We start from the raw sequence: 57,671 nt of genomic DNA, 5'->3' as shown, positions 1-57,671 counted from the left end.
GAGATGTTCGTATCCGAGCGCCGCTTCAGGTCGATTACGGGTACAACATCCGCATCGGCGATCGGCTCTTCGCGAATTTCGGGCTCACGGTCCTGGACGTGTGCGAGGTCAGGATCGGCGACGACGTGCAGATCGGCCCGAACGTCCAATTGCTGTGCCCAACACATCCGTTGAACCCGGTGGACCGCAGGAGGGGGTGGGAAGGCGGGCTGCCCATCACGATCGAGGACAACGTCTGGCTGGGTGGCGGCGCAATCATCCTGGCTGGCGTCACCGTGGGCCATGATTCGGTGGTGGGAGCGGGTTCGGTGGTCACTCAGGACATTCCGCCGTATTCCGTGGCCGTCGGATCGCCCGCGCGAGTCATCAAGACCGTAGACCCCGAAGAGCGTTCGGGACAGTACGCCGTCGAGAATTTTCCACGCGCGTACAGGGAACAAGCCGCCGCGGAATCGCATGGCCCTGGAGACACACGAACGACAACAGGAGAGGAACTCGTATGAGGAACCGGAACGAAGGACCGTGGGACGAGGGTCGGGGCGGCGAATCCGATGCCGATGTGAACGACCCGAACCGTACGATCCCCTTGGACGGCGATCCCACGGAGGTGCTCTCCGACCAGCGGAGCCAGCAAATCGACGAGGACCGTACCGAGGTACTCGACGGCGGTCGGACGGAGGTCCTATCGACCGACGATCAGCGAACACAGATCCTGGATCACGGATCATGGGGCTCCTCGGCCGCTGAGGACCCCAATGTCACCCGACCGCTCCCGTCGTACGGTGAGGCATCGACGTCGCCGACCGCGCAGAGGAGCTCCGGCCTCGAATACGACGATCAAGCCTCCGTGCCTCAATCCGGTCCGCGGGAGTTCACCCCAACGGAGTACCCCGGATCAGGCTCCTCGCAAGCCCGGCAGACGGCGGTTCCGCCCGGAGGCCCCGGTCAGCCGGGGGGCTATGCGGGCCAAACACAGGCGCCGTCCGGCGCTGACCTGCGGGCGATGGTGGTGCGACGCCAAAAGGCTGAATACGGCCGGCTCCAGCTCCTCCCGGGTCTCTTGGGGTGGCTCGTCGCGATGACGCTCATCGGTTTCCTGACGTGGATCGTCGGGGCTGTTGCCCCTAGTGCGGCCGGAACCAGCGTTCCCGCTCACGTAGGGGACTCGATGCAGAATCTCGTCCAGGGTTCCGGGAACGGGGCGGTATGGGGCGCCGTTTTCGGTGTGATCTTCTTCGTCTCGTATGTTGCCGGTGGATACGCCGCAGGCCGCGCGGGACGATTCTCCGGGGTCAAACAGGGCGTGGCCGTGTGGCTCTGGCAGCTCATGGGAACCGCAGTGACGACTGTGTTGACGCTGTTTCTGGCGGATCGCATGGGAAACAGCGTGCCGCTCGGCTCGGTTCAGTCGCTCGGAGGTTCGGACTTCGTGTGGGGACTCGCCGCGGCGATCTCCGCGCTCATCGTGGGTCTTATCGGGGCGATCCTGGGTGGCCTGTGGGGCACACGCTTCCACCGCGCGGTAGACCGTTGGGGCTTCGAGGGACGCTGATCTTCGCGGCGGATACGGGTCGCTGAAGAGCTATACCGTCTCGCCCTCTCGAGTCGGGACCCAGCGCAGAAGACGCTCCCTCGTTGCTTCGATGCCGAAAGGCGACGAAGCAACGAGGGAGCGTCTTCATGCGGCTCGCTCCGTGAGACCAGCCGCTTACATGTCCAGCAACAGCGCGGGCTCTTCGAGCACGGCGGCGACGTCGGCCATGAACCGCGCCGAGAGGTCGCCGTCGACGATGCGGTGGTCGAATGACCCGCCCAATGTGGTGACCCAACGCGGGATGACCTCACCGTCGACGACCCAAGGCTTCTGCTTGATCGTTCCGAAGGCGAGGATCGCGGCCTCGCCCGGGTTGATGATGGGAGTTCCGGTATCGATTCCGAGCGCCCCGATGTTGGTGATCGTCATCGTCCCCCCGGACATCTCTCCCGGTTGTGTCTTTCCTTCCCGTGCTTTCTGGGTCAGTGCGTTCAGGGCCACAGCCAATTCACGCAGAGAGAGGTCCTGGGCGTCCTTGATGTTCGGCACCATCAGCCCGCGCGGTGTTGCCGCGGCGATACCCAAATTGATGTACCGCTTGATCAAGATCTCCGAATCCGTCCATTGGGAGTTGACCTGCGGATTCCTGGCGGTGGCCCAGATGACGGCTTTGGCCAGGATCAACAACGGTGTGACCTTCACGCCCTCGAAAGTGGGAGAGGTTTTGAGACGCTTGACGAATTCCATGGTCCGGGATGCGTCCACGTCCACGAAGATCGAAACGTGCGGAGCCTCGAAAGCGGATTTGACCATGGCTTTCGCGGTTGCTTTGCGGACGCCCTTCACGGGAACGCGTTCGACGCGTTCCTCGGGGCCACCGCGTTGGACCCAGAAGTTGGATGGTTTGTGGCTTTCAACATCCTGAGCGTGGGCCGCGTAGTTAACCAGGTCGCGTTGTGTGACTTGGCCCTGGGGACCGGTCGCGGGAACGTCGGCGAGGTCAATGCCCAGATCCTTGGCGGCCTTTCGCACAGGCGGTTTGGCCAAGGTCGGCCGCCGCGGTGGCTCCGTGCCGACGGTACGGTGCGCAGCGGCATGCTCCATCGGCTGGTCAACGGCTCGACCCGGCAATCGTTTGAGAGCCCCACGACCTTCTTCCGCCAGGCGCTTCGCTCGCTCAGCAATCCCCGTGCCAAAATTTCCGCCCTGGATCGGCGCGCGGTTCAGGAGCTGAGTCAGGAGGGTCTCCGACGGCTCATTTCCTTCTCCCGCCGCGCCAACCTGGTCCAATCGGCCCTGACGCGTGGCCCCGCCCCCGATCGGGCGTTTGCGCGCCCGTCTCTTGACCGGATCGGCTTTGGGGCCCGAACCTACGAGCGCGGCGGTCTGGTCTTCGGAGGATGCCGACGTCGAGCGTGAGCTCTCGCCGTCGGTCGCGTCCGCCCCTGTGGTTGAGGCGTCTGCTTGAGCCGTCGGTGCCGCTTGCGCAGCGAAGCTATCGGCTTCCTTTTCCGCGACAGGAACCTGGGAATCCGGTTCGTTGACCGTGGGCGGGCCGATCGTATCGGATTCCGCAGCAGCGCCTTCGGGAGAGCCTCCGTCGGCGGAAGCGGTGGCCGAAACGGAGATCAACGGGGCGCCTACTTCGACGGTTGCGCCTTCTTCGGCGATGATGCGTTCAACCGTGCCCGCGAACGGGGAAGGGAGCTCGACGACGGATTTTGCGGTTTCGATCTCGACGAGCACGTCGTTGACATGGATCGAGCTTCCGGGACGGACCTTCCACGAGAGGATCTCGGCCTCGGTCAGGCCTTCCCCAACGTCCGGCAGATGAAAAATCGAAGACAATGTGAACTCCTGAATTCCGGGGCTGACTAGTAATTCAGCGAACGGTCGATGGCCTCGAGCAAACGGTCGATGCTGGGGAGGTAATCTTCTTCAACGCCGGCCACGGGGTAAGGCATGTGGTATCCGCCGACTCTGAGGACAGGAGCTTCCAGACTGTAGAAGCAACGTTCCGCGATGACCGAAGCCAGCTCCCCGCCCATACCGCCGAAGGTCGGGGCCTCGTGTGTGACGACGAGTCGTCCTGTTTTGTTGACCGAACGCTCGACGGAGTCGAAGTCCAAGGGCGAAATCGAACGCAGGTCAACGACCTCGATGCTGAGTCCGTCCTCGCGCGCCGCATCCGCGGCCGCGAGCGCGACCGGCACGAGCGGACCGTATGCGGCCAACGTCAGGTCGCGACCTTCGCGAACTATTTGTGCACGTTGAGTCGTGGGGACCCGGGCAGCGCGTTCGACGTCGCCCTTGAGCCAGTACCGTCGCTTCGGTTCCAAGAAGATCACGGGGTCCTGAGAGGCGATTGCTTCCCGAAGCATCGAGTAAGCGTCCTGGGCATTCGACGGGGACATCACTCTGAGGCCGGCGGTATGAGCGAACAGAGCCTCCGGGGATTCGGAATGGTGCTCGATCGAGCCGATATTCCCGCCGTACGGGATACGGATCACGACGGGCAGACTGATGGCTCCGCTGGAGCGCGCGTGAATCTTGGACAGCTGAGAGGTGATCTGGTTAAAGGAAGGAAAGACGAATCCATCGAACTGGATCTCGCAGATTGGACGATAACCCCTCATGGCCAGACCTATGGCGGTTCCCACGATTCCCGCTTCGCCGAGCGGGGTATCCATGACGCGGTCGGCTCCGAATTCGTCTTTGAGCCCCTGAGTCACGCGGAAGACTCCGCCCAATGTTCCAATGTCTTCGCCCATCAAAAGGACCTTGGGGTCCTCGTTCATGGCGTCTGACATCGCCGCGTTGAGCGCTTTGGCCATGGGCATCGATTCCACTGCACTTGCCTGTGCTGATACGTCGCTCATGGTCAGCGGCCGCCTTCCTGGGTTTCGGCTTCGTCGAACCCCGCTTCGTACTCGTGGAACCAGGCTCGTTCTTGTTCGACGAGCGCATTCTCTTCGGCGTAAACGTTCTCGAAAGCATGATCGAATTCCGGCGGCTCCATGGCGAGGACCGCCTCGCGAATCGATGCACCGTATTCTTTGGCCTCCGCGTTGGCTTCCTCGAAGAACGCGTCGTCAACGCCTTCCAGGCGAAGATGCTTTTCCAGGCGCACGAGGGGGTCCTTGGTCGTCCACTCGTCTTCTTCGTCACGAGTCCGGTACTTGGTCGGGTCGTCGGCCGTGGTGTGGGCGCCGAGACGGTACGTTTCGGCCTCGATCAATACCGGACCTTCCCCGCGGTGGATCTTTTCCATGGCATAGGCCGTGACGGCCTGGACTCCGAGGATGTCATTGCCGTCCACGCGGATTCCTTCGAATCCGTATCCGGCGGCGCGCTCGGCCAAAGGCAGGCGAGACTGCGTGGAGAAGGGAACCGAAATCGCCCATTTGTTGTTCTGGATGAAGAACAGAACAGGGGCGTCGTAGGAGGCGGCGAAGACCATGGATTCGTGGGCTTCCCCTTCGGTCGACGAACCATCGCCGAAGTAGACGACCGTCGCCGAAGACTCCTCGGAACCCTGCGCAACCTCCTTATTCACGTGCTGGTCGAGTTTCTGTCCCATGGCATATCCCACGGCATGCGGAATTTGAGAGGCCAACACGAAGGAGTACAAGTTGAAGTTGTGTTCCTTGGGGTTCCATCCTCCGGGCGAGTATCCGCGGAAGATCCTCATCAAGTCTTTGAGATCGACACCGCGCTCAAACGCCAGCGCATGCTCCCGGTAGGAGGGGAAGATGTAGTCGCGCTCGGGTATGGCGCGTGCCGAACCGATCTGCGCGGCTTCCTGACCTTTGGACGGAACCCACAGTGCAAGTTTGCCTTGCCGTTGCAGGGAGGTCGCTTCGTCGTCGAAGCGCCGAACTTTCAGCATATTGGCATATGACCCTTTGAGGTCCTCGAGGGTGACGTTCTCGATGTAGGGATCAAAGTCCGGATCCGAACCGCGGTGACCGTTCTCGTCCAGAATGGTCACCCGGTTCAGACGGCCCTCGGTCGCCCCGGGGTGGGGGGTTTCCGCGGTTTCCATGAGTCCTCCCATGTGGCTAGGTTGTCCGGCGCCCGGCTGGTCCGCCGGGTCGCTTTATGCGCAAGTCCCGCGGATCAAAAAATACACCCTTAGCCTACCTGCCGGAGTTGCCCAGGAACTCTCCGGCGATCCGAATGAATCTCGAATTCGCCTCATCTTCTCCGATGCTGACCCGGACGCCTTCGGGCTGGAACGCACGCACGGACAACGCGTTCTCATCGGCTAGCTGCGCGAAGTCCTGAGATTTTTCGCCCAAGGGGAGCCATACGAAGTTCGCACGGGTCGTAGGGATGTCCCAACCCTGTTCCTCCAGGGCATTGACGACGCGCGTTCGCTCCGAGACGAGATGCCGGACCTGTTGCTCGACGTCGTCGGTGTGTTCGACCGAAGCGATGGCAGCTTCCTCGGCCAATTTGGTCACGGCGAAGGTCGTGGCCGAAACGCGGAGGTACTGTGTGACTTCCGGGTGCGAAATCGAGTATCCGACCCGCAAACCGGCGAGCCCGGCGGCTTTGGAGAATGTGCGGAGGAGCACGAGGTTCGGGTAGTCGGGGTAGAGATCTATACCCTCCGCGAGCCCGCCTTCGCTTCTTTCCTGCTCGTTGAGTTCGGAAGCCTGGCAGAACTCGAGGTAGGCCTCGTCCAACACAACCACGATGCGGGACGGGACCTTGGCCATGAATTCCTGGACCTTTTTCTTTGTCAGGGCCGGCCCGGTCGGGTTGTTGGGTGTGCACAGGATGACAACCTTGGTGCGATCGGTGATCGCATCGGCCATGGCGTCCAGATCATGCTCGCCGTTGGCCAAATTGGGTATACGCACTTCCTTGGCTCCCGCAAGACCTGTGACGATCGGGTACGCCTCGAAGGATCTCCACGGGTAGATGACCTCATCCTGGCTGCCGTCTTCGTTGCCACCCGCGAAGGCCGCGAGGATCTGGGCGAGAGCTCCGAGGCTCCCCGCACCGGTGACGATGTCGTCCGGGTCGACACCGAGGTGCCGTCCCAGAACCGCGCAAAGCTCCGTGCACAACGGATCGGGATAACGGTTGGATGTCGAAAATTTCTGGATCACTGACTGAACAGCCGGAACCGGGCCGAAGGGGTTCTCATTCGAGGACAACTTGTATTGTTGAAGGCCTTCGACCGCACGGGGAGGCTTCCCCGCGGCGTACTTCGGCAATGCGCTGAAGACATGTCGCGGGGTGATTCTTTCGTCATGGGGGATCAGATTTTCGCTCATGAATTCCACTGTATCCGCTCATTCGAGCAAACGTGTCAACGGTCACGCCAACGCTCTCCGTGCCATGCTTGAGGTCGACCGTCACTTCATCCTGCGGTCATAGGACTCGGATGATGCTTCGAAAGTCAGGGTCTGAACGGATGCCCCGGCAGGAATCGCTTCCTGAATCATTCGTTGCTGTTCTTGCCCCTCGGAGGTCCGCGCCAATTCGCGGTCGGCGACCCGAGCGGCCCGCACATATGTCTCGGCGTCGTGCGTCATCTGGATTGCCCCGCCTTTCCCGACGTTGCTGCTCACGACGACGGCGTGATCGTTGCCTGGGTCGGAGCCCCCGCCGGTCAGGACCGGGACCGGATCGTTCACGTCTGCCAGGTGAAGGACTTTGGTCTTCGGGTCGACTCCTCGGTAGGTGACGGTAGGCGTCCCCGTGGTCACTACCCCACGGATGGTGTACCGCCGCGAAAATTCTCGGTTCGCAGCAAGGCTCATGGCGGTCATTCCGCCTTGGCTGAAACCGGAGAGAATGACGGGGTCCGTGGATCCGGCGCCTGCCTCCTGGAGAGCTCGATCGACCATCTGCATGAGCCCTGGGGACTCCGATAAGGGCGTACCGGGGCTTGTGGTCACGACGTCGAGGATACTGTAGGCGCCGTCAGGATCCGTTCGGCTCGAAAGATTGTCAAAGTCAGTCCCGGGGATCGAGACCACGAAGGATTTCGTGCCATCCGGTCTGTGCACGACCCTCACATCGATATGGGCCAGGGACACGCGGTTCTGGGGACCGTGAGCGGCATCGTGCACGATATCGCGTTCCCCTGCCTTCTTGAGGCCCTCCGCAATAGTAGATACGTTGGCCGCCTCGCTCATCACCGTCATGGCAGAAGACTCGACGCGCCGGAAGTCTCTCAAACGAACGAGCCCCAGGCCCATGCGCCGCCTGAGCTGTTTGACCCGGGCGACGTCCAGGCGCAGATGTTCCAGGGGAATGCCGCTGCCCTTGATCGATGAACGCGTTGCTGCGGCCGTTCCGCGGACCGAGGCGTCGGCCGCGAGAATCGCACCACCCGTGGCCGCGAAGGTTCCCACGGCGGCCAGGAGGCCCAGAGGATTACCTCCGCTGAACATCGCGGATCCGTAAAGATGGCGGTAGGGAAGAGAGTGGACAGCGTCAAAGCCGCTGACCAGAACCTCAGCGAGGTGCTCTGCCTCCTCATAGGACGTCCGGGCCAGATGGAGTTTCGCACCGTACTCGGCCACGGACGACCCTAAGGACAGTAGAAGTTTCTGCGCTTCGTCGAGCTCCTGCGCGGCCACGACCGCTTCCGAGGAAATGCGGGCCCAAAGGTGTTCGATCTCGGTCCGAAGAGCAACGGCCGCGACCACGGCTCCACCGTAGATTTCTCCAGCTCCCTGCAATTCGGCCTCGAGGCGGGCAATCTCTTCGGTGTCGATCCTTTGCTGCGACGTTGACGTGCGCACCGTCGCGCTACCGGCAGGCACTGCGCCCCAACCGACCTGGAATGCGCCCGTTGCTTGGGCCGGGGCGAGTCCGAAGATGCACCATTCGCGAAGGCTGGCGTTCCACGGCGTGGTCATTGTGCACACCCGTGGTTTCCTGCGGCCACGGCGGCCAAGGCGTTTCGGACGAGGGAGGATTCCACGGTGTTCTCGTATGCGCTCCTCAGCTGCCGGACTGCGTCGGAGTCCAGCAGGGCCGCGGATCCGAAAGCGGCCGTTCCCGCCGCCTCTCGGGATCGAGTTTCCGCCTCCGAAGCGACCCGACCGGCGGTTTGCACCATTTTCTCTTCCCAACCCGCCAACTCGTGTGAGATCTGTTCGAGCCGATGACGGATCTCCACGCCCGCCCGCCGTACACGGGATTCTGCCCTGCGCATCGCTTCTTCTGCGGCGTGAGATCGTGCGGCTTGGCGGCGAATGCCCTCCCGGAACAGTTCCGCCGCCGCGGATTCCCACGTGGTCTGGGCCGTCCCCTCGACTCTTGCCCCGGCTGACCGTACGGAAGCCAATTGCCCTGCCAATTGTTCCGCGAGGTCCGTGAGTCTTTCTTCGGCGGCCATTCCCGCACGCCGTACGACCATGGGCGCCACCAGCCCCAGCGCGGACACGATATCCATTTCTTCCCTTTCCTCCCCCGGGGAAGCGGATCACTTGTCCGCTTCGATGCCGAACATCCTGGCCCATGGAGAGTCGGGGCGTCTCCCACAGCGTCCGGTATCCCGCCACCGTGTGGACAGCCGTTGAGTTCCTTCAGTGTTGATTGCCCTGTGGACAAACTCGGAGGGGCGTGGTGGCCGTGCCACAATAAAGGCATGGCCAATTCTTCAGAGAACACCAATCTGTCCAGTTCGACTCTCCCGAACGGGCGCACAAGCCTGACCCAGGTCTCCCCTCCCATTGCCCTCGGGCCTCTGGACGGTCGGTACCAGCCCCAGACCACACCGTTGACGGATTACCTCTCGGAAGCGGCGCTCAATCGCGATCGCGTGCACGTCGAGGTCGAATGGTTCATCTACCTCTGCCGCAATGAGGTTCTGCCCGGTCTTGCCCCTCTGACGGAGGACCAGGTAGCGGGTCTGCGCGCCATCGTGACCGATTTCGACGCCGACTCGATCAAGGAATTGGCCGAGATCGAAGCCGTGACAGTGCATGACGTCAAGGCGGTCGAATATTTCATCGGAAATCGCCTCGATGCACTGGGCCTAGGTCATCTCAAACCGCTCGTGCATTTCGGATGCACATCGGAGGACATCAACAATCTTTCCTACGCCGTGGGCATCCGGGACGCGGTCCACAACGCGTGGGCACCTGCCGCGCGGGAGCTCGTCGGTGTGGTGACCGACCTGGCCGAATCGGCCCGTGATATTCCCATGATGTCCCGGACCCACGGGCAGCCGGCGACGCCGACGACCCTCGGCAAAGAAATGGCCGTCCTCGCGTTCCGCCTCCAGCGGCAGATCAAACACGTGGAAAACCAGGAGTTCCTGGGCAAGATCAATGGTGCGACCGGCACATACGCCGCTCACTACGCTTCTGCACCCCAGGTCGACTGGCAGAAGGTGTCTCGCGGTTTCGTGGAGCACCTTGGCCTGACCTGGAACCCTTTGACGACGCAGATCGAGTCGCACGATTGGCAGGCGGAGCTTTACTCGAGCATCGCGCACTTCAACCGTGTGCTGCACAATCTCTGCACGGATATCTGGTCGTACATCTCAATCGGATATTTCCGGCAGATTCCGGTCGAGGGAGCCACGGGCTCGTCGACCATGCCTCACAAGATCAATCCGATCCGCTTCGAAAATGCCGAGGCCAACCTGGAAATCTCGTGCTCGCTTCTGGACACGCTCGCAGAAACACTCGTGACCTCCAGGTGGCAGCGCGATCTGACCGATTCTTCTTCGCAGCGCAACATCGGCGTGGCCTTCGGCCATTCGATGCTCGCAATGTCCAACGTGACCAAAGGCTTGACCAAGCTCGACGTCGCAGAAGACGCTCTCGCACGGGACCTCGACAGCAACTGGGAGGTCCTGGCCGAGGCAATCCAAATGGTCATGCGCGCGGAAGCGATCGCCGGGGTCGAAGGAATGGACAACCCCTATGAGCGGCTGAAAGATCTGACACGCGGGCATCGCGTGGACCAGGAACGCTTGGTCGAGTTCGTGTCCGGCTTGGGCCTTTCCCCCGAAGCGGAAGAACGACTTAAGAATCTGACGCCCGCAACCTACAACGGGATCGCTGGCCGGCTCGTCGACTACGTGAAGTAGCGAGCCCTCACGGGATCACGCTCCGTTGCGCACATCCGTCTCCGCTGGAAGAGGGTGTGCGCAACGGAGCGGAGAAGAATTACTCGTCCGTCCCGGCGCCCTTGGCCTTGGCGTCTTTGTCTTTCTTGTCAGCGCCGGCCGGGAGATCGCCCGCAAGTGCTTGGGCCTTCTTCTCTTCCTGCGGATCGTCGAACTTCGGTGCCCTGCCGTCCAGCTGGAGAGAGTCCGGGAACAAGGAGGGTGCCTTGCCAAAGGCTTCCTTGGTCGATTTGATGACCTGACGGCCCAGTGCAAGGTTGGCGCCGCCGCCGACGACGGCCCCCAAACCGAACGGCAGGGCCCGGCCGAGCATCGCTCCGGATTGACGGGCCAGGAAGCGCTTGACGAACATATTGCGGATGGTCTTGGAGACGCTGAAACCTTTCCCATCGTCCTTGCCCATCATGAGGCCCCATTTATTGGAGATTCCGGCTGTTCGCCCGGACTGCCCCAAGATCTGCTGCATGAGAACGGCGCCGTCTTCGCCGAGCATGAGGGCCATGACCATGGTGCGCGCCTTCTCGGGGTCCTCCACGTGAGCCCCGAAGAGCTCCGCCATGGACTGCGCGTAGATCGCGGTGCGTTCAAGGTACCCGCCCACCGCCACGACCGATAGGCCGACTGACGTGACAGTGCCGATCCCCGGGATGAACGCAGAGGCGCCCACGGCGCCACCGCCGACCGTGACATCGCGCAGATAGAGCTTTTCCAAACGATGTGCGATCTGCTCCGGGGTTTCATCGGGGTGCTTTTTCCGGAGTTTTTTGATCGAGGTGACGACGAGCGGCCGTTGAACCCGCAAAACGGTGTCCAGGGCCTTGTTCAGAGCCGGCTTTGGTTGCCCGCTGTCGTCGAATGCGTTTTTCATTGCGGAATCAAAGGGAAACTTCGGTGCCATACTCACATCTAACCACGCGCACGCAAGTGCACAACCGCACTCAGCCGAGAGCGCATAAACCACAGGCCACCCTTCGAGGGCGTCTTTACGATCCCAGTTTTCGGGTGAAATCCTGCGTCTGGAGAGGGTCCAGAACCTCAGCGGGGTGCGGCCCTGCTTCCTTCCAGCGCTGCACGAAGTCCCGGGACCCCGTGGACAATCCCGGCCCGGCCGCGAGAATCAAGTTACCTTCCTGACGGCCGGAGATCATGGTTGCATCTGCCAACGTCCAGGCTCCCGAGGCCGTCCCGATCCGAGGGTCCTCGCAGGCGGTGTCTGACAGGAATTGTGCTTGTCTGGCAAAGAATCGAAGACCGGGGTCGTCACCCACATTGACGACCAGAACGCCTCTGTCGGAGAGTGTCGCGAGCGCTTCCGCGTAGAAGTCCCGGCACGCCAAATGTTCGGGTGAATCCTTGCCCGAGAATATATCGACGAAGACCAGGTCCAGCCCGTCACCGCCCTCGGACCTCGCGTCTTGCGTCAGTCTGGAAAGCGCTGCACGGGCGTCGTCGGTCAGCATGTTCAAACGTGTACCGGCGGGAAGCGGCAATTCGCGCAGGACCAATGAAGGCAGCTCGCGCTCGATCTCCACGGCTGTTTGGGGCGATCCCGGTCGGGTGGCTTGAATATATCGGGGCAACGTCAAACCACCGGCCCCTAGATGCGCGGCGGAAATCGGCTCGCCCGGAGGGGCGATCGTATCCACGATATTGCCGACGCGGCGAAGGTACTCGTAGAAGATACTTTCGGGATGATCAAGATCGACATGCGATTGTTCGGCACCCCCGATGTCCAGGACGTAGCCGTTGTCGCTGAAGCCGTCCGGAAGAATCACCGCGTTGAGTCCCGAGAGCCCCAGATGGACGCTGTGGCCTCGGCTCATACGATGAATTCCCCGGCTTCGTGGTCGTAGTGACTCTTCGGTTCGAGTTGGATCGTCGAATGGGCAATCGACACGTCGAAGTGCTCGGAAATGCACTTCTGAATTTCGCAGAGCAACTGCGCGCTCTGCCCGTCCTTGAAGCTCTCGTCGTCCAGGACCACGTGGGCAGTCAGAACGGGAAGGTCGGTCGAAATCCTGCTCGCGTGGAGATCGTGAACTTTGACCACGCGAGGATGGTCCTCGAGGTGCCGTTTCACGTCTTCCATGTCGAGCCCCGGTGGGGCGCTCTCCAGGAGTACGCTGACCGACTCTCGCAGAATGAGAGCAGCTCGCGGAATGATCAGGGCACCGATGAGCAACGCGACCACGGCGTCGGCTTGCATCCAGCCGGTGGAGGCAATGACGAGCGCTGAAATGATCACGGCAACCGAGCCCAGAGCATCGTTGACGACTTCCAAAAACGCGGCCCTGAGATTAAGGTTCTTCTCCCCGCCGAACAGGACGACAATGGCCGCGATATTGCCGAGGAGTCCCACGATGCCGAAGACGATGAGTTCTCGGTCGGCGATCGGCTGCGGGTGGGAGAACCGTTGAATTGCCTCGATGATCACCATGATTCCGACGACGATCAGTACCGTCGCCTGGACCGCGGCCACCAGGATTTCCACCCGTTTCCACCCCCACGTCCGATGGTCCGTGGCGGGCCGGGATGAGAGCACCGCGGCGCCGAGGGCCATTGCCAGCCCGGCGGCGTCGGTCAAGACATGAACGGTGTCGAAGAGCAACGCCAAAGAACCGGTGAGCACGGCACCGATCATTTGGGCAAGGAATATGAGAATCGAGATGCCGAAGGCGACCGCCAGACGTGTGCGCCCCGCACCGGCACCGTGCTGATGACCGTGATCGTGATTGTGCCCCATCGGAACCGCACCTCCATTCATAAGCGTTTACTTATATTTTATCGCAGGGGGTGTGCGTGGTGAAGGGCAGTTCTGCGGTATTACCTCACATCGAATTCCCTGAACTCACCGGTGGGTTCAGGCCTCGATTGATCGACGTCACTGACGTGACCTGCCGTATCTCCGGAAGTCAGCGCGGCATACAATGCGTCCACGCCTTTCCGCGAGCCTTCGGCCACGATTTCCACGCGGCCGTCCGGCAGGTTTTCCGCGTAGCCGATCAGTTCGTGTTCCTGGGCGATGCCGCGAGTCCACCAGCGGAATCCGACACCCTGGACTCTCCCGGAGACCAGCGCTTCCAAGCGCGCCTCCGGGAGGGCTGCGGCGTCGTCGGATCCTGCCGGAGACTGATCCTTGCCTCGGATGGAATCCCAGAATCCCATGGGGCCCCCCTAGGCCAGCTTGTCCGTCGCGGGTGCGTCCGCGAGAGCCTGGGCGATCGGGGTATCACCGTCGGTGAAGGGCAATGCCTTGCGCACGGTGGTCTCGTCCGCGAGGGCGGCCGCCAGGACTCGAGCCACGTTGGCGCGGGATGCCTTGTTTCCGCCTGCTTCGGTGGTGACGTTGATCTTGCCGGAGGGCTCGTCGAGCGAGAGCGCGGTCGGGCCCACGATGGTCCAGTCCAGACCGGTCTCGCGCAAATGCTGATCCGCTTCTGCCTTCGACTGGGCGTAGGCGTAGAAATCGTCGTCCTCAGGAACGCCGTGATCGAAGGAGGCGCCCAGGTAGGAAACCATGAGGTAACGCTTCACGTCGGCATTCTCCGCGGCGTCCATCGATCGGATTGCTGCGTCACGATCGACCTCCCACGTGCGCTCGGGGTCGCCGCCACCCACACCTGCAGACCAGATGATGGCGTCGAAGTTCTGGTCCTTGAAGACCTCGGTCATCTGCTCGGTCGAGAGATCCGAGATGTCCTTGACCAGGGCGTTGGCGCCGGTCTCTTCGACGTCGCCGACTTGGTCCTGCTTGCGGATGATCGAGGTGACGGTGTTGCCTTCGTCGACCAAAAGTGGTGCCGTCAGGAGCGCAATCTTGCCGTGTCCACCGATAATTCCTACGTGTCCCATAGTCAACTCCTTTTGAAAGCATTTGTCTGTCTTCCACCACAACCATCGCACCCACGCATTTATGCCGTAACCCCTTCTGATCGACGGGTCATATGAGTTGGTGGCATCCGGATATCTTCTGCTAAAGTGACATTCGCGCTGTGGAGCGGTCCGTGACCGCAAAGCGTGAGCGCAGGCCTCCTTAGCTCAGTCGGTAGAGCGTTTCCTTCGTAACGAAAAGGTCGCCGGTTCGATTCCGGCAGGGGGCTCCATGTAACAGTAAGGCCCCGGAACCACGCTGGTTTCGGGGCCTTACTGTTGCATCCGTGGACGCGATCCTTCGAAGAAGCTGAATCCGAAGTGGGCCGTTCCCCGCGCCGTCGTTCCGTGAACAGGAAACGACCGAAGGACCCTGGACGCGCGGACCGGAATCAGCACCGCTGGGGTTGGAAGCCCGCAGCACAGGCCGGCACGCCCCTCGCCCTTCAACCGAAGCATTTGCCACAATGAGGACGAAACTGAGTTAACGAGTGAGGTTTTAATTTGACGACTACTTATCATCGCAACGAACGCGCCGCGGACCTCCCAGCACGCCTCTCACGTTCTTGGTTGCTGACTTCTGCCGTGAACGTTGCCTCCTTCGAGCCGAATTACGAGTCGGAAGCGGACTCGATCATCCTCGACATGGAAGACGCGGTCCCGGCCGACCAGAAGGAACAAGCCCGCGAGAACGTCGTCAACGCCCTCAACAACGGCATGCGCGCGTGGGTCCGTATCAACGACATCACCACCAAATTCTGGGAAGACGACCTGGCCGCACTGACCAGTGCCAAAGGTCTTCGCGGATTGGTGCTGGCCAAGACCGAGCATCCCAATCACGTCACCCGCACGGCCATGATGTCCCACGCGGGCACACCGGTCATTGCACTGATCGAGTCGGCCGTCGGGATCGTCAATGCGGTCGACATCGCCAAGGCCCCCGGAACTTTCCGTCTGGCTTTCGGTATGGGTGACTACCGCAAGGACACCGGCATCAGCGATGACCCGTTGGCACTCGCGTATCCGCGATCGGCCTTGGTCATCGCATCCCGCGTGGGAGAGCTGCCGGGACCGATCGATGGTCCCGCCAACGGCGTGGATGACAAGGGACTCTTGGACGCCAGCCGGTTGAGCGCATCGATGGGTATGACGGGCAAGCTCACGCTGAACCCTGCCCAGACCGACACGATCAACCACGGTTTGGCTCCTTCCGAAGAGGAGATCAGCTGGGCCCGGGAGATGCTGGAGAAAGACGAAGGCGGTTCGGTCCCGAAGGACGGTTCCTACTTGCCCCGTCTCGCCCGTGCGCGGAAGGTATCCGAGCTGGCTCAGACGTACGGAATGTGGGGTCGCTGACCCAAAGCCTGACCGCTCCGCCGCGTCACCCGAGCCCGTATGCGTGCAGAAGGCCCCGGACCCTTGAGGGTCCGGGGCCTTTTTGGGTGAGTGGTTAGGAAAGCTTCCCGTCACGCATCGTGACCACCGAGTCGACCTTGTCCAGCAGGTCGGTCTCGTGGGTGACCATCACGGTCGCCACGTTGAATTCCCGGGTGACCTCGCGGAGCAGCTCGACGATCTCGAGGGAACGCTCGTGGTCCAGGGCCGAGGTCGGCTCATCCGCCAGGAGGAGAGCCGGGTTGCCCATCAGCGCACGAGCAATATTGACCCGTTGCCGCTGTCCTCCCGAAAGCTGATGCGGACGGCGATCCCCCGCACCTTCCAGGCCGACCCTCGCCAACAGTTCGTCGGCCGCGCGGCCGCGTTCCTTGAACTTTGCGCCCCGCAGTCCACGAATGTGTTCTCCTACCAGCAGTTGCTCTCGTCCCGTGAGCGACGGAATGAGGTTGGGTTGCTGAAAGACGACGCCGATCTGCTCGCGACGCAACCCTGCCCTCGTCTTCTCCGGCTGCCCGACTGCCTCGATACCGTTGACCTTGACCGAACCGCTTGTGGGTTCGACGAGGGCCCCGGCCACCGCCAGCAGGGAGGATTTGCCGGACCCCGACTCCCCGACGAGCGCGGTCATCGTCCCGCGCTCTGCCCGGAAGGTAACGGCGTCGAGGGCGGTTACGGTCCGCGGCTTGCCGTCCGCAGTGGTGCCATCCGGATATTCCAGGGTGGTTTCGTGAATTTCTAGGGCTGGCATTGATTCCTTCTCGCGATGCTGGGTTCCTGCTACATGTTCTGCGACGTGGGCCATCATGCTTAGTTGCCTCCTAGGGCGATGAGCGGATCAATTTTTGCGACCTTGCGTACTGCGACGAGGGAGCCGAGCATCCCGAGCACCCAGATCCCGGCGGCGGGCAAGAGTGTTGTGCCCGCGCTCAACTGGAAGGGCACACCGTTCTGCGCCAACCAGCCGAGGCCCGCACCGAGCCCGAGCCCGAGGACCGCTCCGACTGCAAGAACGATGCCCGCCTGACCGACGGCGTCCTTGATCAGGTAGCGGCCACCGGCACCGAGAGCGCGGAGAATCGCGATGTCACGAGTCCGCTGGATCGTCCACACGGTCAGGAAGGAGACCGTCACGAGTGCCGAGATCCCGTAGAGGAAGGCCTGCATGGTCAGCAGTGAACTGTGTTCCGAGGAGTAGGCGGGAAGCCCCGAGAAGGAATCCTTGACCTTGGACACCACGGTACCGGTCTTGTCGGCGGCGTCGTTCCAGGCGTCCTTGCTCAGGTCGCCCTTGAGAGCGACTGCGGTGCCGACCACAGCGTCCTCACCCTCTGAAGGGACGTGGGCGACGGACTGCCATCCGGCGGTATCCACCCAAGCGATGGGGCTGTGGCTGTAATACTCGTCCGGGACGACGCCGCTGACCTTGAATTTCTGGCCCGAGATGTTGACCTCGCGCCCGACGCTTGCGCCTTGGTCGTCCGCGATGGACTGGGATACCACCACGCCGCCGGAGCCCGGCTCGGTCGAACCGTCGATGGCCTTCCCGACCGCGTCACCGACGGTGTTGGAATCATCCGGGACGCCGACGACCGCAACTCCAGCGCTGCCTTCGGCCGCGAGCTGCGTCTGGGCGAAGCCGACCGGGACTGCAGAGTCGACGTCGTCGGTTTCCTCCCACTTCTGAGCCTGGCTCTGCGTGATCTGGGAGGCCGAGTAGTCGACCTTCGCTTCATGTTCCGAATCCGAGCCGGAGACGCTTGTTGCCGGAGCTCCGAAAGCGAATCTGTCCGGATTGATGGCGGTGAGCCCCGATGTGTTCTGTGAAGCAAGGCCGCCGGTCAGCCCGGTGAGCATGACCAGCAGAAGCGTGATCAGCCCGACGACCGAACCGATCAGGGCGAACCTCCCCTTGGCGTAGAAGACGTCTCTGATACCGACGAACATCTTGGTTCCTTTCGAGTGGATTTCGTTGGTACCCACTCTTCCGCGCATGCCTCACGCGCACATCGGAAGGAATGCTGAACCTCGGGTCATCCATTCGGTTGATGCCCGGTCAGCCCTTCCCCGCTAGTGTGGGAGGTGTGAGCTCCCCGAACACCCTTGCGCCCCAGGCGGCCCCGAGCCGGGTCCTGCAGACATTGCGCATCGCTCTGCACGTGATGTTCGCTTTCCTCCTGGTCTTCGGGTTGATTCGTTATCTCGGCGGAAGCTCCGACACCCCGAGTACGGTGCCTGCGATCTGCGCGATCTGTTCCGTCGTACTCTTGGGCGCTATCTACCTCACCGGAACCGTGTGGGAGAACAGGTATGCCCGAGCGTTGCGGTCGGGTCACGTCACGACCGCGGCGAATCCGCGCCGTTTTGCCGGGTGGTGGCTCGGAGGCGTCACCGTTGTCTGGATCGCGCTGCTCATCATCTCGGCGAACTTCGTGTGGGTCGTTTTTCCCCTAATGTTCCTTTTCCTGCACCTGCTCAAGCTGTGGCAGGGGGTCATTGCGGTCGGGGTGCTCTGGGCAATGGCATCTTTCGTGCCCCTGTGGGAACTGGCCCGTGCCGACCAATTGGACAGCTTCACCCCGGGATCGCTTCTGGGCCCCATGCTGGGCGCAGGCCTGGCGATCATCATTTCCACGGCATACCGGTCATTGCACGACGAAGCGCTCCACCATCTGCGCGTCGCCGAGGCCCTGCGCATCGCGCAAGCCGAGCTCGCCGAGAAAGAACATCAGGCCGGCCGCATGGAAGAGCGCGAGCGACTGGCACGCGAAATCCACGACACTGTGGCCCAAGGACTGTCGTCCATAGTCCTCATGTCCCGTGCGACCGCCGGAAGCCTCGCCGCGGGACGTCTGGACGAGGCTGGGTCCTGGGTCGGGACCATCCAGGAAACTGCATCGGAGAATTTGGACGAGGCCAGGCGGTTCGTCAAGGACTTGTCCTCCCCCGAGCTGGGGCAATCGCTCCTTCCCGCACTGCGTGTGACGTGCGAAAGGACGCAGAGCCAGGCTGCGGCGTCTGGCCAGTCCTTGCGTTGCGAACTCCGCGTCGAAGGCAAGGACGCAGCCGATCTTCCCCAACCCGTCACCTCCGCGCTCTTGCGCGCCGCCCAAGGAAGCCTCGCCAACGTCGCAAAACATGCGAATGCAGACCTCGCTGTGGTGACTCTTGCGGTCTGGGAGGCCGAAGTCACCTTGGATATCTTCGACGACGGAGACGGCTTCGACCCCGCCGCCGGTCTGAACGATTCGTCAGAAGGCGGTTACGGCCTCATAGGATTGCGTCGTCGCCTGGAGACTTTGGGAGGCAGCCTTTCGGTCGACTCCTCTCCTGGCGAAGGAACTGCTGTCGGGGTTCGTATCCCGCTGACCTCTGCGCACACCGCAAGCGACAACGAAGGGGGAGCATGAGCTCCAAGATCAGGGTTCTATTGGTCGACGATCACCCCGTGGTGCGAGCTGGATTGCGCGCTCTCTTGGACGGATTCGACGAAGTCGTGGTCGTGGCCGAAGCCGGCGACGGCCGGTCAGCCCTCGAGATCGCTGAGTCGAATACCGGAACCGACCAGGCCATTGACCTCGTGGTCATGGACATACAGATGCCCGAGATGGACGGGATCACCGCTACCGCCCGATTCAAGGAGATGCAGGGTCCGCCGGTATTGATCTTGACGACGTACGATACGCAGGCCGACATCGTCGCCGCGGTGCGAGCCGGTGCCCTCGGATATCTCTTGAAGGACGCACCTGCCGAAGCCCTTCGACGGGCCGTCGTGGATACAGCGGCAGGCAAGAGCACCCTGGCCCCGGAGGTCAGTGCGGCTCTCATGGCCAGCATGCAACGTCCCGAGCAGAACCTGTCGGAACGGGAGACCGAGATACTGCGCCTGTTGGCCACCGGGTTGAGCAACCGTGAGCTGTCCAAGAAACTGTTCATTTCCGAGGCGACCGTCAAGACGCATCTCGTGCACATCTACGGGAAGCTCGGCGTCGAGAATCGGACGGCCGCGATATCCAAAGCTCGCGAGAGCAAATTGATCTGATCCTCTCCTCCGAGTTGCCAAAAGGCCCCGTTTCAGTATGAAAACGGGGCCTTTGAACGATGCGAAGTGTCCCTCCGGCAGGAGGGAGTTAGCTTTCCGACTTCCTCTGCTCGTGGAGGGCCTTGCGGCGGTTGTACTCGCGCTTGAGACGCTGCCGAGGGTCACTCTCCGAGCTGCCCTGGGCAGGTCCGATAAACAGCAGGAGGGTACTGACGGCTCGATTCTGGAGTCGGAATCCCAACGAGAACTGATCGCCTTTTTGGGGCTTGCTCATGACTGTCCCTCCATTAGTTTGTGTACAAACTCATTGTACGCAAACTATGACGTCAGGCAATCCGGTTTAGAATCTATTGCGGCCGCGACAGCACACGAATCTCCTCACGGGTAGGGAGCGACACGAATGAACAAACCGGACTTCCCCACGGAAGATCCCCTCGCCTTGGAAAGCCAGGTCTGCTTTGCGATTTCCTTGGCTTCCCGCAGTGTGATCGCCGCGTATCGGCCTGTCTTGGAGCCGCTCAAGCTGACACATCCGCAATACCTGGTCATGCTCGCCCTGTGGCAGCGATCCCCTATTTCGGTCAAGGAATTGGGTGAACGCCTGAGCATCGACTCGGGAACGCTTTCCCCGCTCCTCAAACGCCTCGAGACGCAGGGCTACCTCACCCGAGACAGGAATTCCCAGGACAACCGGTCCCTCGACATAGCCCTGACCCGGACCGGCAAGGAGTTGAGGAATGAGGCCGAGAAGATTCCGGGAATCATGATGCAACGACTCGGCATGGACAAAGAAGAACTACAGGCCCTTCACTCGTCGATGATGAAAGTCGTCAACCACGTACGGGCTCAGGGCTGAGGCGACCGTCCGCCTCAGGCCGCCGGGCACCAGAAACTGCCGCTGGCTCCCCCACCGCTAACGCCTTCACCGACCGAGGAGCCGCTCGTCGCACCGTTCGAGGCGTATACGCACTCCGAGCCCGACCAGAGACTCGGCGAGACTCTAGAGCGCTCGACGAAACACCACAGATCAAGCCCGTTAAGCGGCCGAAACGTCCCCATCGGCAGATTCACCCGAGCCCTCGACGAGCCGGAGGAGCCGAGCAGCCTCCGCAACCTGCTCTTCGACCGTGACTACTCGCCGCTCGACCGACTCAACCTTGGAGCATCCGCCCGCGCATGCACCGTCGCATCGCATCATGGCCAAGGCCTCAGCACACAATGCCAGCGAATTGCCCGCCTTGGACAGGGCCCGGTGCAGATCGGCGTAATGACCTTCCCGCGAGGCCGGAACATCGGTTGAATCGCTGGGCGCCACCCGCTGTGCACCGGTTGCTATCCCTCGTACCTCGGGCAAGAGGTCGGCCAGCCTATTGGCGGCCGGGATGAGGGCATCGAGAGAGGCCTCGTCATCCACCCTCTCCAGAATCTGGTGGAACCGGTCGAGGCCGCGCCGAAAACGGTCATGGGCACGGCGCCATACGCCTTGCCCCATATCGGCGGAGTCACGCCTCCCCTGGACGAAATCCTTGAGCCCCACGGTCCCTCCTCTCGCATGCCCGCCATCAGCGGGTTAGGTCTACCTCACTAGGATACAGGGTCAATGACTTATTGACACACTGTCACTTCACGAAGCCGACGCCAAGATCTTCAGGACAATGCGCAGTACCTTCCCAGACGGTTGGTCCTGAGCGATCGGATCAGACGGCCATGCACTCACGCCTGTCGCACCGGAGATTCCCAGCGAATCGCAACGCGGCGTCATACAGCGGACCTTCTCGATGCCCCAAGGAATTTTCCAGCATTGAATAGTCGTTGAGAGGTCAGATTCACGACTCTCCAGTAACTCGAAAGGTATGCCCGAACATGGCAGGCTTCACGACTCGAACCATCCACGCTCTCGAAGATGTTGAGAAGGGCGCGGTAACGCCACCGGTCTATGCGGCGTCGACCTTTCTCCAGCCGACCGAAGGCGGCGAGGGAGAATACGAATATCAGCGGGGCGGCAACCCTACCCGCGACAACGCGCAGCAGACTCTCGCAGCACTGGAGAATGCCACTCACGCATTTCTGTACGCGACGGGCATGGCCGCAACCGCGGCGGCTCTAGGCACCTTGCGGGCCGGTGAGTCCGTCATCATGTCGTTGCCCGTCTACGGCGGCAACTATCGCTTCGCGACCATTGAGCTGCCCAAGCGCGGGGTAGAGCATCGTTTCGTCAACGATCCCAATGCGCTGACCGATGAGGACTTCGACGATTCCGTCACGATGGTCTTCCTGGAGACGCCGTCCAACCCGACGTTGCGCGTCGCCGATATCCGGCGGATCGCGGATTTGGCGCATCGCCACGGCGCGGTCGTCGTCGTGGACAATACTTTCCTGACCCCTTACCTTCAGCGTCCGCTCGATCTCGGGGCCGATATTACGGTTCAGTCGGCCACTAAATACCTTGCCGGACACGGCGATCTACTGGGAGGCGTTGCGGCAACCAACGACGAGGCGCTCTCAGAAGAACTGTTCAAGGCTCAGCTCATTTCCGGTGGGGTGCTCTCCCCCATCGATTCGTACAGGCTCCTCCAAAACGTCAAGACCCTCGCCCTACGCATGGATCGCCAGCAGGAGAACACCCGACGCGTCATCGAGGCCATCCAGGACCATCCTGCAGTCGCCCGAATTCACACCCCAGGTTCGTACAGCGCCGAGGAATCCGAGATCCAGAGCCGGCAGGCGGACGGGCCCGGCGCGGTGTTCTCGATGGAGATCGCGGACGGCAAGAACATCCAAGCCTTCCTGGGCGCGCTCAGGGTCTTCGGATTCGCCGTGAGCCTCGGCGGCATCGAATCTTTACTGTGCCTTCCCGCAAGCATGACTCAAGGCGCCTATTCTGAGAAAGACCTAGTCACAGCGGAGATTTCCGAAAACCTCGTGCGAGTGGCCGTGGGCATCGAGGACTCGGATGACTTGATTTCCGACCTCGTCGGCGCGTTGGACGTGGCCTAAGGTCGAAAGGAAGACCATGACATCACTACCTACCCGGCGACATGCGCTCGGGCTCGTCGGCATGGGGGCCTTTGGCGCCTTGCTTACGGCGTGCTCATCGGAAAGCTCAGGTGACGACGCCGCGACCACGGGTACCGGTCTGCAGGCCATCCAGAACAACGGAACTCTTCGAATCGGCATGGAAGGCACCTTCCGGCCTTACGGATACCACGACGGCTCGGGCGAACTCGTCGGCTTTGAGAAGGAGATCGGTGACCTGATCGCCCAAGATCTCGGTGTCAAGGCCAAGTACGTCGAGACGCAATGGGACTCGCTCATCGCAGGTGTCGATGCGGGACGCTACGACATCATCATCAACAACATCTCGGCCACGGACGAACGCAAAGCGAAGTTCGACTTCTCGATCCCGTACGCCGAAAGCCAGGGGAAGGTCGGAGTCGTCGAGGATTCCCCGATGAAGACCACCGACGAGATCTCCGGCCATTCGGCAGCCCAGACCGAAACCTCGAATTTTGGTCAGCAGATGGCCGCCGAAGGAGCCAACCTGGTCCCGGTGACCGGCTTCGACGAAGCCGCGATGCTGGTTTCTTTTGGCCGCGTGGACATGACCGGAAACGACTTCGTCACCTTCCAAGCGTTCTTCGAACAACGGCCGGACCACAAAATTCGACTGCTCGATGGAAACCTCGGCGATCCCTCGCAGGCCGCAGTCCTGATGGGCAAGGGGCAGGAACAGCTCAAACAGGCCATCGATCAGTCCCTCAAGAAGCACATGGACGACGGAGATTTGAAGAATATCTATCAGAAGTACGTCCAGACCGATCTGACTCCTACGTCAGCCACCTCGTGAGCGAAGCGAAACCATGAACGAAACTTTGAATCTCTGGGCACAGTCACTGCCCCAGTTGCTGATGGCGACTATCAAGGTCACCATCCCGCTGAGCATCATAGCGTTCGTCCTAGCGCTGATCGTCGCCGTGCTCGCCACCGCGATGCGCATGGGCCGTATACGAATTCTGCAATGGATTTCTCGCTTCTACGTTTGGTTGTTCCGTGGAACACCGATTCTGGTGCAACTGTTCATCATCTTCTACGGGTTGCCCGCAATAGGGATCACGCTTTCGGCCTGGACGTCCGCGATCATTGCGTTCACCTTCAACACCGGCGCCTACGCCGCTGAGACGTTGCGCGCCTCGGTTCAATCGATTCCTCGCGGACAGCTCGAGGCGGCAAAGACATTGAACTTGACCAGTTGGCAGACCCTCCGTCACGTGGTGGCTCCCCAAGCCATGCGGATTGCCCTGCCGCCGCTGGGGAACGACCTGATCGACCTCGTCAAGGGGACCTCGCTGGTCATGGTCATTACCCTGGCCGATGTCTTTCAGGTGGGGCGCCAGATCGCGGCAACCAATTTCCAACCGCTGGCTCTCTACATCGAAGTCGCGGTCATTTACCTGGTGATTTTCACGATCCTGTCGTTGATCCAGAGCCGGGTCGAAAAAGCTTCCTCGCGCTACATCAGGAGCACCAATGCTTGAGCTGAAAAACGTATCGAAGTCCTTTGGGGACAACACCGTCCTGAACGGTGTGGACCTGCAACTGCGTGAGGGCGAAACAACGGTGGTTCTGGGCCCCTCAGGTTCCGGCAAATCGACCCTGTTGCGCATCATGGATCTGTTGGAGGTGCCTGAATCCGGGACCTTGCTCATCAACGACGACGCGGTCGAATTCGGCGGCCGTCTCTCCGATGCTCAGATTCGGTCCATACGCCGGCATTCGGCCATGGTCTTCCAGGGCTACAACCTCTTTCCCAATCAGAACGTATTGAAAAATGTATCGCTGCCACCGGTTCTGAATGGCAAAGTTTCGCCGTCGGAGGGCGAGGCCCGCGCCAAGGAACTACTCCGCAAGGTGGGCCTGGCGGATCGACTCACGGAGTATCCGGACAACCTCTCCGGCGGTCAGCAGCAACGCGTGGCGATTGCACGAGCCCTGGCCGTCGCCCCCGACTATCTGCTCTTCGACGAGCCAACCTCCGCGTTGGACCCTGAGTTGGAGGCCGAAGTCATCAAGGTTCTGGTCGATCTGGCCGAGGAGAAGCGATCACTGGTCGTCGTGACCCACAACATCCAGTTCGCTCGGAAGGTTGCCGACCGCGTGATCTTCCTCGACGACGGTCACCTCGGCTTCGACGGCGCCCCCGATGAGTTCTTCTCTTCCGAGAACGAGCGCATCAAGCGATACCTCAATACGTTCACGGCAATCTGAGGCCGCGACGCCCCCCCGTTAGCTTTTTCGGGGCCTCATCATCCACGAGGATGAAGGCTTAGGTCACCAGCCGGCCCCGGGATGACGTTGCCCACCCCAGTCGCGCATGATCCGAAGGGCCGGGTGTCACCGGGACCGGTTTGGTCCACCCGGATCGCTCATAGAAGATCGGCCCAACTGCCTGGGGCTTTGTAACGTGGATGCGAACAGGCGAACTACCCGGTCACCTCACTCTATTGATGGAACCCACCTCGGAGAAGGCGACCACCGTAGAAGCACTCCCACACAAAAGTGGCGCCCGCCCTTCTCCTGCACATAGGCAGGAGAAGGGCGGGCGCGACTTTTGTGTGCAGCCGCTAGCAACACCTCGCGCCAGGATTGGCTTCCTGGTGGTCGGTCAGCGAACGCCAATATTCTTTCTCGCTCATGGGCGGCTCGGAGTTTCCATGGCGTCGATGGTAGTCCAGGTAGCGTTCGTACTTGTCCGCGCCCAGAACGCCAGAAGCGAACCGAACGATTGCGGACTTTCGGATCTTGTTCATGAGGGTCAAGAATTCTTTCATATTGTCCTCTCCGGACGGAGCCTAATGTTCCCTTGCCGCCGCCGTGGGCTTGTCAGCGCCGGCGTCGTACTCGGCCCACTCTTTTTCGAGGGCTCGCTCCGCCGGGGTCGGGATGAGCCCGGCTGGCGCATAGAACTTCGATTCGACGAAGGGATCCTCGTGGTCCTTGCCACGATGGCCGTTCACCGCCCGGATCGTCACGATCAGGGCCGCGATGACAACGATCAGTGTCAGCACCACGAAGAGGATCGATAGGGTCCCCTGGACGAACGTATTCCGGACGACGGCTTCGATTTCGGCGGGCGACTTGGCGGTTCCGAATTTCTCGGCGCCCGAGTCCAGAGCGGACTTGGCAGCGGAGTAATTGGACCAGTAGCCAACCTTCGGATCGCTCGAGAAAATCTTCATCCACGAACCGGTCACGGTGACGACGACGTCGAAGGCAAGCGGAAGCGCGATGATCCAGAGGTATTTGAATCGGCCCTTCTGCGCCGCGATGGCCAAGCAGACTGCCAAGCCGACGGCGGCGAGGAGCTGATTGGCGATACCGAACAACGGATAGAACGTGTTGATGCCACCCAATGGGTCGGTAACACCCAGGATCAGAATCGATCCCCATCCCGCGACCATGATCGCCGTAGTGACCCATGCGCCGACTCTCCAATGCGGATCCCGGAACTTTGGGATGAAGTTTCCGAGGGTATCGGAAAGCATGAAGCGCGAAACACGTGTACCCGCGTCCACGGCGGTGAGGATGAAGAGCGCCTCGAACATGATCGCGAAGTGGTACCAAAAGCTCATGAGGTTGAGCGACGGAATCATGGAATGCATGATTCCGGCCATGCCAACCGCGAGGGTCGGGGCGCCACCGGTTCGCGAGACGATCGTGTTCTCGCCGACGCCTTGGGCCGTCGCCGTGAGCTGGTCCGGAGAGACGTCGACGCCGGTGAGTCCGAGCGAGTTCACGAAAGCAGCCGCGCCTTCGACCGTTCCACCGGTCGAACCTGGGCCGGCGTTCATCGCGAAGTAGATACCTCGGTCCACAGTGATCGCGGCGACCAAGGCCATGATCGCCACGAATGATTCCATGCACATTCCGCCGTAGCCGATGAAACGGGCCTGACGTTCCTTCTCGACCATCTTCGGCGTCGTACCGGAAGCAATCAGCGCGTGGAATCCGGAAAGCGCGCCGCAAGCAATGGTCACGAACAGGAATGGGAACAAGGAGCCAGAAAAAACCGGTCCGTCAGACCGCGAAGCAAACTCACTGAACGCCGGAACCGAGATCTCGGGCCGTACCACGATGATTCCGACGGCCAGCAGAATGATCGTCCCGACCTTCATGAAAGTCGAGAGGTAATCACGCGGTGCAAGAAGCAACCAAACGGGCAGGACCGCGGCGATGAAACCGTAAATGATCACAAACCATGCCAGCGAGACACGGTCAAGAGTGAAGAGCTGGATCCCCAGTTCCGAGTGTCCGACCCAACCGCCCACGATGATCGCCGCGAGCAGCAAAACGAATCCGATCACGGAGACTTCCATGACCTTGCCTGGTCGGATGTACCGCAGGTACACGCCCATGAACAGGGCAATCGGAATGGTCATACCTACCGAGAAGACGCCCCACGGCGACTCCCCCAACGCGTTCACCACGACGAGCGCCAGGATGGCGGTAATGATGATCATGATCGCCAGGGTTGCGACGATCGCCGCATAGCCGCCGACGACGCCGAGCTCATCACGAGCCATCTGACCGAGTGAACGGCCTCCACGTCGCATCGAGAAGAACAGGACAAGATAATCCTGCACGGCACCGGCCAGGATCACACCCGCGACGATCCAAATCGTGCCTGGCAAGTAGCCCATCTGAGCGGCGAGAACCGGTCCGACGAGCGGCCCGGCCCCGGCGATGGCCGCGAAGTGGTGTCCATAGAGAACACGGCGGTCAGTCGGCATGTAGTCTTTGCCGTCTTCGTTGTACTCAGCGGGGGTAGCTCGCCGGTCGTCCGGTTTGAGGAGCTTGTTCTCGATGTATTTCGAGTAAAAGCGGTAGGCAATGAAGTAACTGCACACCGCCGCGAAAACGAACCAGAGGCCGTTGACGGTTTCTCCCCGGACCAAAGCGACCATGACCCAGCTGAATCCGCCGACCAGCGCGATCAGCACCCATACGAGGATTTTCTTCCAGGTCCAATTGGAATGTTCCTTTTCCAGGACCTCAGGAGCCACGTGATTGGGTGGGCGCCCGTCGGCGGATTCAGGGGGTCGATCGACCGGGTGAGCAGATGCGGTACTACTCATCGTGAGCCTCCATTGCTTCGATAGTGTGAGTGATTTCTGCGACTCAAATCATCTTGGCACATGGCGGTCGTCACGAATTATTTATTTCAATGCATCACCAATACTGTCTTGCCCAGCTGTTCCCCTGAGTCGAAGTACTCGTGCGCGGCTTGGACATCATCGAACGCGAAACGGCGTTCCACGGCCGGGTCGATCAGTCCGTCGGCGATCAGCCACCACACCGCGCCGGCCATGTTGCGCAGAATCTCGCCCTTCTTCTCAGATGTACGACCGCGCAGCGTTGTTCCGCGGACCGTCGCTCGTTTGGACATCAATCGGGCCAGATTCAGTTCGCCTGTAGGACCGCTCTGAACGGCAATCACGGTCAGCAGACCGTTGAGGCTGAGCGACTTCACATTGTCCGAGAGGTAGTCTCCTCCGACGACATCGAGGATGGCCCGAACGCCTTGGCCCTCGGTTTTGTCCTCGATCACCTCGGCGAAATCTTGGTCCCGGTAGTTGATGACCACGAGCTCCCCGAGCCGCTTCGGCTTGGTCTTGCGCTGGTTGGCCTGTTCCTGCCGAGTCGCCAGGTCCTTGACCCAATCGGCTTTCTCCTGGGTGCCGACGGTCGTGAACACGTGGTATCCAAGGGCACGACACAGCTGAACCGCGTGTGCGCCTATACCTCCCGTGCCGCCGTGGATGAGAACTGACTGCTCTCCGTCCTTCTGCTCCGGCCCATCCGGGTTAAGCCCGCCGGGCCCGAATAGATTGGACCACACGGTTGCGCCGACCTCCGGCAACGCGGCCGCATCGACGAGATCGATTCCAGCCGGCGCCGGCAGCACTTGCGCATGATTGACGACGACCTGCGTCGAATATCCGCCTCCGGCCAGGAGCGCCACTACGTTCTGGCCCTGTTTGAGGAACGAAGTTCGGGCGGCGTCGTCTCCCAAGTGCGCAATGGTTCCGGAGATCTCCAGTCCGTAAACGTTCGAAGCACCTTCTGGCGGCGGGTATTTGCCCTTTCGCTGCATCGTATCGGCTCTGTTGAGACCGGCTCCGCTGACGTTGATCAGCACATCGTCCGGTCCAACCTCGGGCGTCGGCTCTTCGGTGATGCGCAGCGCTTCCGGGCCACCGTGTTCGTTCTCTACGACGGCTTTCATCCTCTACCTGCCTTCCAACGGGGTTGCAGTCTTAGACAAGCCATAGCGACTGGCTGTACCATTGACAATCGCGCTATGGAATCGCTCGCCAGTCTAGGCGGGTAACCTGAACGCAGGGAAGCTTGTCCGAGCGGCCGAAGGAGCCGGTCTTGAAAACCGGTGTGCGGCAACCCCGTACCATGGGTTCAAATCCCATAGCTTCCGCAGTATGAGGAGCCCCCGGTTCGTTGCACAAGCAGCGGTCCGGGGCCTTCCTCGCTCGAATACCGATGCCGGCGCAGGCCGAGATGCGCAGCAACGAAGTCGTTGCCTTCTCTCCGATGCAGCAAGGGCCTCAGGAAAGTGCCGAGCGAGTTCGACAATCATCCTTGCGTCACCGAAACCCCGGCCCTTCAGCCGCTTTCCGTTTCATGAGGCACGGCAGCGTACGTCCGCATTCGAAGAGGAATCGCTTATGAGTCAGATAGCACCTGACGGCATCTCGAAGGCGGATCGAATCCTCGTCTTGGGCGTCTCAGGATGCGGCAAATCCACCGCGACACGTCGGCTGGCCTGTGCGATCTCCGCACGACCTTTCGACTTTGACGACCATGTCCTCTGGGCACCGGCCTGCGACGGAGCCTGGACTCACCGGAGTCCGACCCAACAGCGGCAACGGGCCCAATCCATCGCCGCTCATCGTCGCTGGGTTCTGGCAAGTTTGGGGAGCGAATGCGCAGATGTGTTCCTGCCCCGAACAGACCTCATCGTTTATCTCGCCTATCCTCACCGGGTGACGCTGAGTCGTTTACTCCGGCGGACGCTGCGTCGCGTGCTCTTCAATGAGGAAGCCTGCAATGGCAACCGCGAGTCCTTGTGGCGGCTGTTCACCCGGGACTCAATAATCGGCTGGTGGTGGCAGACTCGGAACAGAGCCCGAACCGAAATCCCTCAGTACGACGCCGACCCAGCGGCCCCCGCAATGGTCGTGTTACATCACCCCCGAGAATTGAATCGCTTGACAGAGGTCCTCGCCGCGACCTCGTCCAACGAAGCAACCATTTCCGGCGAATCCTGACCCTACGAAAGTCAGTTCATCATGAGCACCAGCCCCACCAACCCGGCACATGACCATCTGCTCCAGGCAACGTGCGCTATCGTCGGCGGCGGCCCGGCGGGCATGGTCCTGGGGCTCTTGCTGGCCCGCGCAGGCATTGAGGTCACGGTGTTGGAAAAACACGCGGATTTTCTGCGTGATTTCCGAGGCGACACGGTCCATCCGACCACCCTGACCCTCTTGGACGACCTCGGGCTCTTCGACCGTTTCGATCGCCTCCCCCAGTCGCATATCTCCCAGGTGAAGGTCCCAGCCGAGGACGGTGCCGATGTTGTGGTCGGGGACTTTACGAGACTGCCCGTGCGTCACCCCTATATAGCTATGGTCCCGCAATGGGATCTGCTCAACCTCATTTCCGAAGCCGCCTCGCACGAACCGCGGTTCACCCTGCTCACCGAGCACGAGGCCACGGGAACCGTACGCGAAGGAGAACGCGTGATAGGAGTCGATTTCACCGCGCCGCAAGGCAACGGTCGACTACTGGCTGACCTTACTGTCGCCTGTGACGGCCGATGGTCCGCTGTTCGTGCATCGGTCGACCTGCCGACCAAAGAGTTGCCCGTAGATTTCGATGTCTGGTGGTACCGCATCACGACCGAACGGAACATTGGGGAAGCTCTTCTGCCACGCACCCACAACGGACACGCGGTGATCGCAATCCCGCGCCGCGGATACGTCCAAGTCGCGCAATTGGGCCGCAAGGGAACCGACAGCAGCATCCGTGCAAGGGGCATCGAGGTTTTCCGCGCCGAAACTGCGGATCTGCTGTCCGATCTCACGGAAGACGTCTCCAGCATCGAGTCGATGGACGACGTCAAGCATCTCGATGTGCGCGTGGATCGTCTTCGACGGTGGCATGCCCCGGGCGTCTTGTGCATCGGCGACGCTGCTCACGCCATGTCTCCGGTCGGTGGAGTCGGCATCAACCTCGCCGTACAGGATGCGGTGGCCGCGGCCCGACTGCTCGCCGGGCCACTTCACCAGGGGAAGCTTCTGCAGGTTCACGGAGACCAAATACTCGCGCGCGTTCGCCGGAGAAGGCTGGTGGCCACGGTGCTCACCCAGAATGTGCAACGACTCATGCACGCCAAGATCGTCATGCCGGTGCTGAACGGAATGGAAATCCGGGTTCCGAAATTCCTCAAGGTCCTCCTCAGACGTTTCCCGTCCGTGACGACTGTCCCGGCCTACATCGTCGGGATAGGCGTCCGCCCCGAGAAGGCACCTACGTGGGCTCGGCGAGGGGGCTTCTGAATCGAGGTCAGCTGCAATGACCGGGGAATCGATGGTTGTGCCACCAGATATTCACCAGGCATAGATCTCACGCCTTCTCAGAAGGCTTCAACCCGCACGCCACCAGCTCATCACCACAGGACCCGCCGGTCCGCCGGTCCGCCGTCTGACCCTTGCTGACGAATCAGAACCCTTGGGCCACGCGGTAGTAAACGGAGTTCCAGCGAAGAGTTTCCTCGAACCGGTTCACGGTAGTGTCCGCATCGATCTCCGCGAGTTCAACCTGAGCGATTTTGGCAAAATCTCGCCAAGTATCCAGGTCAACCTGCGTCGAAAGCACCGTGTGGTGGGCCGCACCGGCCGCCAACCAGCAGCTGACCGACGTCGGGAAATCCGGTTGGGGTTGCCATACCGCGCTGGCCACGGGCAAGTTCGGCATCTCTTCGTCGGGCTGGATGACATCGACGACATTGGCAGTGAGCCTGAACCGGTCCCGAAGGTCGGACATCGCAACGACGACTCCGGGACCTGAATCCGCATTGAACTTCATTCGTACGGGATCCTCGCGGTCGCCGATACCGAGAGGGTGTACTTCAACGGACGCCTTCGACGTCGTCAGCGATGGACACACCTCCAACATGTGCGCGCCGAGAATCTTCTCCTCACCACCGACCATGTTGTAGCAATAATCTTCCATGAGGCTTGCCCCGCCCGGAAGCCCGAACCCCATGACCTTGGCGATCCTGATGAGGGCACCGGTTTTCCAATCGCCTTCTGCCCCGAAACCGTATCCATCAGCCATCAAGCGTTGCACCGCGAATCCAGGCAGCTGGCGAAGTTCGCCAAGGTCCTCGAAGGTATCCGTGAACGCCGATGCTCCTGTGGCTTCCAGAAAATTCCGTATCGCAGACTCCTGGCGGGCCGCATATCGCAAGGAACTATGCGATGGACCGCCGGGCACCAGCTCAGGAGATACGTCGTATTCCACCAAGTATTCGTCGACGAGACCGTCCACCGTCGCCTCAGGCACGGCCGCCACGGCCTCGGCGAGTTCATTGACGGACCAAGTGTTGATCGACATGCCGAAACGAATTTCGGCCTCGGTTTTGTCGCCTTCAGTGACAGCGACATTGCGCATGTTGTCGCCGAAGCGGACCATCTTCATGTTCTGCGCCTCGTTCCATCCGGCTGCAGCGCGTGCCCACGCTCCTATGCGACGCGTCGTGGATTCTTCGCTGACATGTCCGACCACACTCACTCGGGGGATCCCCATGCGAGTGAGGATGTATCCGAATTCCCGGTCACCGTGGGCCGCCTGGTTGAGGTTCATGAAGTCCATGTCGATCGTGGACCAGGGCAATTCCGCGGCGGCCTGGGTATGCAGATGCAATAACGGCTTACGAAGGGCCTCGAGGCCTCGGATCCACATTTTAGCCGGAGAAAAGGTATGCATCCACGCGACTACGCCGATGACATTGGGTGCGGAACCGGCTTCGAGGATCGTTTGAAGGATGGGCTCGGAGTCCGTGAGGACCGGCTTCCACACCACCTTGACCGGAAGATCGGAGGTTTCATTCAGCGCAGCGACCACTGCCTGTGACTGCTGCGCCACTTGGGACAGGGTTTCTTCCCCGTAAAGGCCTTGACTGCCCGTCAGAAACCACAGTTCCTTGGACGCGAAAGGGTTCTTCATCATGATTTTGGTGCTCCTTGACTTGAACGAATGGGATCGGGAGTCTGTTGGCCGTAAACATTGTGGTAACGGTCGTACAGATGCTCGGCGACGTCGTCGGACAGAACCAATGGCTCGCCGACCTGGCCGGCGACCACCATCGTCTTGGCCACTTCTTCGACCATGACCGCAGCCTTGACCGCAGCCTCTGCTGTGGGGCCTATCGTGAACGGCCCGTGATTCTTCATCAGGACGGCAGGCGACCTGCTGTCCCGCAAAGTTTCGACGATTCCGCGGCCGATGGAATCGTCGCCGATAACGGCGAATGGTCCAACGGGTATCGATCCGCCGAATTCGTCGCCCATCATCGTCAGGGCACACGGAATTTCGCGGCCGACCGCGGCCCAAGCCGTCGCGTAGGTCGAATGCGTGTGGACGATCCCGCCTACTCCTTCCATGTGCCGGTAGACATAGGCGTGGGCCGCCGTATCTGAGGAGGGGCGATGATGGCCTTCCACGAGGTTTCCGTCGAGATCGCACACAACCATTGAGTCCGCGGTGAGATCCTCGTAGCGGACCCCGGACGGCTTGATTACGAAAAGATCGTCCGGGCCGGGACCTTCCCCCGGATTCCGGATCACCCGTTCCGAAACATTTCCGGCGGTCCACACCACAAGGCGCCATCGCGGCAATTCGGCGTGCAAGTGCGCAACGCGCTCCTTGGCCTCGTCAATGGCTTCTCTGCCGGAAAAAACGGGCAAGTTCGGCTGGTGAATCATAGGTCGCAAGCTCCTCGTGCGAATCTCATGGGTCTCAGGGGGTCGTCTCGAAGGAGAACTCAAGGAATGGTTCGTCCGGCAACCATTTGCACATCTAATGCATCGCGATAACGCTGGAGGTATCGCTCAAAGCCAGCAACGTCCGAAGGCCGCGGCTCGGTCCGACGAGATACGGAGGATGCAAAAATGTGCCGTTCCAAATAGTCGGGCAGAGAATCTGCGTTCTCGGTCCCAGCAAAAGCTGCGAGCAACGCGATGCCCCAGGCGCCGCCTTCGCTGGCTTCCTCGGAGACCACGACGGGCGTCTTGGTCGCGGCTGCCAAGAATCGTTGTGCGACCCCGGCCGTCTTGAAGAGACCGCCATGAGCACTGAGCGCCTCCAAAGCCACGTTCTCTTCCTTCAGGATGTTCAGACCAATCACCAGGGGGGCTAAGATTCCGTAGATCTGGGAGCGCATGAAGTTCGACAGCGTCAGACGACTGCCAGACGAACGCACGGTCAGTGGCCGTCCTTCCTCGAATCCCATAACCGGCTCGCCGGCAACATTGTTGAAGCTCAGAAGCCCGCCGGCATCGGTGTCGCCGCTCAGCGCCTCGGTCAGTATGATCGAGTAGGCCTCGTCCAGGTCGATGTGCTCGCGAGTGCCGAATGCGCTGGCCACCTGCGTGAAGAGGCCAACCCATTGGCTGAGTTCGGATGAGCCGTTGTTGCAGTGGACCATGGCAACGTCGTCGCCAGCGGGGGTCGCTACGAGGTCGATTTCGTGGTGCACCTCGGAGAGCTGCTTATCCAGGACCACCATCGCAAAAATACTGGTTCCCACGCTCACGTTTCCGGTAGCCGAACGAACCGCGTTGGTGGCCACCATTCCGGTACCTGCGTCGCCTTCCGGAGGACACAACGGGATCCCGGGGTGCAGCTCACCGGACGGGTCGAGGAGCCGGGCACCAGCCTCGGTCAGCACACCCGCGCGCCGCCCCGCACGAAGACAACGGGGCAGGACTGTTCTGAGATCCCCAGATGGCAGATCACCGCCGAAGGCAGCGTTGAACTGTAGGAGCAGACGCTCGTCGTAACCACCGCCCGTGGCATCGATCGGGAACATGCCGGAAGCGTCACCTATTCCCACGACCTTCTCCCCGGTGAGTCGCCAGTGCACGTAACCGGAAAGAGTCGTCAGGAAGGACAATCGGCTCACGTGGTCTTCTCGATCCAACACGGCCTGACGAAGATGCGCGATGGACCACCGCAAGGGAATATTGATCTGGAAGAGGTCGGTGAGTTCTTCGGCGGCGGCCGCCGTGGTTGTGTCCCGCCACGTCCGGAACGGGACGAGCAGCTCATCCCGGGAATCGAAAGCCAGGTATCCGTGCATCATCGCGGAGACTCCGAGAGCCCTGAATGATCTCGGAGTCACTGCGTAGTTCTCTCTGAATCCGGCGACAAGGTCCGCGTAACTGGCTGCCACACCCGCCCACACGTCGTCGAGGTCGTAGCTCCAGTGCTCACCGACGCGGTGGCTCTCCCAGGAGTGGATCCCGGTACCGATCGTCGTCCCGTCGGACAGGATCGCGCACGATTTGATCCTGGTTGACCCAAGCTCGATGCCCAAATAGGCATCACCGTTCTCCAGAGCTACGCGGGCCGCCGTCCGCGTTTCATCGTTGTTTGCATTCCGGTCGTCCCGTGTCATGTGGAAACTTTCCGTGGTCTTTCCGTTGGGAGGAAACGACGCCGTCGTCGTCCCGCCAGGATGATGTTATCGCTAACATTTGCGACGTAGGTCTCATCCTGCAACAAGTTGCCCACCTTGGCAAGCACCAATCCGTCACATACGGGGCACATCCAGCACCCGCAGAGGCGGGCCCGGACAGCTGTTTCCATTACCGTTGGACTAGAGCACGACCGCCCTCGACCCGCTTGCACAACATTGCGGCCGCTTCGCCGTCGGACAGAAGCTGCCCGCACCCGCGGCGGTCCATGACACCTGGAGAAGAACACCTTATGGCCACATCACACCGTCCGAGCATGGCCGAAGTAGCTCAACTCGCCAAGGTATCCCACCAAACGGTGTCCCGCGTGATCAACGGCTTCCCTGGAGTGCGCCCCCAGACACGGGAACGCGTTGAGCAAGCAATTCGCGAAACCGGGTACCGCCGTAACCATGCCGCGCGAACCCTGGTGACCAACAAATCCGGCCTCATCGGCGTCGTAACGAGTGGATCTGCCCTCTTCGGGCCAGTCAACACGCTGGTGGGAATCGAAGAAGCCGCGCGACTTCGCAACTATTCCACGTTGCTAACAACGCTTCGCGAAGGATCCAAGGCCGAATTCGACGCCGTCGTGGGGCAGCTTCTCGATCGCGGGGTCGAAGCCATAGTCATCATTGCCGCTCATGAAGAACTCGTCCACTACGCAGGGGCCACGACTATTGGGGTCCCGCTCATCGTAGTCGGCCCGAGCCGCACCGAAGCGTCCGATCTGAGCACGATGAGCGTGAACCAGGAACACGGAATGAGACTGGCCGTCCAGCACATTGCTGCACTCCACCACAAACACATCCTCCTCCTGAGCGGGCCTCACCACTGGATCGATGCCCAGCAACGTCTCCGAGCAGCCACCGATGAGTGCACAAAGTTGGCAGTGAGCTTTGAGACAATCGAAGGCGATTGGTCCCCGGAATGCGGGTACCGCATAGCCACGGACCTCATGTCTCGCACCGACAAACCTCAGCCAACCGCCATCCTGTCCGCCAACGATGCGATGGCCCTGGGCGCCTTGTCCGCATTCAGGGATGGAGGGTGGGGCGTTCCGGAAAACATCAGCGTGATGGGCTTCGACGACCTCCCCGAATCGGGATACTTCCAACCCCCACTCACGACCGTCCATCAGGATTTCCGCACTCTGGGCGGGCGTGTGGTCGCCGCCCTGGTCGCCCAGCTCCAAGACGCGCCGGCCGACCCAACACCCGTCGACCCCACACTCGTGATCCGTCGCTCAACAGCATCGCCGAGGGCCTGACCCGCTCATCCAAGGGCGCCCAAAGGAAGCATTGACAAGCCCTAAAAATGTGAACTAGCCTACACATCAACGTAAATGTTAGCGCTCTCATTTTTGGCCAGACTGTCTCCCGACCGTCAAACATCTGCGTACAACATGGAAAGGGCAGTGCGTCAGCGTGGACAACTGCGCGTCAGAAGAGTCCGTCACCGACCACATGCACGGCTTCGGCCATTGTGGGCAGCATCGGTCTCGTCGACGTCGTCGACTCACGATCATGTGCTCCCTTCCTCGACGATGAGAAGTGGGCCGAATGGGCTCACAAGGAGTGAGATCATGCCCGCAGCAGATCACAAGATTTCCAGCAAATTCATATACTTCTTCGGTTCGTTCGGTGGCATCCTCTTCGGGTACGACATCGGCGTCATGACCGGCGCCCTCCCATTTCTGCAGAACGATTGGGAGCTGCACGACAATGCGACAGTCATCGGCTGGATCACCTCCGGTGTGATGTTCGGAGCCATTTTTGGCGGCGCCCTTGCCGGGCAACTCTCCGACCGTTTCGGCCGCCGAAAGATGATTCTGGCTTCAGCCCTGGTTTTCGTGGCGGGATCGGTCCTGTGCGGAATCGCGCCCCACCAGGGAGATTTCTACCTGGTACTGATGCGAATCTTCCTCGGCCTCGCCGTGGGCGCAGCGTCTGCTCTGGTCCCCGCGTACATGTCCGAGTTGGCTCCGGCCAAGCTCCGCGGACGCCTGTCGGGGCTCAACCAAACAATGATCGTTTCCGGCATGCTGATTTCGTATCTTGTGGATTTCTTCCTCAAGGACCTCCCCGAGGCCTGGGCCTGGAGAACCATGCTCGTCATGGCAGCCGTTCCCGCCATCATCCTGTACTTCGGCGTTCTCCGTCTGCCCGAGTCCCCGCGATTCCTGGTCAAGCACGGAAAGGATCAGGAAGCCCTCCGGGTCCTGGGATTCATTCGCAAGGGCGATGACATCACGAGGGAACTCACCCTGATCAAGGAGACAGCACAGCTCGAGTCCCGAGCACAGAAGTCGACGTCCTTTGCGACCCTGTTCAACGGCAAGTATCGGTATCTTGTCATCGCGGGCGTCGGCATCGCCGCGTTCCAGCAATTCCAGGGCGCCAACGCGATCTTCTACTACATCCCGCTGATCGTGGAGACGGCCACGGGAAGCTCTGCCAGTAGCGCTCTTCTGTGGCCCATTGTCCAGGGCATCATCCTGGTCCTGGGTTCCCTTTTGTTCCTGGTGATCGCGGACAAGTTCAACCGACGAACCTTCCTCATCATGGGTGGGCTCGTCATGGGTCTCTCATTCATCCTGCCGGCCCTGATCAACACCGTGTTCAGCGATGTGAACCCCATGATGATCGTGATCTTCCTGAGCCTCTACGTGGCGTTCTACTCGTTCACCTGGGCGCCCCTGACCTGGGTGATTGTGGGCGAGATCTTCCCGTTGGTCATCCGCGGACGTTCGAGTGGGGTCGCTTCGTCGTTCAACTGGATCGGCTCCTTTGCGGTTGGTTTGCTCTTCCCGATCATGACGGCATCCATGCCGCAAGAAGCCGTATTCGCGATTTTCGGAGTCATCTGCATCCTCGGAGTGCTATTCGTGAAGTTCTTCGTCCCGGAGACACGAGGCCGCACATTGGAAGACATCGAGACCAACTCAATGCCTATCCAGCAGATCCGTCAGGAACAGGCGACGGTGATCAACGACTTCGACAGGACGGAAGAGACCACCTCGGACCAGTCTCGTCCGTGACGTTCTTCGGCCGAGTAAGGACCGAGAGCGCGCCATGGCAGCGGCCCGCTCTCGGTCTTTGCTCCGACCATCGTCGCGCACGACAGGCGCGCAACGTGCTGAACGACTGCCCGGGGTCAGTTGGTCTGGATAAGCCTCACACCACGGCCGGTTCACCGCTGCGAGGAAGACTTCTCTGAGCGTTCAGGGACGCTCAAGCAAGTTCACGAATCAACCGCCGAGAAGCCGAGAGCCCGGTCTCTATTGCCCCGTCCACGACGACGCCGCGCCATCCCTGCGCCCAGTCGGCTCCGGCGAAACGCAAGCGGGTCCCGGTTTCGTGGAAATGATGCCACCCATTGGTGAACTGTCCTTTCTTGAGTGTCGCCCATGCCTGACCACTCCATTTGTCAGCGACCCAATCGTGCCCAGTGCAGTCCACGACTTCCAGATCAGGCCGCCATTGATCCACGATCTTTTGGGCCGACTTCGGGTCGCTCACATCGACTTGGTCATGCTGGGAACCGAAGCAGACACAGATGGTATCGCCGTCGGGCAGAAAGTACTCGCTACGTAGAAGCGCTCCCCGGGCAGGGGTCGGCGCATAGCCAAAGATGCTGTGGTGCCCCTTGATCTTGATCCAAGTCTTGCATCCGGTGGAATTCCATTTTTCCTTGAGCACCGACCTCATGGCCGGCGGCAGTCCGGGCTCGAACTCGATGTTCTCCAGAGCGCCTAGCGGAACGGTGACGATCACGGCGTCGCAGGCAATGGATTCACCGTTCTCCAGGGTGACGACGGATGAGGAAGCGTCGTGGCGGATTTTACTGACGGGCGTATTCAGCCGCAGCGGACAGTTCAGGTCTTGGGCAATGTTCTGATAGATGCCGCGCATGCCGTTGGTGAGTTTGAACCGCAGGGTTTGGTCGTCCATGAGGGACTGCCGGTGATCCGACAAGGCGACCCATTGTTTGGCCATGAGCGACGAACCGCGGTTCGGATCGCCGATGTAACCGGCCGACCAGTAGGAATCGCAGAGGTCAATCTCTTCTTGACTGAAGTCCCCTTGGCGCAGAATATCCAGGACGCTCGTCTGATCCGCAGCCAGAAAACGCTGGCGGATTTCCTCCGGGCCGTCGAACTCATTCGACAGTACATGCAACGGATTATGAGGGTACGGGAAGAACTCCTTCGACCCTTCGAAAATCGCGTTCATTGGCCGTTCCATCAAACGGTCGATGTCGGCTTCGCTGCCTGATCGCACTTCACCGTTGGTTACCCAATAGGCCTGATCCGTGTAAGGGCTGGGATAAATCGTTTGGCCGTAGCGCGTTATCTCGCTCCAAACGTGGGGCTGCATCCAATGGACCCACGTCGCGCCCATTTCGAGGGTGTGACCCATCCGTTCATCGGTCCAGGCCCGGCCGCCTATGCGATCACGGGCTTCGACGACTTCGACCTCGAAGCCGGCCGTGTGCAGTTCGCGCGCAGCTACCAACCCGGAGAACCCGGCACCGACAACGACAATATGGGGATTAGTCATGAGAAATTCCTTTCTGAGGGAAGACGTATTTCGGAGGGTCCGGTCACGCGGTCGAGACCTTTGGTCGCCAACCCAGTTTCTGGTCGTCGGCGAATAATGACCTGCCCCCAGATCAGCCCTAGGACGCCCGAGACGATAATGATGCCCGGCATGATGAACACCAGAGCCGAGGGGTTGTCTGGACCTATCATGAGGTCGAAATTCACGAGGATGAGCAGGGCCACAGCCCCTAAACCAAGGGTCGCCAAGGATGGTGCTATGTACCGGGTGAAAGGACCATGCCCTTGGGGATTGCGGACGAACCAAACCAGGATCGCCACCGAGGTAACGGCGAGCAGAAATACGAGCCCGAAAGCTGCAGCATTGGTGAGCCAGGTGAACAGGGTCGTGATGGGAAACATCTCCCCCATATCGGACCCGGCACCGAGGAATGCAAAAATGACGACGACGATCAGTGCCAACATGGACTGTGCCAGGGAGCCGCCGACGGGCGCCCCTGCCCGTCCGGACTTGGCGAGTGGGCGAGGCAGTACTCCCGACCGACCGAGGGCGAAGAAGTACCTCGCAGCCGCATTGTGGAAAGCAATCAAAGCCGCGAGCAAACTCGTGACGAACAAAATGTTGGAGATTTCCGAGAGGGCGGGGGCGAGCTGAGAAAGCCAGACGAAGATCAGGTCGGGTCCGAACTCGGCGGCCTGCTGGTTGATCGCACCAGGTCCGATGCCCATGGCCAAGCACCACGACGAGAAGGCATAGAACACGGCGATAATGCCGACAGCAATGAACGTCGCTCGAGAAACCGTCCTTCGCGGGTCCTTGGCCTCTTCGGAATAGATCGCTCCCGATTCGAACCCCATGAATGAGGCAACGCCGAAAGCCAGAAGGACGCCTATTCCGTTGGTGAAAAAGTCTCCAGGTCTGATGGTTTGAGCTGAGATGCCCTCAGGAGCAGTGAACAGACCGACGACGCAGACGACGATGACGACGAGGAATTCGAGGCTGACGAGCACTCCCAGTACTTTGGCCGACAGGTCCACATTGTTGACACCCAGCGGACCGACAATGAGCCAGCCCATGAGGGCCGCACCCCACCAGGGGAAACTAAACCCTGTCCAACTACTGAGCAAGGTTGCGAGGGAGAACCCGAACAGCCCGTACAGTCCAATCTGCATCATGTTGTAAGAGACGAGCGCGAGGATTGCGGCCCCGATTCCTTGCCGCCCACCAAGGCCCTCCGTGATGTAGGCGTAGAAAGCCCCTGCGTTGTGGATATGTCCGCTCATGGCTCCGTAGCCGATCGCGAAGAGCATCAGAATGATGCCGAGAGCGACATAGCAAAGGGGCACACCGAGGCGCCCCGAGACGGCGAAGCTCGTCGGAACACCACCGGCCAGCACCGTCAATGGAGCCGAGGCGGCAATGATCATGAATACCAGTGAACCGGTGGAAAGATGTCGAGCGCCGAGCCGCGAGGATCTCTCTGTCATGGGAACCTCCCTTGTGAGTGAAGAACACTCCATCAACTGTGCGCCACGACACACCGGTTGCGGTTGTGCCTGCGTGCTGAGAGGTTGGCCGTCAGTGCCCCGCACGCTGTGCGAAAATTTCAGCACAAGGACAGAGGCGACTACCGCAAAGCCACCCTGAGGCCCGCGATGGTCGCCGCAGAGCTGAGTCGCCAACACGTCCGTTGCTTGACCGACGATATTTCTGCCCAAGCGGGACTCATGGACCTGACCATCGACAGATGCGTTCGCGGCTCACCTCGCCAGCGCGATTGCGGCTATGGGTTCCCCGCATGGAACGCAATCACATTCGGCGATCGAAGCACCCAGCGGGGTGCTGGTTTCCGACCATTTGATCGAGAAGTAAAGTGACCTCGAAGGGTGCAGGGCCCGAATACCGGAGCGCCCGGTAGAGATCAAATTGCAGGTCGGTTCATCACGAACACCGCTGACCCACACCGGCCCTTTCGAATACCCCATGCTCGACTTGAGTTTATTCGCCCAGGTGCCCGAGTTTTTGAGAAGCCGCGTCCTCTTGGTCAGTAACCTCTACTTCCCAGCCACAAGTGCAGACCACTTCGAAACCGGTCGGAGACAGAGATTCCGTCACCGGATGAATTTCCACGCCATGGTCCATCCCACGATGGTGTCACAACCTGCTTCCGGAACCATTTCTCTGGATTTAACAATGACGCCCCCCCTTCCGGGCTCTGGGACACGTGCGAGCTCTTTGGCCGTGGTCCACCCGGGGGATTCCCCCGCGAAGCGGCTCCCCTGGCTGCTCGCCGAACACTGTCTTCGATGCCTCAGGCGACCTGTCCAGGGATTTTCACCCCGTCCCTCACCTCCGGCCAGGCCGTATTTCCGGAGAAGCACACTGCCGGAATTGCGACTACATACTGGCCGCCACAGCAATATATTCACAACCCGAAAACAGCCTCGGAACTGTTACCCACTGGTACAGGTACTGACTTATTAGTTGTTGTTACGGACACCAAACGAAGAAAATATGCCTGAGTATCATATTCACAGTGGCCGACAGCACTGAACCCCACGGTAACCAAAGCATGACTAACCAGGAGGATAAGCGTTTTCGACGCCGATTTTTGCTTTCGAGATATAGTTTTTATAGCTCGACGACACAATAACCGTGATCCGTGCGAGGGCAATCTCGGACAAAACATGTGCGCTTCAGTCCGAGCTGCCAGGGTCGAGGAGCCGATCGAGAGAACGATTCCTCGACCCCCTTATATTTAACAGTCATTTCTCAGGCGATGTGAACCTCAACTCGTAAAGGAATTTTTGGGCGAATCGTCGAGGCGGAGACGAATTCGGTCAAGAAAATCCCGGAAGGCGCTTGATAAAGAAGCTGCGAGAGAGTTTCATGGATCATGAAGCGCACAGCCCTAAGAAAAACCTCCCAATATTGGAAAGGGCATGATTATGGCTGACAAAAACAACCCTGGACAGTTCGGAAATCGCGAGGACACCGCAGAACAAGCCCATAGGGGCGGTGAGCAGAGCACCGGAAGCTTCGGAGACAAGAACGCTGCCGACCCGCGAGAAGCTGGTCGGGAAAGCACCGGAAGCTTTGGCGAGAAAAACTCGGCCGACCCGCATGAGGCCGGCAAGGAGGGCGCTGAGGCCCAGTCCACGGAGGACAAGGCCAAGGGGGGCGTCATAGAGGCAAACAGTCCACTAAGCATTCCTAGCTGACAAGTCGGCCGGTAGGGATCCAGGGGTTCCTCGGATTCTAGTCCGCCCGACTTTTCCGGCTTTTTGCGGGAAATTCTCCTCCGGCCCAGGGCCAAGACCAACAGCATCCTGGCCGGTCACATGCCGATCCTCATCACACAGAAGTTCAAGGGCGCAGCCTCCCGGGCGAACGTAGTCTTCAGCCGCCCGACGGAACGGACGCGGTTCCCATTAGGAAGAAGGCCGATCATGAGAGCAGTAACGTGGCAGGGCAAACGCAACGTCAGTGTAGAGGACGTACCGGACCCGACCCTGCAGCTGAACGACGACGCCATCATCCGTATCACTTCAACCGCAATCTGCGGTTCTGACCTCCACCTCTACGAAGTGCTCGGGCCATTCATGGACCAAGGCGACGTCGTCGGACACGAGCCTATGGGCGTCGTCGAGGAAGCAGGGCCGGAGACGAACCTGACCGTGGGATCACGCGTCGTCATTCCGTTCACCATTTCCTGCGGTCGGTGCTGGATGTGCCGGAGAGGCTTGTACTCCCAATGCGAAACGACCCAGGTCACCTCTGCAGGCAGTGGAGCTCAACTCTTCGGCTATTCACGGCTGTACGGATCGGTTCCCGGCGGCCAGGCTGAATACCTGCGGGTCCCGCACGCCGACTTCGGTCCTATTGAGATCGGCAGCGCAGAAGACGGGCGCGAAGCACCGGACGAGCGTTACCTTTTCTTGAGCGACATTCTTCCGACCGCTTGGCAGGCCGTCCAGTATGCTGATGTCCCGTCCGAGGGAACCATGGTGGTCTTTGGCCTGGGCCCGGTCGGACAGTTCGCGGCGCGTATTGGCGTGCACCGGGGATATACGGTCTTCGCAACAGACCCAGTATCGGAAAGGCGTCAGATGGCGGAGCGTCACGGCGTGACGGCCCTGGCACCCACCGACGAGGCTTACGAAAAGATCAAAGACGCCACCGAAGGCCGCGGGCCGGACGCCATCGTCGACGCCGTCGGGATGGAAAGCCACCATTCTCCCGCGGGAAAACTCGCACACCAGGCTTCGAGCCTGCTTCCGGACAAGGTCGCCCGCGGCGTGATGAAGAACGCCGGGGTCGATCGGCTTTCGGCTTTGCACGATGCCATCTCGTTGGTGCGGCGCGGCGGCACGCTCTCCTTGAGCGGCGTCTACGGCGGCCAGGCGAGCCCCATGCCGCTGCTGCAGATGTTCGACAAGCAACTGCAGATTCGGATGGGCCAGTGCAACGTCAAGCATTGGATCGACGACCTCTTGCCCCTGGTCGATGATCCGAAAGATCCCTTGGGTGTGGAAGACCTCGTCACGCACTCGCTTCCACTGGAGCAAGCGCCGGAAGGGTACGAGATGTTCCAGAAGAAGATGGACGGTTGCATCAAAGTCGTCCTCAAGCCGTAGACCTGACGACCGAACAATCACGGGTCAATCAAGGGAAAGGCAATAAAAATGTCACACAATCAACAAGATCACTCGGAAGCACACGAGCCTGCAAAGGGCCAGGAGCCTCAACCGATTCCTACCCCGCCCCCAGGCCGTCCCAACGTCGAGAGTCCTTCGGCCAAAGAGCCGACTAACCCCCAGCCTCCGTGGAGTGTCAGTGAGGATCAGCACAAGGTCGTGCCTCGCACGCCGACGGGAGAAGTGGCCAACGAGGACCCCGATTCGATTGCTCAGCACGGTTCATTCCTGACGACCTCCGCCGGCTCCCGATTGCGGGACACCGATCACTCGCTCAAGGCCGGAGAACGCGGCCCGTCCCTACTTCAGGATCACCACTTCAGAGAAAAGATCACGCACTTCGATCACGAACGTGTACCGGAACGAGTGGTCCACGCCCGTGGTGCCGGCGCCCACGGGTTCTTCGAGGCTTACGGCAATGCGGATTCGGTCACCAGGGCAGGATTCCTGGCTCAGGGCAAGAAGACACCGGTATTCGTGCGGTTCTCAACGGTCTTGGGATCCCGGGGGTCCGCCGACTCGGTGCGAGACACCCGCGGTTTCGCGACTAAATTCTACACCGAAGAAGGCACCTTCGACCTGGTGGGAAACAACATCCCGGTGTTCTTCATCCAGGATGCGATCAAGTTCCCGGACGTCATCCACGCGGGCAAACCGCACCCGGACCGTGAGATCCCCCAGGCACAGAGCGCCCACGACACGTTCTGGGACTTCGTCTCTTTGCACACCGAAGCACAACATCACACGATGTGGAACATGTCCGACCGCGGGATCCCTCGTTCGTACCGGATGATGGAGGGCTTTGGCATCCACACGTTCCGGTTGCAGAACGCATCGGGAGAAACGTGTCTGGTGAAATTCCATTGGAAACCCAAACTCGGTGTTCATTCCATGACCTGGGAAGAAGCCCAGATCACTGGGGGCATGGATCCCGACTTCCACCGCAGAGACTTAGCCGACGCTATCGAGTCCGGTGCCTACCCGGAATGGGAACTGGGAATTCAGGTTTTCGAGGACACTGTCGAACAGATGTATGAAGGAATTGACCTCCTGGACCCCACCAAAATCGTCCCTGAAGAAAAGGTGCCGGTTCAGCTCATCGGTCGGATGGTCCTCGATTCCAACCCGCGCAATTATTTCGAGGAGACCGAACAGGTTGCGTTCCACCCCGGTCATCTGCCGCCAGGAATCGACGTCACCGACGACCCTTTGTTGCAGGGGCGCCTGTTCTCATACATTGACACGCAGCTGACCCGCCTCGGCGGACCGAATTTCAATCAGTTACCCATCAACCGACCGCATGCCCCGGTCAACGATATGTTCCGAGACGGATACGGGCAGCAGGCCGACCATACCGGCGTCGCGCCCTACAAGCCGAATTCCTTGGACGGCAATAATCCATTTGCCGCAACGGAAGCCGATGGGGCCTTCACGGACCTGCCCGTTACGGTTGCCGAGTCAGTCAAGACCCGCGCCGCTCCCGCGAGCTTCGACGACCATTTCAGTCAGGTCAGACTGTTCTGGAACAGTTTGACCGACATCGAAAAGGACCACGTCGTAGGTGCATATTCATTCGAGCTCGGAAAATGCTACGAAACGGCAGTCCAAAAGCGCCAGGTAGAGAATCTCGCCCGGATCGACAAGTCGCTGTGTCAGCAAGTGGCCGACAGCCTGGGCCTGCCCACGCCTGATGCCCAAGGGCTCGCGCAAACCGGCGACGACCGGAGCCCTGCCTTGTCGCAGATCAGGGGCGCATGGCCCGTGGATGGTCGGGTCATCGGCATCGTCGTGGATCCCCAAGACCCTCCGGAAGGATTGGCAGATCTCCACGAGAGCATCGTCGAATCCTCCATGGTCCCGAACATCGTGTCCACCCGCGGCGGCGAAGTCTCCGGCGTACCCGTCACCAAAACTCTCACGACCGTTCGCTCCGTGGAATTCGACGCAATCATCCTGGCGGGTGCACCGTCCAAGAAAGCGGCGGACTCCAAACGTCAGGATGCCAAAACCGGCGTCCGAGCCGGCTCCGGCCTCGATCCCCGCGTGGATCTGCTGCTCGACGAGTCATGGAGACATGGCAAGGCAATCGGCGCTTGGGGACCCGGAACGGATGCGCTGCACGGCGCCGGATACTCGCTCGACGATCCGGGCATCGTCACGGGCTCAAGTCCTGATGAGGTGCTGCGAGGAATGACCGACTTGCTGAGCAAGCATCGCGTGTGGGAGCGGTTCGAGACCACGAGCGATTCCGTCTAAACGGGATCTCCGGAGACAAAAACAACCGATTCTCAGGTGGCCGTTGCCGGCTTTCGGCAACGGCCACCGCTAGTTCTTCCTGGGTCTGAGAACTCTAATCCTCGTCGTTGGGACCGCCCTCAGTGTCCTGTGAAATCCTGACGCTGACCACTCCCGAAAGCTCCGTCAAAGTGGCGACGAGAGAACGCAGTGGCGGGCGCCCCCGAAATCTCGCGCGCAACACTACTTTGTCGCCGATTCTCTCGGTCGACTCGATCTGCGCCGTATAGCCCATCGACGTCGCTTCGGACAAGATATCCCTCAGGATTCCGTGCCCATCAATGTAGGTGAGCCGGAGAACGTTCCGGTCCGACGCCCCGGGAAGCCTCGTCACGATGGGCATGAGGACGGTTGTGGCAATCAAGTACAGGATCGTACCTTCAATTGCGATCCACGGCAGTCCCGCCCCCGCGGCCATGCCCACGGCGGCCGTGACCCAAATGGATGCGGCCGTGGTCAACCCGCGCACAAAATTCTTGCGGGTGAAGATCACTCCCGCACCGAGAAAGCCTATTCCGGAGGCGATCTGCGCAGCGACCCTCGAAGGGTCCAGTACGACGTCGGAGCCCAGCAAGGTCCCGAACCCATAGCCCGAAACGATCGTGAACAACCCGGAGCCTGTCCCCACGAGGATGAGGGTGCGCAGGCCAGCTTGCTTCTGACGAAGCTGACGTTCGAAGCCGATGATGCTCGACAGGACAAACGAGGTCAGGAGCAGGCTCGATGTCAGAGCAAAATTCGATTCCGGCCCCAGGGTCCAGATATCCGTCGCCGCAGCCATCGTGTGCATCCCCTACTTTCCGGCCGGAGCAGCCTCAGCTTCCGTCAGACGTCCACCCACTATCTTCTCAGTTGTTGACGCGATCAGCCGCTCTGCGGGCGGCCGACGCGACGTCGTGGTTGGTGGACAGCTCGGGATGGTGCAGATCCAGTGCAGGCCGTTCCGAGCGGATTCGCGGCAGGGCCGTGAAGTTGTGACGCGGCGGCGGGCAGGATGTCGCCCATTCCAGGGAGCTTCCAAAGCCCCACGGATCATCGACTTCAACCTTTTTGCCGTTGCGGGTCGTGATGTAGACGTTCCAGAAGAACGGCAACATCGACACCGCCAGAATCATGGCGCCGACGGTCGAGAACTGGTTCATCCAGGTGAAACCGTCCTCGGGCATGTAATCAGCATAACGACGCGGCATTCCGTCCACACCCAGCCAGTGCTGGATCAGGAAGGTCGTGTGGAAACCGATGAACAGCAACCAGAAGTGGATTTTGCCCAGTCGTTCGTTGAGCATCTTGCCGGTGAACTTCGGCCACCAGAAGTAGATGCCACCGAACATGCAGAACACAACCGTTCCGAAGACCGTGTAGTGGAAGTGCGCGACCACAAAATAGGTATCGGACAAGTGGAAGTCCAGCGGAGGAGTAGCCAGGATGATCCCGGTGATGCCGCCGAACAAGAAGGTCAGCAGGAATCCGAAGATCCATAAGAGTGGCGTCTCGAAAGTTATGGATCCCTGCCACATCGTGCCAATCCAGTTGAAGAACTTCACACCGGTCGGAACCGCGATCATCATGGACATGAACGCGAAGAACGGAAGCATGACCGAACCGGTGACGTACATGTGGTGGGCCCACACGGTCACGGACAGCGCACCGATGGCGATCGTCGCGTAGACGAGTCCCTTGTACCCGAAGATCGGTTTGCGTGAGAACACCGGGATGATCTCGGATGCGATGCCGAACATGGGTAGGGCCAGGATGTAGACCTCGGGGTGCCCGAAGAACCAGAAGAGGTGTTGCCACAGGATCGAACCGCCATTTTCGGCGTCGAAGATATGGCCGCCCAGCCTGCGGTCCATGCCGAGCGCGAAGAGCGAAGCCGCCAAAGGCGGGAAAGCCATAATGATGAGTATGGCGTTGATCAAGGCCGTCCAGGTGAAGAGCGGAACCCGCCACATGGTCAGCCCGGGTGCGCGCATGCACAGAATCGTCGTGATGAAGTTGACGCCGCCCATGATGGTGCCGAAGCCCTGTAGGGCAAGGCCGAAGACCCACAGGTCGCCACCGACACTCGGGGTGTACGTCGACGAGTTCAACGGCGCATAGGCAAACCAGCCGAAGGACGCTGCTCCCTGCGGGGTGATGAACCCGGCGATTGCGACCAGCGAGCCGAAGAGGAAGAACCAGAACGCCAAAGCGTTGAGACGCGGAAAAGCGACGTCCGGAGAACCGATCTGCAATGGAACCAGCACGTTGGCGAACCCAATAAACAGCGGGGTTCCGAACATCAGCAGCATCAGGGTGCCGTGCATGGTGAACAACTGGTTGAACTGATCCTTGGTTTCCAGGATCTGCATTCCGGGCTGGAACAGCTCGAGGCGCATCACGAGGGCCATGATGCCGGCCAGCAGGAAGAACGTGAAGGACGCGATCATGTACATGTAGCCGATGGTCTTGTGGTCCGTGGACGTGAGCCAATCGACCACAATCCTGCCCCGGGACCGGGGGACATTGCGCGTAACGGCTGGGCTCTCTGAAGCCGAATACTCAAATGTAGACATCACGTCACCTTTCAAACGCCGGGCGAAGAACTGCCGCGGGGACAGGCCCTCGTTCACGGACCGACTCTCGCGGGTACCACTTCAGAATCAGATCAGATTGTCGATGAACCTCCGTTGGCCACTTGTTGTTCTGCTGCCTCGACAATGTGCTGGGCATCGATTCCCGCCCAATCGAGCAGCTCGGCGCTGGTACCGGATCCCGGCATGCCTTCAACTGCGAGATGCGTGACTCGCAGAGGAGAGACCTGTCCGGCAAGCACGGAGACGACCGCCTCGCCGAGGCCACCTTCTGGATGGTGGTCTTCAGCGATCACGACATTCCCGCCCGCGGCGTTCACGGCTCCTCGGAGGGTCTCTGCGTCCAGGGGTTTGACCGAGTAGCAATCGACGACCCGTGCGGAAATTCCCTTCTCGCTCAAGGCGTCCGCCGCGGCGAGGCACTCGTGAAGAGTGACTCCGGCCCCGATGAGAGTTACCTCGTCATCGTCGCCGGCTCGCAATGTCTTTGCACCACCGATGGGGAACTTCTCCTCTTCGGAGTAGATCACGGGCAATGTACCGCGAGTTGCGCGCAGATAATTGATTCCCGAACGGTCCGCCATCTGCGCGGTCAGAGCGGCCGCGCTGACGGCGTCACTGGGGTAGACGACCGTGGAACCGTGCACGGACCGAAACATCGCGAGGTCTTCGACGCCCATTTGGGAAGGACCGTCCGGACCGATCTCGACCCCCGCGTGTGACCCTGCGATACGCAGATCCGCACCGGAGATCGCGGCCATACGGATGAAATCGAAAGCTCGGGTCAAGAATGCGGCGTAGGTCGATGCGTAGGCCTTGTAACCACGGACGTTCAGGCCGGTTGCGGCGGCGATGAGCTGTTGCTCGGCAATAAACATTTGGAAGTAACGCTCGGGGAAGGCTTCCCCGAAATCGTCGGTGTGAGTCGAGTTTCCGACCTCCGCGTCAAGAGCGACCACCCGAGGGCCACTGTGGCCGAGTGCCACGAGTGCGTCGCTGTACGCCTGACGGGTCGCGACTTCGTCACCGATTTCGTAGGACGGCAACTGGACCTGCGTCTCTTCGATTCGATGAGGTTCGCCGGTCTCTTCAGGGGCGAGACCGAGCACTCGGAGGTCACGTTCACCGCCCAGTTCGCTGATCGCTCGGTCCGCCGCGTCCTCGGGCAACGGCTTGCCGTGCCAATCGTCCTTGTCCTCGATTTCGGAGAATCCCTTGCCCTTGATCGTCTGGGCGAGAATCACGGTCGGGCGGCCGCCACCTATGCCGGCAGCGGCAAGAGCGTCGTCGATCGAATGCAGGTCGTGGCCGTCGATTTTCACCGCCGCAGCTCCGAAGGATTCGGCCCGGCGCATATAAGTCTCGATGTCCCACCCGTGTTCGGTGGGGCCCGTCTGGCCGAGCCTGTTGACGTCGACGACGACGACCAGGTTGTCCAGCTCGTAGTAGGAGGCCTTGTCGAGTGCTTCCCATATGGAGCCCTCCGCCATTTCGCTGTCCCCGCACAATACCCAGGTGGTGTAGGGGAGTTTGTCCAGGTATTTCCCCGCGAGGGCGATGCCGACGCCGTCAGGCAGTCCTTGTCCGAGCGAACCTGTTGCCACATCGATCCACGGCAACTCCGGCGTCGGGTGGCCCTGAAGCCGTTGCCCGAACTGCCTGTACCCGGTCACCATCTCATCATCGGATATCTGGCCTGCGGCCTTGAGAACCGAATAGACGAGGGGCGATGCGTGGCCCTTGGAATAGATCAGGTGATCGTTGTACGAGCTCTTCGGATTGTCCCAGTCGTAGCGCAGATGCCGGCTGATGAGAACGGCAAGAACGTCTGCCGCTGACATCGACGAGGTCGTATGGCCGGAGCCTGCTGCGGTGCTCGAACGGATGGAATCCACGCGTAGCTGCGCGGCGAGTTCGGCGATGTCGGAAAAGCTATCCCGTTGGACATTGGTGCTCATGAAATGCCTCCTCATGGGTGCAGTGTTGAGCAAGCTGTCTTTACAGCCATCGACCGTTGCGCTCTGTTCGCGGACACAAGGCCTACTCCCATAGTGTCACTTGGGTCACCGACCCGAAAGGGGCCCTCGAAGTTTGGGTCTTGCTGGAACGGGGCGGACGGCTCGCCGAGAAGATCCATACCGGCGTGCTGCACATGGATAAGCACTCGGTAACTCAGGGGGATTGCCCTCCGGAAGCCGCGGGCGGCCTGACTAGGAACGCGAGCGTACTGCCTGGGGTCTTCAGGGATTCGCGGAGGGGATCTGAAATGACTTAACCATCGAGACGTCAGCTGATCCAGGCAGAGCCAAGGGGGGGGGCTGCAGATACCGAACGCATCTGCGGTCTGCCTATCTCCTGCTCGACTTATTTTTGGCGGTCCAGACTCGCGTAGACCACGTAATTGTCGTCGAAGAGGCCGGAAGAGGCGTCGTAACCGTCGCAGGTGATCAGACGCAATTGGGCGTCATCCGTGTGGCCGTAGACTTCGGCGGTCGGGAATCGGTCCTTCGAATACGCCTTGCCCTTCTTGACCGTGAATCGGGCTTCGGAGCCGTCTTCCCGAGCCACTGTGACCTGGTCCCCTGATTTCAACGACCGAAGGTCCGCGAAGACCCCGTCTCCCCCATCCGTCGCGTTGACGTGACCGAGGAATACGGACGGGCCGCGCTCTCCTGGCGTCGGTGATTGGTCGTACCAGCCTGCCGGTGAACCAGGATCGCCCGGGGGCACCTCGAGTCGATGGTTCTTGTTCAGGCCGAGTCTGAGAGGCTTGGTATCGACCCCGATCGAGGGAATTCGCAGTGAGGTCGGGCGCGAAGATTTCAGGACCGCTCCCCCACCGCCTTGTGTCTCGGTCCTTGTCGGTTCCGGGGAAGTCGGGTCGCTGTGCGTTGGTTCCGGAGTAGATGCCGAGGACTCGTTGTTGGGTGACTGCGATGTCGTCGGCGTAGCGTCGGACGGCTCGGGCGTGGCTGTGCCTTGTCCCGGGTCTGGGGCACAGGCCGATACCAGCAGGACAGCGGCAGCCGCGGAGACCCTGAGGAATCCGCGGCCGCCAGCCAAGAAATCAGCCATCATGCTGTACCGCTTCCGGGCCTAGGCCCGCTGACGACGACGCAGGTACACGGCTCCGCCACCGACAGCGACCAATCCGGCAGCACCGGCACCTACAGTGATCACGGTCGAGGCGGGATCGGTCTTCTGCCCAACGCCGGTATCGGCACCACCATCGGGGACATCACCCATTTGCGAAGCGTTCAGGGTCCCGCAGGCAGCCGGCAGGGTCGCGGCCAAAGGCAACGAATCATCCAGCGGACTCATCTCCTGCTGAGCCGTCTGGCTCAGATTCGCCGGGTCCACACCGTGAACGACCATGACCGCGGTCCCGTCTTTCAGGGCCTGCTGGGTCGCATCATCGATGTCGATGCTCCGTTCGTAGGTGTAGGAGCTACCGCCGGGGAACCGGTCCACGGCCAGAGCAGAATCCGGGCTGGTATCGCCGGTCTCGGTCAGTGACGAGGCGATCATCCCGTAGGCGGGGTGGGCTTCCGGGGTGCTTACGGCGCCGTCACCGTTCTGGTCCAGTTCCGGGCCCGGGCAGGTCCCGGCGGCTCCGATGTGGATGTGCTGGGCGTGGGGGAAGGGGCCGTTCTGGAAGGTCTCGGCAGCGCCTTGGACGGTCATGCTCACGGTGGCTTTGTTTCCGTCGACTTTCACGCTCGCCTCACCGGTGGTCCCGGAGTTATTGAGGCTATCCAGGTGGGCCATGGTCGTCCACGATCCCTCGTCGGTGGTGGTTGATTCCTGGGTGTGGCCTTCGTGGGCGGTGGCCGGTGGGGCCGATAGGGCCAGGGCTGCTAGGGCCAGGGCGGGGATGGTTAGAAGTAGTGGCTGTCGCATGGGGTGCTCCTCAGTGATCGGTGCTCGCTGCGTCCCGCTGATTGCGGTACGTATGTGTGAGCTTCGACACCACAACCCGTGCGGATGGGTATTACCCTATTTTTTTCTGAGAATTCTCGGAGTCCCTGTCTTCGTGTACCTGACGCCGCTCAACCAGCAGTTTTCGGCCGGAATCTCCAAACCGATTTCGGCAACCACCCATCCAAGACCACCGTGGGAACGAAGAGAAGGTATATTTCGACAGTGCACCTGGGGAGATAACCTGTGGCATGGTCCGTGAGGTGGCCTGCCCGCAGGGGGCGAATGATGCCGCGGTACACAGGTGCAACGGCACGACAGTTAGCGAGATCATGTGAGTTCGACGTCAGATACCCCGGGGGATGCTGACGGAGCGCCGAGAAGAGTCGTGAACGATGCGGATGAAGCCTATCGGGCCGAAAAGCTCGCCCGTAGCGCCCAGGGCGATGAATCCGCTTTTGCTGACCTCTACGATGCCACCGTCTCGGTGGTCTATGGTGTCGTGATTCGATTGCTGCGCTCCAGTGACCTTGCCGCCGAGATCGTTCAAGAGGTTTATCTCATGGCATGGCAGCAAGCGGAGAAGTTCGACCCCGCTCGGGGAACGACCAAAGCATGGCTGTGCACCATGGCCCATCGTCGAGCCGTGGACAGAATCCGCTCCAGCACCCGCCGACGTGACCGCGAGGAGCATTATCAGGCCGATGAACAGGCCACTGCCTCCGAGGATCCGACCTGGGAAGGTGTGGAGTCGGGCTTGGACAGCGAAGACGTGCAGACGGGGCTTGCGCAGGTGAGCGAGGTTCAGAGACAGGCCTTGAATCTGGTGTACTTCCGAGGGTTGAGCCACCAGGAGGTGGCCGAGCATTTGAAAATCCCTCTGGGTACAGCGAAATCCAGAATCAGGGACGGATTGGTCAGTCTTCGGACGGTATTGGGGGAACAGTGGTAGATAACAGTGCAGAGGGGCGTGATCAGGGCGGCGACGTCCATTCGGACGCTGCACTTTATGCTGTTGACGCCCTCGAGGTAGAAGAAGCACGTGCTTTCGAAGCCCACTTGACCATTTGCTCTCGGTGTCAGGAAGAGGTCGACTCTTTCCGCGTGACCGCCGAAGGGCTTGCGGAAGCCGTGGCGGTAGAACCACCAGCAGAGCTGAAAACGCAGGTGCTCGGCGCTGTTCACCGCGAATCACGACGAGGCACTGATAGCGGGCGGGCACCGACGGGCCAGACCGCTGCCGAACCCGAGCCCGGTTCACAAGCCAGAGTGTTTCCGCTCGGGACGGCGAGGCCTCGCCGCAGCCGCTGGCTTCTTGCCGCGGCCGCAGTCATTCTGGTGCCTGGTCTGGCGTTGGGAGGTTGGAGCCTAGGTCATCAAGCCGGCCAGGACAGCCAGCAGGTGACCGCAGACCAACAGCATCAGCAACAACAGCAGCAACGCCAGGACGAACTACTGACCGCACCGGATGTGGCCGTCAAACACGTGAGTAAGGACGGGGCCTCCGCGACGGTGGTTACTTCCCGCGAACGAACCGCCGCAATGTTTGTCGGTTCGAATTTCACCGATCCAGGACACGGCAAGCAGTATCAGCTCTGGCTGATGAAAGATGGGGCTCCCGTCCCGGACACGACCTTCAACGGTGGCGACTCCAGCGTTTGGCTGACCGGCGATGTTCGCGACGCCGAAGCCGTGGCGGTGACGGTTGAACCTGAGGGAGGGTCTCAGACCCCGACCAGCGACGTGATGATGGCCGCCGAAATCTAGCGGAGCCTAACTGCTCCCACAAAACCTGGCCCAGGGCCGGTCACGGGTTTAGCTACCCCAGGACTGCCCTGGCGACCTCGTTGGAATCGGCAACGGTACTGGAACCGAATCTGAGCTCTGCGTCCGCCTCCGCCGCAATAGCAGTCCCCCATTGCGTCGAAGACAGTTGTAGCCCCAGAACGAAGATTCCGGCCTCGGTTTCGCCGGAAGCCCTGACGAGTCGGTGAGGCGATTCTGTGACCTCCAGGCCTTTCGAAGGCACCGGGGCCGGGGAATCGGCCAGGTGCATCTGCCACGGCCGTGCAAACCCGTCCTCGAAAAGACGCCCGAGCAAAGGTGACGTACTCACCCGAACGTCGTTGGCCGGTGCCAGGGCCTCGACGAGCCAATCAGCGTGGACCGGTTCGCCTCGCACCCAGGGGGATGATGCGATGAAACATCCTGCATTCTCGTCCGCGCCGAAAACAGGGTCCGGCCCCAGAAAACGTACGACGCCGGCCCGTGCCAACGCCGCCATCTGTTGGATTCTGAGCACTGGCGGACCGGAAGCAAGGCCCTCGACCAATCCACCGAATTTGCGTTCGAGTCCACGGATCCATGACTCATCAGAAATTCCATGATCCTGAACGGCGTATTTCACTATGGCGCGTGCCTGATTCATCGACCCAATAGCCATTTTGATAGGACTGTCTTCGCCCAAGAAGGAGGCGGCGACGTCGCGATCCAAGAAATGAACCACGGCCGCGGCATATTCCTCGTGAGAGTCGAAACTCTGGCCCTCGAACGGCCTCGAAAGGCGCTCCGGAGCCAAGATCAGATTCGGGGCAACCCGGTCCGTGACCAAGCGGTCCAGACGGCTCCACCATGAGCTATGTTCGGTGTCCGACAAGATCGCCTCGACTTGGGCGAGAAATTCGAATGGGTCGCCGTGAATCGCATCTGGCTCGGTACGGACAAGGGTTCGGTAGTAATTCCATTGGGCATCCCTCCGAATCAGCGGCCAGTAGTCGACCTCGAAGTCGATTTCCCTCCCTTCGGACTGCGCCCTTTGCTGGGTTCTGTCCACATAGTCTCTGGTGAAGAACTTGTTTTGCGTGGACCGCGGATAGTAGGAATCCAAAACGGCTTTGGCCCGGTAGGGAGTCCCACGGCGGGATCCGGCCCAGATCTTGGGCTCACGGCCGCTCGGTTGATATGTGAGGCGATGCGGGTGGTCCCCGTCGACCTCGAATGTTCCTCCGCGCCCTTCGGTCAGCTGAGCGAGCACGTCATGGAAGTTCAGCCCCATGCCACGAATCAGCACATCCTCCCCTTCCGGGAGAGCGGCCCACCGAACGTCCGCCGGAATCGCAGGCGGCCAATAGTGCAACCGCCTGCTCGCGGCGAATTCCATGAGGTCCTGCTGGTCATCACGCAATTTGGCATCGGTGTGCCCCAGTGCCAGAACGACGCAATGAGCTGACAAGACGACACCGTCGCCCAGTTCAACGAGATAAGGTCGTCCCGTATTTTGCTCCCCATATGCGATACGCACGGCCTCCTGGGGGTGATAGTTCAAGCTCATGGTTTTCGGCAATCCGGCCCGGAGGCGAGCAAAAATATCCGAAAGATAAGTGCCGTAGAGCTTCCGAGACGGGAATCCTTCGCGTGTCAGAGCATGGACCTCGGCCAGGTCTCCGTCGGAGAGGCCGATGAGCGGGAAAAAGGAATCGGCGGTGACCCGGGCTCGCCACTCTTCGAAGCTGAGGCCCCGCACCGCAGAAATGGGGCGAGGATAGGATCCGTCGGAAGGAGCGGACGTGACCGTGACGTCCGTGGGAACGACCGTCGGGAAAAATGACGGGGTGTTCATCAGAAAGAGTCTCGATTGGTCTGTGCGCCACACGTGCCCCGGCCCCGGAGGGAAGGGGTCCACCAGGTGGACCTCAACGTTCTTGTCGGAGCGGCTTGCCGCGTGAGCTGCCAGCCTCTCGACGGTCGACAGCCCTCGCGGACCAGCCCCAATTACCACGATGCGTTGCGTTCTTCCCATGCTTCCAAGAGTAGTGCTCCTATCCCGGAGACTCGGTTTTGACCATCACGTGCGTTTATCGG

Annotated in this window: 49 protein-coding genes and 2 tRNA genes (1 of these 51 running past the window's edge); 22 read left to right on the top strand and 29 right to left on the bottom strand. The window is 60.8% G+C overall.

Annotated features, from left to right (window positions below; translation table 11 throughout):
• Both EWR20_RS03025 and EWR20_RS03020 read left to right on the top strand, forming a co-directional pair.
• Positions 1-503, top strand: partial view of a sugar O-acetyltransferase gene (locus tag EWR20_RS03025; RefSeq protein WP_129358861.1) — the 3' portion only. The gene continues 229 nt to the left of window position 1, outside the view; the window shows 503 of its 732 coding nt (coding positions 230-732); its start codon lies off the left edge, out of view; it ends in the stop codon at positions 501-503.
• Positions 500-1,552: a hypothetical protein gene (locus tag EWR20_RS03020; protein WP_129358859.1), complete on the top strand. Its 1,053-nt coding sequence runs from the start codon at positions 500-502 to the stop codon at positions 1,550-1,552. The genes EWR20_RS03025 and EWR20_RS03020 overlap by 4 nt, the downstream gene beginning before the upstream one ends.
• A gap of 156 nt (positions 1,553-1,708) precedes the next feature.
• Here the strand turns inward: EWR20_RS03020 and EWR20_RS03015 are convergent, their stop codons facing one another.
• The 6 genes from EWR20_RS03015 to EWR20_RS02990 form a co-directional block, all read right to left on the bottom strand.
• Entirely contained in the window at positions 1,709-3,382 is a 1,674-nt protein-coding gene (locus tag EWR20_RS03015; protein ID WP_129358857.1) for a dihydrolipoamide acetyltransferase family protein, read from the bottom strand.
• A 26-nt stretch (positions 3,383-3,408) separates the two neighbouring features.
• Positions 3,409-4,413, bottom strand: coding sequence for an alpha-ketoacid dehydrogenase subunit beta (locus EWR20_RS03010; protein WP_394342271.1), 1,005 nt, complete (start codon positions 4,411-4,413; stop codon positions 3,409-3,411).
• A gap of 2 nt (positions 4,414-4,415) precedes the next feature.
• Positions 4,416-5,579, bottom strand: coding sequence for a thiamine pyrophosphate-dependent enzyme (locus tag EWR20_RS03005; protein ID WP_129358855.1), 1,164 nt, complete (start codon positions 5,577-5,579; stop codon positions 4,416-4,418).
• Positions 5,580-5,673: 94 nt separating this feature from the next.
• A complete protein-coding gene (locus EWR20_RS03000) occupies positions 5,674-6,822 on the bottom strand; it encodes a histidinol-phosphate transaminase (protein ID WP_129358852.1) in 1,149 nt (382 codons plus the stop codon).
• Positions 6,823-6,903: 81 nt separating this feature from the next.
• On the bottom strand, positions 6,904-8,427 hold the full coding sequence (locus EWR20_RS02995; RefSeq protein WP_129358850.1) for a hypothetical protein: 1,524 nt from the start codon (positions 8,425-8,427) through the stop codon (positions 6,904-6,906).
• A complete protein-coding gene (locus EWR20_RS02990; RefSeq protein WP_129358846.1) occupies positions 8,415-8,957 on the bottom strand; it encodes a hypothetical protein in 543 nt (180 codons plus the stop codon). The genes EWR20_RS02995 and EWR20_RS02990 overlap by 13 nt, the downstream gene beginning before the upstream one ends.
• 195 nt (positions 8,958-9,152) lie before the next feature.
• Between EWR20_RS02990 and purB the strand changes: the two genes are divergently transcribed.
• On the top strand, positions 9,153-10,604 hold the full coding sequence (purB, locus tag EWR20_RS02985; protein ID WP_129358844.1) for an adenylosuccinate lyase: 1,452 nt from the start codon (positions 9,153-9,155) through the stop codon (positions 10,602-10,604).
• 79 nt (positions 10,605-10,683) lie between these two features.
• Here the strand turns inward: purB and EWR20_RS02980 are convergent, their stop codons facing one another.
• The 5 genes from EWR20_RS02980 to EWR20_RS02960 form a co-directional block, all read right to left on the bottom strand.
• Positions 10,684-11,511 (bottom strand): di- and tripeptidase, encoded by an 828-nt coding sequence (locus EWR20_RS02980; RefSeq protein ID WP_178945395.1) that lies wholly within the window; start codon positions 11,509-11,511, stop codon positions 10,684-10,686.
• A gap of 115 nt (positions 11,512-11,626) precedes the next feature.
• The gene (locus EWR20_RS02975; protein ID WP_129358842.1) at positions 11,627-12,466 is read right to left on the bottom strand and encodes a spermidine synthase; all 840 of its coding nucleotides are present in this window, start codon (positions 12,464-12,466) and stop codon (positions 11,627-11,629) included.
• On the bottom strand, positions 12,463-13,386 hold the full coding sequence (locus EWR20_RS02970) for a cation diffusion facilitator family transporter (protein WP_129358840.1): 924 nt from the start codon (positions 13,384-13,386) through the stop codon (positions 12,463-12,465). Before EWR20_RS02970 ends, EWR20_RS02975 begins: the two co-directional genes overlap by 4 nt.
• Positions 13,387-13,466: 80 nt before the next feature.
• Complete coding sequence (locus EWR20_RS02965) at positions 13,467-13,808, bottom strand: acylphosphatase (RefSeq protein WP_129358838.1); 342 nt, start codon at positions 13,806-13,808, stop codon at positions 13,467-13,469.
• Between the two features lie 9 nt (positions 13,809-13,817).
• Positions 13,818-14,495, bottom strand: a complete 678-nt coding sequence (locus EWR20_RS02960; RefSeq protein ID WP_129358836.1) for an NAD(P)H-binding protein — start codon at positions 14,493-14,495, stop codon at positions 13,818-13,820.
• A 175-nt stretch (positions 14,496-14,670) separates the two neighbouring features.
• Between EWR20_RS02960 and EWR20_RS02955 the strand changes: the two genes are divergently transcribed.
• Both EWR20_RS02955 and EWR20_RS02950 read left to right on the top strand, forming a co-directional pair.
• Positions 14,671-14,746: transfer RNA gene (locus EWR20_RS02955), tRNA-Thr, on the top strand.
• 271 nt (positions 14,747-15,017) lie between these two features.
• Positions 15,018-15,869, top strand: a complete 852-nt coding sequence (locus EWR20_RS02950) for an HpcH/HpaI aldolase/citrate lyase family protein (protein ID WP_129358834.1) — start codon at positions 15,018-15,020, stop codon at positions 15,867-15,869.
• Positions 15,870-15,963: 94 nt separating this feature from the next.
• Here the strand turns inward: EWR20_RS02950 and EWR20_RS02945 are convergent, their stop codons facing one another.
• Complete coding sequence (locus EWR20_RS02945) at positions 15,964-16,713, bottom strand: ABC transporter ATP-binding protein (protein WP_394342272.1); 750 nt, start codon at positions 16,711-16,713, stop codon at positions 15,964-15,966.
• Positions 16,714-16,718: 5 nt separating this feature from the next.
• Positions 16,719-17,855 carry an ABC transporter permease gene (locus tag EWR20_RS02940; protein ID WP_129358832.1) on the bottom strand — a complete coding sequence of 379 codons (1,137 nt, stop codon included), beginning with the start codon at positions 17,853-17,855 and terminating at the stop codon, positions 16,719-16,721.
• Between the two features lie 137 nt (positions 17,856-17,992).
• On the opposite strand from EWR20_RS02940, the gene EWR20_RS02935 reads away from it, so the two are divergent.
• Together EWR20_RS02935 and EWR20_RS02930 are read left to right on the top strand one after the other, a co-directional pair.
• Complete coding sequence (locus EWR20_RS02935) at positions 17,993-19,318, top strand: sensor histidine kinase (RefSeq protein WP_197964449.1); 1,326 nt, start codon at positions 17,993-17,995, stop codon at positions 19,316-19,318.
• Complete coding sequence (locus tag EWR20_RS02930; protein WP_129358828.1) at positions 19,315-19,950, top strand: response regulator; 636 nt, start codon at positions 19,315-19,317, stop codon at positions 19,948-19,950. Before EWR20_RS02935 ends, EWR20_RS02930 begins: the two co-directional genes overlap by 4 nt.
• Positions 19,951-20,038: 88 nt before the next feature.
• Here the strand turns inward: EWR20_RS02930 and EWR20_RS02925 are convergent, their stop codons facing one another.
• Positions 20,039-20,224, bottom strand: coding sequence for a hypothetical protein (locus EWR20_RS02925; protein WP_129358826.1), 186 nt, complete (start codon positions 20,222-20,224; stop codon positions 20,039-20,041).
• Between the two features lie 126 nt (positions 20,225-20,350).
• Here EWR20_RS02925 and EWR20_RS02920 point away from each other — a divergent pair, with 126 nt between their 5' ends.
• On the top strand, positions 20,351-20,806 hold the full coding sequence (locus tag EWR20_RS02920) for a MarR family winged helix-turn-helix transcriptional regulator (RefSeq protein WP_129358824.1): 456 nt from the start codon (positions 20,351-20,353) through the stop codon (positions 20,804-20,806).
• A 180-nt stretch (positions 20,807-20,986) separates the two neighbouring features.
• Here the strand turns inward: EWR20_RS02920 and EWR20_RS02915 are convergent, their stop codons facing one another.
• Positions 20,987-21,487: a dehydrogenase gene (locus tag EWR20_RS02915; protein ID WP_238147532.1), complete on the bottom strand. Its 501-nt coding sequence runs from the start codon at positions 21,485-21,487 to the stop codon at positions 20,987-20,989.
• Positions 21,488-21,813: 326 nt separating this feature from the next.
• Here EWR20_RS02915 and EWR20_RS02910 point away from each other — a divergent pair, with 326 nt between their 5' ends.
• Genes EWR20_RS02910 through EWR20_RS02895 form a run of 4 tightly spaced genes read left to right on the top strand, consistent with a single transcriptional unit; the run spans position 21,814 to position 25,215 of the window.
• The gene (locus EWR20_RS02910) at positions 21,814-22,947 is read left to right on the top strand and encodes a trans-sulfuration enzyme family protein (RefSeq protein WP_129358822.1); all 1,134 of its coding nucleotides are present in this window, start codon (positions 21,814-21,816) and stop codon (positions 22,945-22,947) included.
• Between the two features lie 16 nt (positions 22,948-22,963).
• Entirely contained in the window at positions 22,964-23,797 is an 834-nt protein-coding gene (locus EWR20_RS02905) for a transporter substrate-binding domain-containing protein (protein ID WP_129358820.1), read from the top strand.
• Between the two features lie 13 nt (positions 23,798-23,810).
• On the top strand, positions 23,811-24,485 hold the full coding sequence (locus tag EWR20_RS02900; RefSeq protein WP_129358818.1) for an amino acid ABC transporter permease: 675 nt from the start codon (positions 23,811-23,813) through the stop codon (positions 24,483-24,485).
• The gene (locus EWR20_RS02895) at positions 24,478-25,215 is read left to right on the top strand and encodes an amino acid ABC transporter ATP-binding protein (RefSeq protein ID WP_129358816.1); all 738 of its coding nucleotides are present in this window, start codon (positions 24,478-24,480) and stop codon (positions 25,213-25,215) included. The genes EWR20_RS02900 and EWR20_RS02895 overlap by 8 nt, the downstream gene beginning before the upstream one ends.
• 356 nt (positions 25,216-25,571) lie before the next feature.
• Here the strand turns inward: EWR20_RS02895 and EWR20_RS02890 are convergent, their stop codons facing one another.
• From EWR20_RS02890 to EWR20_RS02880, 3 genes are all read right to left on the bottom strand, one after another.
• Positions 25,572-25,778: a YbdD/YjiX family protein gene (locus tag EWR20_RS02890; protein ID WP_238147531.1), complete on the bottom strand. Its 207-nt coding sequence runs from the start codon at positions 25,776-25,778 to the stop codon at positions 25,572-25,574.
• A 21-nt stretch (positions 25,779-25,799) separates the two neighbouring features.
• Positions 25,800-28,082 carry a carbon starvation CstA family protein gene (locus tag EWR20_RS02885; RefSeq protein ID WP_129358814.1) on the bottom strand — a complete coding sequence of 761 codons (2,283 nt, stop codon included), beginning with the start codon at positions 28,080-28,082 and terminating at the stop codon, positions 25,800-25,802.
• An 86-nt stretch (positions 28,083-28,168) separates the two neighbouring features.
• Positions 28,169-29,233, bottom strand: coding sequence for an NAD(P)H-quinone oxidoreductase (locus tag EWR20_RS02880; RefSeq protein ID WP_129358812.1), 1,065 nt, complete (start codon positions 29,231-29,233; stop codon positions 28,169-28,171).
• Positions 29,234-29,349: 116 nt separating this feature from the next.
• Between EWR20_RS02880 and EWR20_RS02875 the strand changes: the two genes are divergently transcribed.
• From EWR20_RS02875 to EWR20_RS02865, 3 genes are all read left to right on the top strand, one after another.
• A tRNA-Ser gene (locus EWR20_RS02875) sits at positions 29,350-29,437 on the top strand.
• Between the two features lie 250 nt (positions 29,438-29,687).
• On the top strand, positions 29,688-30,290 hold the full coding sequence (locus tag EWR20_RS02870) for a P-loop NTPase family protein (RefSeq protein WP_129358810.1): 603 nt from the start codon (positions 29,688-29,690) through the stop codon (positions 30,288-30,290).
• A gap of 21 nt (positions 30,291-30,311) precedes the next feature.
• The gene (locus EWR20_RS02865; protein ID WP_129358808.1) at positions 30,312-31,583 is read left to right on the top strand and encodes an FAD-dependent oxidoreductase; all 1,272 of its coding nucleotides are present in this window, start codon (positions 30,312-30,314) and stop codon (positions 31,581-31,583) included.
• Between the two features lie 163 nt (positions 31,584-31,746).
• On the opposite strand, the gene araA is transcribed toward EWR20_RS02865, so the two are convergent.
• From araA to EWR20_RS02850, 3 genes are read right to left on the bottom strand one after another with little or no spacing between them, the layout of a single operon-like run.
• Positions 31,747-33,255 carry an L-arabinose isomerase gene (araA, locus tag EWR20_RS02860; protein WP_129359413.1) on the bottom strand — a complete coding sequence of 503 codons (1,509 nt, stop codon included), beginning with the start codon at positions 33,253-33,255 and terminating at the stop codon, positions 31,747-31,749.
• A complete protein-coding gene (locus tag EWR20_RS02855) occupies positions 33,255-34,013 on the bottom strand; it encodes an L-ribulose-5-phosphate 4-epimerase (protein WP_129358806.1) in 759 nt (252 codons plus the stop codon). The genes araA and EWR20_RS02855 overlap by 1 nt, the downstream gene beginning before the upstream one ends.
• A gap of 59 nt (positions 34,014-34,072) precedes the next feature.
• Positions 34,073-35,707, bottom strand: a complete 1,635-nt coding sequence (locus EWR20_RS02850) for a xylulokinase (protein ID WP_129358805.1) — start codon at positions 35,705-35,707, stop codon at positions 34,073-34,075.
• Between the two features lie 335 nt (positions 35,708-36,042).
• Between EWR20_RS02850 and EWR20_RS02845 the strand changes: the two genes are divergently transcribed.
• Both EWR20_RS02845 and EWR20_RS02840 read left to right on the top strand, forming a co-directional pair.
• Positions 36,043-37,035, top strand: a complete 993-nt coding sequence (locus tag EWR20_RS02845) for a LacI family DNA-binding transcriptional regulator (RefSeq protein ID WP_165000937.1) — start codon at positions 36,043-36,045, stop codon at positions 37,033-37,035.
• Positions 37,036-37,350: 315 nt separating this feature from the next.
• Positions 37,351-38,805: a sugar porter family MFS transporter gene (locus tag EWR20_RS02840; protein WP_129358801.1), complete on the top strand. Its 1,455-nt coding sequence runs from the start codon at positions 37,351-37,353 to the stop codon at positions 38,803-38,805.
• A 193-nt stretch (positions 38,806-38,998) separates the two neighbouring features.
• On the opposite strand, the gene EWR20_RS02835 is transcribed toward EWR20_RS02840, so the two are convergent.
• Together EWR20_RS02835 and EWR20_RS02830 are read right to left on the bottom strand one after the other, a co-directional pair.
• On the bottom strand, positions 38,999-40,327 hold the full coding sequence (locus EWR20_RS02835; protein WP_129358799.1) for an NAD(P)/FAD-dependent oxidoreductase: 1,329 nt from the start codon (positions 40,325-40,327) through the stop codon (positions 38,999-39,001).
• Positions 40,324-41,814 carry an APC family permease gene (locus EWR20_RS02830; protein ID WP_129358797.1) on the bottom strand — a complete coding sequence of 497 codons (1,491 nt, stop codon included), beginning with the start codon at positions 41,812-41,814 and terminating at the stop codon, positions 40,324-40,326. The genes EWR20_RS02835 and EWR20_RS02830 overlap by 4 nt, the downstream gene beginning before the upstream one ends.
• Before the next feature lie 1,461 nt (positions 41,815-43,275).
• On the opposite strand from EWR20_RS02830, the gene EWR20_RS02825 reads away from it, so the two are divergent.
• The 3 genes from EWR20_RS02825 (at position 43,276) to EWR20_RS02815 (ending at position 47,280) form a co-directional block, all read left to right on the top strand.
• Positions 43,276-43,548, top strand: a complete 273-nt coding sequence (locus EWR20_RS02825; protein ID WP_129358795.1) for a stress protein — start codon at positions 43,276-43,278, stop codon at positions 43,546-43,548.
• Between the two features lie 228 nt (positions 43,549-43,776).
• Positions 43,777-44,964 carry an alcohol dehydrogenase catalytic domain-containing protein gene (locus EWR20_RS02820; protein WP_129358793.1) on the top strand — a complete coding sequence of 396 codons (1,188 nt, stop codon included), beginning with the start codon at positions 43,777-43,779 and terminating at the stop codon, positions 44,962-44,964.
• 48 nt (positions 44,965-45,012) lie between these two features.
• Positions 45,013-47,280 (top strand): catalase, encoded by a 2,268-nt coding sequence (locus EWR20_RS02815; RefSeq protein WP_129358791.1) that lies wholly within the window; start codon positions 45,013-45,015, stop codon positions 47,278-47,280.
• 94 nt (positions 47,281-47,374) lie between these two features.
• Here the strand turns inward: EWR20_RS02815 and EWR20_RS02810 are convergent, their stop codons facing one another.
• From EWR20_RS02810 to EWR20_RS02790, 5 genes are all read right to left on the bottom strand, one after another.
• On the bottom strand, positions 47,375-48,100 hold the full coding sequence (locus tag EWR20_RS02810; RefSeq protein WP_129358789.1) for an MgtC/SapB family protein: 726 nt from the start codon (positions 48,098-48,100) through the stop codon (positions 47,375-47,377).
• 67 nt (positions 48,101-48,167) lie between these two features.
• Complete coding sequence (gene ctaD, locus EWR20_RS02805; protein ID WP_129358786.1) at positions 48,168-49,874, bottom strand: aa3-type cytochrome oxidase subunit I; 1,707 nt, start codon at positions 49,872-49,874, stop codon at positions 48,168-48,170.
• A gap of 92 nt (positions 49,875-49,966) precedes the next feature.
• The gene (locus tag EWR20_RS02800) at positions 49,967-51,850 is read right to left on the bottom strand and encodes a transketolase (RefSeq protein ID WP_129358784.1); all 1,884 of its coding nucleotides are present in this window, start codon (positions 51,848-51,850) and stop codon (positions 49,967-49,969) included.
• A gap of 406 nt (positions 51,851-52,256) precedes the next feature.
• Positions 52,257-52,970, bottom strand: a complete 714-nt coding sequence (locus EWR20_RS02795) for a class F sortase (RefSeq protein ID WP_238147530.1) — start codon at positions 52,968-52,970, stop codon at positions 52,257-52,259.
• An 18-nt stretch (positions 52,971-52,988) separates the two neighbouring features.
• Positions 52,989-53,792 (bottom strand): hypothetical protein, encoded by an 804-nt coding sequence (locus EWR20_RS02790; protein WP_129358782.1) that lies wholly within the window; start codon positions 53,790-53,792, stop codon positions 52,989-52,991.
• A 352-nt stretch (positions 53,793-54,144) separates the two neighbouring features.
• Between EWR20_RS02790 and EWR20_RS02785 the strand changes: the two genes are divergently transcribed.
• A complete protein-coding gene (locus tag EWR20_RS02785) occupies positions 54,145-54,762 on the top strand; it encodes a sigma-70 family RNA polymerase sigma factor (protein ID WP_238147529.1) in 618 nt (205 codons plus the stop codon).
• Complete coding sequence (locus EWR20_RS02780; RefSeq protein ID WP_165000936.1) at positions 54,756-55,577, top strand: anti-sigma factor; 822 nt, start codon at positions 54,756-54,758, stop codon at positions 55,575-55,577. Before EWR20_RS02785 ends, EWR20_RS02780 begins: the two co-directional genes overlap by 7 nt.
• 52 nt (positions 55,578-55,629) lie before the next feature.
• Here EWR20_RS02780 and EWR20_RS02775 read toward each other — a convergent pair whose 3' ends face one another.
• Entirely contained in the window at positions 55,630-57,609 is a 1,980-nt protein-coding gene (locus EWR20_RS02775; protein WP_129358778.1) for an FAD/NAD(P)-binding protein, read from the bottom strand.
• Positions 57,610-57,671 lie beyond the last annotated feature (62 nt).

It is taken from the genome of Rothia uropygioeca, from assembly GCF_004136585.1.
GTDB lineage: Bacteria > Actinomycetota > Actinomycetes > Actinomycetales > Micrococcaceae > Rothia.
This window is presented reverse-complemented; position numbering and strand designations above follow the sequence as displayed.

What these genes read in the sequence shown, in the direction of transcription:
- EWR20_RS03020 (WP_129358859.1), top strand. Translation starts at nt 500, where the DNA reads ATGAGGAACCGGAACGAAGGACCGTGGGACGAGGGTCGGGGCGGCGAA.
- EWR20_RS03010 (WP_394342271.1), bottom strand. Translation starts at nt 4,413, where the DNA reads ATGAGCGACGTATCAGCACAGGCAAGTGCAGTGGAATCGATGCCCATG.
- EWR20_RS03005 (WP_129358855.1), bottom strand. Translation starts at nt 5,579, where the DNA reads ATGGAAACCGCGGAAACCCCCCACCCCGGGGCGACCGAGGGCCGTCTG.
- EWR20_RS03000 (WP_129358852.1), bottom strand. Translation starts at nt 6,822, where the DNA reads ATGAGCGAAAATCTGATCCCCCATGACGAAAGAATCACCCCGCGACAT.
- EWR20_RS02990 (WP_129358846.1), bottom strand. Translation starts at nt 8,957, where the DNA reads ATGGATATCGTGTCCGCGCTGGGGCTGGTGGCGCCCATGGTCGTACGG.
- purB (WP_129358844.1), top strand. Translation starts at nt 9,153, where the DNA reads ATGGCCAATTCTTCAGAGAACACCAATCTGTCCAGTTCGACTCTCCCG.
- EWR20_RS02980 (WP_178945395.1), bottom strand. Translation starts at nt 11,511, where the DNA reads ATGAAAAACGCATTCGACGACAGCGGGCAACCAAAGCCGGCTCTGAAC.
- EWR20_RS02975 (WP_129358842.1), bottom strand. Translation starts at nt 12,466, where the DNA reads ATGAGCCGAGGCCACAGCGTCCATCTGGGGCTCTCGGGACTCAACGCG.
- EWR20_RS02970 (WP_129358840.1), bottom strand. Translation starts at nt 13,386, where the DNA reads ATGGGGCACAATCACGATCACGGTCATCAGCACGGTGCCGGTGCGGGG.
- EWR20_RS02965 (WP_129358838.1), bottom strand. Translation starts at nt 13,808, where the DNA reads ATGGGATTCTGGGATTCCATCCGAGGCAAGGATCAGTCTCCGGCAGGA.
- EWR20_RS02960 (WP_129358836.1), bottom strand. Translation starts at nt 14,495, where the DNA reads ATGGGACACGTAGGAATTATCGGTGGACACGGCAAGATTGCGCTCCTG.
- EWR20_RS02945 (WP_394342272.1), bottom strand. Translation starts at nt 16,713, where the DNA reads ATGGCCCACGTCGCAGAACATGTAGCAGGAACCCAGCATCGCGAGAAG.
- EWR20_RS02940 (WP_129358832.1), bottom strand. Translation starts at nt 17,855, where the DNA reads ATGTTCGTCGGTATCAGAGACGTCTTCTACGCCAAGGGGAGGTTCGCC.
- EWR20_RS02930 (WP_129358828.1), top strand. Translation starts at nt 19,315, where the DNA reads ATGAGCTCCAAGATCAGGGTTCTATTGGTCGACGATCACCCCGTGGTG.
- EWR20_RS02925 (WP_129358826.1), bottom strand. Translation starts at nt 20,224, where the DNA reads ATGAGCAAGCCCCAAAAAGGCGATCAGTTCTCGTTGGGATTCCGACTC.
- EWR20_RS02920 (WP_129358824.1), top strand. Translation starts at nt 20,351, where the DNA reads ATGAACAAACCGGACTTCCCCACGGAAGATCCCCTCGCCTTGGAAAGC.
- EWR20_RS02910 (WP_129358822.1), top strand. Translation starts at nt 21,814, where the DNA reads ATGGCAGGCTTCACGACTCGAACCATCCACGCTCTCGAAGATGTTGAG.
- EWR20_RS02905 (WP_129358820.1), top strand. Translation starts at nt 22,964, where the DNA reads ATGACATCACTACCTACCCGGCGACATGCGCTCGGGCTCGTCGGCATG.
- EWR20_RS02900 (WP_129358818.1), top strand. Translation starts at nt 23,811, where the DNA reads ATGAACGAAACTTTGAATCTCTGGGCACAGTCACTGCCCCAGTTGCTG.
- EWR20_RS02895 (WP_129358816.1), top strand. Translation starts at nt 24,478, where the DNA reads ATGCTTGAGCTGAAAAACGTATCGAAGTCCTTTGGGGACAACACCGTC.
- EWR20_RS02890 (WP_238147531.1), bottom strand. Translation starts at nt 25,778, where the DNA reads ATGAAAGAATTCTTGACCCTCATGAACAAGATCCGAAAGTCCGCAATC.
- EWR20_RS02885 (WP_129358814.1), bottom strand. Translation starts at nt 28,082, where the DNA reads ATGAGTAGTACCGCATCTGCTCACCCGGTCGATCGACCCCCTGAATCC.
- EWR20_RS02880 (WP_129358812.1), bottom strand. Translation starts at nt 29,233, where the DNA reads ATGAAAGCCGTCGTAGAGAACGAACACGGTGGCCCGGAAGCGCTGCGC.
- EWR20_RS02870 (WP_129358810.1), top strand. Translation starts at nt 29,688, where the DNA reads ATGAGTCAGATAGCACCTGACGGCATCTCGAAGGCGGATCGAATCCTC.
- EWR20_RS02865 (WP_129358808.1), top strand. Translation starts at nt 30,312, where the DNA reads ATGAGCACCAGCCCCACCAACCCGGCACATGACCATCTGCTCCAGGCA.
- araA (WP_129359413.1), bottom strand. Translation starts at nt 33,255, where the DNA reads ATGAAGAACCCTTTCGCGTCCAAGGAACTGTGGTTTCTGACGGGCAGT.
- EWR20_RS02855 (WP_129358806.1), bottom strand. Translation starts at nt 34,013, where the DNA reads ATGATTCACCAGCCGAACTTGCCCGTTTTTTCCGGCAGAGAAGCCATT.
- EWR20_RS02850 (WP_129358805.1), bottom strand. Translation starts at nt 35,707, where the DNA reads ATGACACGGGACGACCGGAATGCAAACAACGATGAAACGCGGACGGCG.
- EWR20_RS02845 (WP_165000937.1), top strand. Translation starts at nt 36,043, where the DNA reads ATGGCCGAAGTAGCTCAACTCGCCAAGGTATCCCACCAAACGGTGTCC.
- EWR20_RS02840 (WP_129358801.1), top strand. Translation starts at nt 37,351, where the DNA reads ATGCCCGCAGCAGATCACAAGATTTCCAGCAAATTCATATACTTCTTC.
- EWR20_RS02835 (WP_129358799.1), bottom strand. Translation starts at nt 40,327, where the DNA reads ATGACTAATCCCCATATTGTCGTTGTCGGTGCCGGGTTCTCCGGGTTG.
- EWR20_RS02830 (WP_129358797.1), bottom strand. Translation starts at nt 41,814, where the DNA reads ATGACAGAGAGATCCTCGCGGCTCGGCGCTCGACATCTTTCCACCGGT.
- EWR20_RS02825 (WP_129358795.1), top strand. Translation starts at nt 43,276, where the DNA reads ATGGCTGACAAAAACAACCCTGGACAGTTCGGAAATCGCGAGGACACC.
- EWR20_RS02820 (WP_129358793.1), top strand. Translation starts at nt 43,777, where the DNA reads ATGAGAGCAGTAACGTGGCAGGGCAAACGCAACGTCAGTGTAGAGGAC.
- EWR20_RS02815 (WP_129358791.1), top strand. Translation starts at nt 45,013, where the DNA reads ATGTCACACAATCAACAAGATCACTCGGAAGCACACGAGCCTGCAAAG.
- EWR20_RS02810 (WP_129358789.1), bottom strand. Translation starts at nt 48,100, where the DNA reads ATGGCTGCGGCGACGGATATCTGGACCCTGGGGCCGGAATCGAATTTT.
- ctaD (WP_129358786.1), bottom strand. Translation starts at nt 49,874, where the DNA reads ATGTCTACATTTGAGTATTCGGCTTCAGAGAGCCCAGCCGTTACGCGC.
- EWR20_RS02800 (WP_129358784.1), bottom strand. Translation starts at nt 51,850, where the DNA reads ATGAGCACCAATGTCCAACGGGATAGCTTTTCCGACATCGCCGAACTC.
- EWR20_RS02795 (WP_238147530.1), bottom strand. Translation starts at nt 52,970, where the DNA reads ATGATGGCTGATTTCTTGGCTGGCGGCCGCGGATTCCTCAGGGTCTCC.
- EWR20_RS02790 (WP_129358782.1), bottom strand. Translation starts at nt 53,792, where the DNA reads ATGCGACAGCCACTACTTCTAACCATCCCCGCCCTGGCCCTAGCAGCC.
- EWR20_RS02775 (WP_129358778.1), bottom strand. Translation starts at nt 57,609, where the DNA reads ATGGGAAGAACGCAACGCATCGTGGTAATTGGGGCTGGTCCGCGAGGG.